This is a genomic window from Phycisphaeraceae bacterium (genome assembly GCA_019636795.1).
In the GTDB taxonomy this organism is placed as follows: Bacteria; Planctomycetota; Phycisphaerae; order Phycisphaerales; family UBA1924; genus JAHBWW01.
This window is the reverse complement of sequence record JAHBWW010000004.1, coordinates 1-57671: the sequence shown is the minus strand read 5'-3', so window position 1 is coordinate 57671 and position 57671 is coordinate 1. Positions and strand designations below refer to the sequence as shown.

At 65.6% G+C, this 57671-nt stretch carries 57 protein-coding genes (1 of these 57 running past the window's edge); 38 read left to right on the top strand and 19 right to left on the bottom strand.

What is annotated here, in order from left to right; all coding sequences use genetic code 11:
- The 17 genes from KF757_09355 to KF757_09275 all read left to right on the top strand — a co-directional run.
- Window positions 1–896, top strand: the 3' portion of a protein-coding gene (locus KF757_09355; protein ID MBX3323182.1) for a restriction endonuclease subunit S. 412 nt of this gene lie to the left of the window's left edge; only the last 896 of its 1308 coding nucleotides appear in the window; the start codon falls outside the window, past its left edge; its stop codon occupies window positions 894–896.
- Entirely contained in the window at window positions 896–2137 is a 1242-nt protein-coding gene (locus tag KF757_09350; GenBank protein ID MBX3323181.1) for a hypothetical protein, read from the top strand. The genes KF757_09355 and KF757_09350 overlap by 1 nt, the downstream gene beginning before the upstream one ends.
- Complete coding sequence (locus tag KF757_09345) at window positions 2134–3756, top strand: type I restriction-modification system subunit M (protein MBX3323180.1); 1623 nt, start codon at window positions 2134–2136, stop codon at window positions 3754–3756. Before KF757_09350 ends, KF757_09345 begins: the two co-directional genes overlap by 4 nt.
- 33 nt (window positions 3757–3789) lie before the next feature.
- Window positions 3790–4653, top strand: coding sequence for a GIY-YIG nuclease family protein (locus KF757_09340; GenBank protein MBX3323179.1), 864 nt, complete (start codon window positions 3790–3792; stop codon window positions 4651–4653).
- Between the two features lie 320 nt (window positions 4654–4973).
- The gene (locus KF757_09335; protein ID MBX3323178.1) at window positions 4974–5771 is read left to right on the top strand and encodes a hypothetical protein; all 798 of its coding nucleotides are present in this window, start codon (window positions 4974–4976) and stop codon (window positions 5769–5771) included.
- Window positions 5761–7536: a hypothetical protein gene (locus KF757_09330; protein ID MBX3323177.1), complete on the top strand. Its 1776-nt coding sequence runs from the start codon at window positions 5761–5763 to the stop codon at window positions 7534–7536. The genes KF757_09335 and KF757_09330 overlap by 11 nt, the downstream gene beginning before the upstream one ends.
- A gap of 370 nt (window positions 7537–7906) precedes the next feature.
- The gene (locus KF757_09325; protein ID MBX3323176.1) at window positions 7907–8506 is read left to right on the top strand and encodes a hypothetical protein; all 600 of its coding nucleotides are present in this window, start codon (window positions 7907–7909) and stop codon (window positions 8504–8506) included.
- Between the two features lie 168 nt (window positions 8507–8674).
- Entirely contained in the window at window positions 8675–8995 is a 321-nt protein-coding gene (locus KF757_09320) for a hypothetical protein (GenBank protein ID MBX3323175.1), read from the top strand.
- A gap of 50 nt (window positions 8996–9045) precedes the next feature.
- Window positions 9046–9840, top strand: coding sequence for a PD-(D/E)XK nuclease-like domain-containing protein (locus KF757_09315; GenBank protein ID MBX3323174.1), 795 nt, complete (start codon window positions 9046–9048; stop codon window positions 9838–9840).
- Between the two features lie 62 nt (window positions 9841–9902).
- The gene (locus KF757_09310) at window positions 9903–10715 is read left to right on the top strand and encodes an ATP-binding protein (protein MBX3323173.1); all 813 of its coding nucleotides are present in this window, start codon (window positions 9903–9905) and stop codon (window positions 10713–10715) included.
- A gap of 3 nt (window positions 10716–10718) precedes the next feature.
- Window positions 10719–11180 carry a DUF669 domain-containing protein gene (locus KF757_09305; protein ID MBX3323172.1) on the top strand — a complete coding sequence of 154 codons (462 nt, stop codon included), beginning with the start codon at window positions 10719–10721 and terminating at the stop codon, window positions 11178–11180.
- On the top strand, window positions 11168–11560 hold the full coding sequence (locus tag KF757_09300; GenBank protein ID MBX3323171.1) for a RusA family crossover junction endodeoxyribonuclease: 393 nt from the start codon (window positions 11168–11170) through the stop codon (window positions 11558–11560). The genes KF757_09305 and KF757_09300 overlap by 13 nt, the downstream gene beginning before the upstream one ends.
- Window positions 11560–13269, top strand: coding sequence for a DEAD/DEAH box helicase family protein (locus tag KF757_09295; GenBank protein ID MBX3323170.1), 1710 nt, complete (start codon window positions 11560–11562; stop codon window positions 13267–13269). Before KF757_09300 ends, KF757_09295 begins: the two co-directional genes overlap by 1 nt.
- Window positions 13269–15434: an AAA family ATPase gene (locus tag KF757_09290; protein MBX3323169.1), complete on the top strand. Its 2166-nt coding sequence runs from the start codon at window positions 13269–13271 to the stop codon at window positions 15432–15434. The genes KF757_09295 and KF757_09290 overlap by 1 nt, the downstream gene beginning before the upstream one ends.
- Before the next feature lie 329 nt (window positions 15435–15763).
- Window positions 15764–16384, top strand: coding sequence for an HNH endonuclease (locus tag KF757_09285; protein MBX3323168.1), 621 nt, complete (start codon window positions 15764–15766; stop codon window positions 16382–16384).
- Entirely contained in the window at window positions 16359–16727 is a 369-nt protein-coding gene (locus tag KF757_09280) for a hypothetical protein (protein ID MBX3323167.1), read from the top strand. The genes KF757_09285 and KF757_09280 overlap by 26 nt, the downstream gene beginning before the upstream one ends.
- A 220-nt stretch (window positions 16728–16947) precedes the next feature.
- A complete protein-coding gene (locus KF757_09275) occupies window positions 16948–18297 on the top strand; it encodes a ParB N-terminal domain-containing protein (GenBank protein MBX3323166.1) in 1350 nt (449 codons plus the stop codon).
- Window positions 18298–18302: 5 nt separating this feature from the next.
- Here KF757_09275 and KF757_09270 read toward each other — a convergent pair whose 3' ends face one another.
- The 5 genes from KF757_09270 to KF757_09250 all read right to left on the bottom strand — a co-directional run bounded on the left by KF757_09270 (window position 18303) and on the right by KF757_09250 (window position 21080).
- Window positions 18303–19454 (bottom strand): Fic family protein, encoded by a 1152-nt coding sequence (locus KF757_09270; GenBank protein MBX3323165.1) that lies wholly within the window; start codon window positions 19452–19454, stop codon window positions 18303–18305.
- Between the two features lie 159 nt (window positions 19455–19613).
- Window positions 19614–19988 carry a hypothetical protein gene (locus KF757_09265; GenBank protein ID MBX3323164.1) on the bottom strand — a complete coding sequence of 125 codons (375 nt, stop codon included), beginning with the start codon at window positions 19986–19988 and terminating at the stop codon, window positions 19614–19616.
- Window positions 19989–20504, bottom strand: coding sequence for a winged helix-turn-helix domain-containing protein (locus KF757_09260; GenBank protein ID MBX3323163.1), 516 nt, complete (start codon window positions 20502–20504; stop codon window positions 19989–19991). It lies immediately after the preceding gene.
- 51 nt (window positions 20505–20555) lie between these two features.
- Window positions 20556–20780: a hypothetical protein gene (locus KF757_09255; GenBank protein ID MBX3323162.1), complete on the bottom strand. Its 225-nt coding sequence runs from the start codon at window positions 20778–20780 to the stop codon at window positions 20556–20558.
- A 30-nt stretch (window positions 20781–20810) separates the two neighbouring features.
- A complete protein-coding gene (locus KF757_09250; GenBank protein MBX3323161.1) occupies window positions 20811–21080 on the bottom strand; it encodes a hypothetical protein in 270 nt (89 codons plus the stop codon).
- A gap of 107 nt (window positions 21081–21187) precedes the next feature.
- On the opposite strand from KF757_09250, the gene KF757_09245 reads away from it, so the two are divergent.
- Both KF757_09245 and KF757_09240 read left to right on the top strand, forming a co-directional pair.
- Entirely contained in the window at window positions 21188–21490 is a 303-nt protein-coding gene (locus KF757_09245) for a hypothetical protein (GenBank protein MBX3323160.1), read from the top strand.
- Entirely contained in the window at window positions 21474–23765 is a 2292-nt protein-coding gene (locus KF757_09240) for a phage terminase large subunit family protein (GenBank protein ID MBX3323159.1), read from the top strand. The genes KF757_09245 and KF757_09240 overlap by 17 nt, the downstream gene beginning before the upstream one ends.
- A gap of 165 nt (window positions 23766–23930) precedes the next feature.
- On the opposite strand, the gene KF757_09235 is transcribed toward KF757_09240, so the two are convergent.
- Window positions 23931–24305, bottom strand: coding sequence for a helix-turn-helix domain-containing protein (locus KF757_09235; GenBank protein MBX3323158.1), 375 nt, complete (start codon window positions 24303–24305; stop codon window positions 23931–23933).
- Window positions 24293–25750, bottom strand: coding sequence for a hypothetical protein (locus KF757_09230; GenBank protein ID MBX3323157.1), 1458 nt, complete (start codon window positions 25748–25750; stop codon window positions 24293–24295). Before KF757_09230 ends, KF757_09235 begins: the two co-directional genes overlap by 13 nt.
- A gap of 174 nt (window positions 25751–25924) precedes the next feature.
- Between KF757_09230 and KF757_09225 the strand changes: the two genes are divergently transcribed.
- The 12 genes from KF757_09225 to KF757_09170 all read left to right on the top strand — a co-directional run bounded on the left by KF757_09225 (window position 25925) and on the right by KF757_09170 (window position 33302).
- Window positions 25925–26149 (top strand): hypothetical protein, encoded by a 225-nt coding sequence (locus KF757_09225; protein MBX3323156.1) that lies wholly within the window; start codon window positions 25925–25927, stop codon window positions 26147–26149.
- Window positions 26143–27651 carry a phage portal protein gene (locus tag KF757_09220; GenBank protein MBX3323155.1) on the top strand — a complete coding sequence of 503 codons (1509 nt, stop codon included), beginning with the start codon at window positions 26143–26145 and terminating at the stop codon, window positions 27649–27651. The genes KF757_09225 and KF757_09220 overlap by 7 nt, the downstream gene beginning before the upstream one ends.
- A 2-nt stretch (window positions 27652–27653) precedes the next feature.
- Window positions 27654–29678, top strand: coding sequence for a Mu-like prophage major head subunit gpT family protein (locus KF757_09215; GenBank protein MBX3323154.1), 2025 nt, complete (start codon window positions 27654–27656; stop codon window positions 29676–29678).
- Window positions 29675–30082 carry a DUF2190 family protein gene (locus KF757_09210; GenBank protein MBX3323153.1) on the top strand — a complete coding sequence of 136 codons (408 nt, stop codon included), beginning with the start codon at window positions 29675–29677 and terminating at the stop codon, window positions 30080–30082. The genes KF757_09215 and KF757_09210 overlap by 4 nt, the downstream gene beginning before the upstream one ends.
- A gap of 27 nt (window positions 30083–30109) precedes the next feature.
- Window positions 30110–30496 carry a hypothetical protein gene (locus KF757_09205; protein MBX3323152.1) on the top strand — a complete coding sequence of 129 codons (387 nt, stop codon included), beginning with the start codon at window positions 30110–30112 and terminating at the stop codon, window positions 30494–30496.
- Window positions 30493–30765 carry a hypothetical protein gene (locus KF757_09200; GenBank protein ID MBX3323151.1) on the top strand — a complete coding sequence of 91 codons (273 nt, stop codon included), beginning with the start codon at window positions 30493–30495 and terminating at the stop codon, window positions 30763–30765. Before KF757_09205 ends, KF757_09200 begins: the two co-directional genes overlap by 4 nt.
- Window positions 30762–31193, top strand: coding sequence for a hypothetical protein (locus KF757_09195; protein ID MBX3323150.1), 432 nt, complete (start codon window positions 30762–30764; stop codon window positions 31191–31193). Before KF757_09200 ends, KF757_09195 begins: the two co-directional genes overlap by 4 nt.
- Window positions 31194–31196: 3 nt before the next feature.
- Window positions 31197–31625: a hypothetical protein gene (locus tag KF757_09190; GenBank protein ID MBX3323149.1), complete on the top strand. Its 429-nt coding sequence runs from the start codon at window positions 31197–31199 to the stop codon at window positions 31623–31625.
- 16 nt (window positions 31626–31641) lie between these two features.
- On the top strand, window positions 31642–32160 hold the full coding sequence (locus tag KF757_09185) for a hypothetical protein (protein ID MBX3323148.1): 519 nt from the start codon (window positions 31642–31644) through the stop codon (window positions 32158–32160).
- Between the two features lie 68 nt (window positions 32161–32228).
- On the top strand, window positions 32229–32411 hold the full coding sequence (locus KF757_09180; protein ID MBX3323147.1) for a hypothetical protein: 183 nt from the start codon (window positions 32229–32231) through the stop codon (window positions 32409–32411).
- Window positions 32401–32865 (top strand): hypothetical protein, encoded by a 465-nt coding sequence (locus KF757_09175; GenBank protein MBX3323146.1) that lies wholly within the window; start codon window positions 32401–32403, stop codon window positions 32863–32865. Before KF757_09180 ends, KF757_09175 begins: the two co-directional genes overlap by 11 nt.
- Window positions 32862–33302: a hypothetical protein gene (locus tag KF757_09170; GenBank protein ID MBX3323145.1), complete on the top strand. Its 441-nt coding sequence runs from the start codon at window positions 32862–32864 to the stop codon at window positions 33300–33302. The genes KF757_09175 and KF757_09170 overlap by 4 nt, the downstream gene beginning before the upstream one ends.
- A 5-nt stretch (window positions 33303–33307) precedes the next feature.
- Here the strand turns inward: KF757_09170 and KF757_09165 are convergent, their stop codons facing one another.
- Entirely contained in the window at window positions 33308–33775 is a 468-nt protein-coding gene (locus tag KF757_09165; GenBank protein ID MBX3323144.1) for a hypothetical protein, read from the bottom strand.
- Between the two features lie 29 nt (window positions 33776–33804).
- Between KF757_09165 and KF757_09160 the strand changes: the two genes are divergently transcribed.
- From KF757_09160 to KF757_09135, 6 genes are read left to right on the top strand one after another with little or no spacing between them, the layout of a single operon-like run.
- Complete coding sequence (locus tag KF757_09160; GenBank protein ID MBX3323143.1) at window positions 33805–35793, top strand: hypothetical protein; 1989 nt, start codon at window positions 33805–33807, stop codon at window positions 35791–35793.
- 29 nt (window positions 35794–35822) lie between these two features.
- Window positions 35823–36632 carry a hypothetical protein gene (locus KF757_09155; GenBank protein ID MBX3323142.1) on the top strand — a complete coding sequence of 270 codons (810 nt, stop codon included), beginning with the start codon at window positions 35823–35825 and terminating at the stop codon, window positions 36630–36632.
- Window positions 36633–36635: 3 nt separating this feature from the next.
- Window positions 36636–37664 carry a hypothetical protein gene (locus tag KF757_09150; GenBank protein MBX3323141.1) on the top strand — a complete coding sequence of 343 codons (1029 nt, stop codon included), beginning with the start codon at window positions 36636–36638 and terminating at the stop codon, window positions 37662–37664.
- Window positions 37661–38221, top strand: a complete 561-nt coding sequence (locus KF757_09145; GenBank protein MBX3323140.1) for a methyltransferase domain-containing protein — start codon at window positions 37661–37663, stop codon at window positions 38219–38221. Before KF757_09150 ends, KF757_09145 begins: the two co-directional genes overlap by 4 nt.
- The gene (locus KF757_09140) at window positions 38221–39132 is read left to right on the top strand and encodes a hypothetical protein (protein MBX3323139.1); all 912 of its coding nucleotides are present in this window, start codon (window positions 38221–38223) and stop codon (window positions 39130–39132) included. The genes KF757_09145 and KF757_09140 overlap by 1 nt, the downstream gene beginning before the upstream one ends.
- A complete protein-coding gene (locus KF757_09135; protein MBX3323138.1) occupies window positions 39129–40469 on the top strand; it encodes a hypothetical protein in 1341 nt (446 codons plus the stop codon). The genes KF757_09140 and KF757_09135 overlap by 4 nt, the downstream gene beginning before the upstream one ends.
- Window positions 40470–40563: 94 nt before the next feature.
- Here the strand turns inward: KF757_09135 and KF757_09130 are convergent, their stop codons facing one another.
- The 10 genes from KF757_09130 to KF757_09085 form a co-directional block, all read right to left on the bottom strand.
- On the bottom strand, window positions 40564–41499 hold the full coding sequence (locus KF757_09130) for a cation transporter (protein MBX3323137.1): 936 nt from the start codon (window positions 41497–41499) through the stop codon (window positions 40564–40566).
- Between the two features lie 9 nt (window positions 41500–41508).
- Complete coding sequence (locus KF757_09125; GenBank protein ID MBX3323136.1) at window positions 41509–42027, bottom strand: hypothetical protein; 519 nt, start codon at window positions 42025–42027, stop codon at window positions 41509–41511.
- Between the two features lie 2 nt (window positions 42028–42029).
- The gene (locus KF757_09120; protein ID MBX3323135.1) at window positions 42030–45266 is read right to left on the bottom strand and encodes an efflux RND transporter permease subunit; all 3237 of its coding nucleotides are present in this window, start codon (window positions 45264–45266) and stop codon (window positions 42030–42032) included.
- 3 nt (window positions 45267–45269) lie between these two features.
- Window positions 45270–46745, bottom strand: a complete 1476-nt coding sequence (locus tag KF757_09115; GenBank protein ID MBX3323134.1) for an efflux RND transporter periplasmic adaptor subunit — start codon at window positions 46743–46745, stop codon at window positions 45270–45272.
- A complete protein-coding gene (locus KF757_09110; protein ID MBX3323133.1) occupies window positions 46742–48226 on the bottom strand; it encodes a TolC family protein in 1485 nt (494 codons plus the stop codon). The genes KF757_09115 and KF757_09110 overlap by 4 nt, the downstream gene beginning before the upstream one ends.
- Window positions 48227–48311: 85 nt before the next feature.
- Entirely contained in the window at window positions 48312–48737 is a 426-nt protein-coding gene (locus KF757_09105) for a hypothetical protein (protein ID MBX3323132.1), read from the bottom strand.
- A gap of 288 nt (window positions 48738–49025) precedes the next feature.
- Window positions 49026–49628 (bottom strand): cation transporter, encoded by a 603-nt coding sequence (locus KF757_09100; protein ID MBX3323131.1) that lies wholly within the window; start codon window positions 49626–49628, stop codon window positions 49026–49028.
- Window positions 49625–52738, bottom strand: coding sequence for an efflux RND transporter permease subunit (locus tag KF757_09095; protein ID MBX3323130.1), 3114 nt, complete (start codon window positions 52736–52738; stop codon window positions 49625–49627). Before KF757_09095 ends, KF757_09100 begins: the two co-directional genes overlap by 4 nt.
- A 12-nt stretch (window positions 52739–52750) precedes the next feature.
- Window positions 52751–54286, bottom strand: coding sequence for an efflux RND transporter periplasmic adaptor subunit (locus KF757_09090; protein ID MBX3323129.1), 1536 nt, complete (start codon window positions 54284–54286; stop codon window positions 52751–52753).
- The gene (locus KF757_09085; protein MBX3323128.1) at window positions 54283–55518 is read right to left on the bottom strand and encodes a TolC family protein; all 1236 of its coding nucleotides are present in this window, start codon (window positions 55516–55518) and stop codon (window positions 54283–54285) included. Before KF757_09085 ends, KF757_09090 begins: the two co-directional genes overlap by 4 nt.
- A gap of 814 nt (window positions 55519–56332) precedes the next feature.
- Between KF757_09085 and KF757_09080 the strand changes: the two genes are divergently transcribed.
- Window positions 56333–56707: a winged helix-turn-helix transcriptional regulator gene (locus KF757_09080; protein MBX3323127.1), complete on the top strand. Its 375-nt coding sequence runs from the start codon at window positions 56333–56335 to the stop codon at window positions 56705–56707.
- A gap of 376 nt (window positions 56708–57083) precedes the next feature.
- On the opposite strand, the gene KF757_09075 is transcribed toward KF757_09080, so the two are convergent.
- On the bottom strand, window positions 57084–57671 hold a 588-nt coding region (locus KF757_09075; GenBank protein MBX3323126.1), incomplete at its 5' end, for a tetratricopeptide repeat protein.

Below are 57671 nucleotides of genomic sequence, written 5' to 3'. Positions count from 1 at the left end.
TGGGGTATGCGCTCCGATCTGGGGTAGTCAGGAAGCACCTCGCTCGCAGCGCTCAGGGTGCAACCCGGTACAACATCTCGAAGGGAGTGTTTCGCGACGTACCGCTGCTCCTGCCTGAGCCGGCCGAACAGCGCAAGATCGCGGAGTGCCTCGGCTCGCTGGACGACTGGATCGCGGCCGAGACGGAAGCCCTGGCGGCACTCCGCCGGCACAAGACCGGCCTCATGCAACAGCTCTTCCCCCGCCCGGGCGAATCCCGCCCGCGGCTTCGGTTTCCGGAGTTCCGCGATACGCGGCAGTGGCAACCAAAGTCGATTGACGAACTCGCAAGCTTCAAGTCTGGTGGGACGCCATCCAAGAGCAATCCCGCCTACTGGGGCGGCTCGATCCCGTGGGTATCCGCGAAGGACATGAAGAAACTGAGATTGCAGGATAGCGAGGACCACATCACCCAGCTTGCGGTGGACGAGGGTGCGAGGCTGGTGCCTGCTGGCACATTGCTCATGCTCACACGTGGCATGACATTGATGAAGGATGTACCGATTTGCCTGCTGCAACGACCCATGACATTCAATCAGGATATCAAAGCTCTCACCCCACGGAAGGGGACGCGCGGTGAGTTCCTTGCCTATCTCCTGATCGCCAATAAGCCGAATCTGCGGGCACTCGTAGACATAGCTGGACACGGCACCGGACGACTGGACACTGACGAAGTAAAGCAGTTAAGGCTATCGGCACCCGGTCCTGCTGAGCAGGAGCGCATAGCTGATTGTCTCGTGTCGCTGGATGCCCTTATCACGGCGCACGCTGATAAGCTAGTCGCTCTCCACGACCACAAACGCGGCCTCATGCAGCAGCTCTTCCCAACGCCGGACGCGGCCGATGGAGGTGGCTGATGGCGCAGGGTCAGTCCTTTCCAGATCTCACTGTTTTGGCTGAGCACCTCAGGAATGAGCTGCAGCAGCATCGGTACATCCTGCTGTATGCCTACAACGGCACAGGGAAGACCCGGCTCTCCCGCGAGTTCAACAGGCTCGGCAAGCAGTTCAACGAAGAGGATGATGTCGTCTCGGGCGACACGCTCTACTTCAACGCCTTCACTGAGGACCTGTTTTCGTGGGACAACGACCTGGACAATGATGAGCGCCGCACCCTCGAGCTGAACGCCAAGTCGCGCTTCTTCGCAGGACTGGGCGAGTTCGAGATCGCGAATCGGGTGCAGTCACTTCTGAACTACTTCGCCGATTTCACGATCGATGTGGACCTGAAGTACCGCGCCCCTGGCAAGGACGACGAGAAGCCGATGCTCGATGAGGGCCGAGTGTCGTTCAGCCGAGAGATCTTGGTGAAGGAGGACGATGGCTCGGATCGTTCAGAGACCATTGAGCACATCAAGGTCTCGCGGGGCGAAGAGAACATCTTCATCTGGTGCTTCTTCCTGGCCATCGTCGAGGTCGCCCTCGACCCCGACCTGGATGCGTACGACTGGGTCAAGTACATCTACATCGATGACCCGATCTCATCGCTAGACGAGCAGAACGCGGTCAAGGTGGCGACGCATCTCGCGATGCTCCTCAAGCAAGCGCACCAAAGCCACGCCAGCGGGGAAAGAACGAGTGCTCCGCCGGGCGTGGTGATTTCGACACACCACCCGCTCTTTCACAACGTGCTCTGGAATGAACTCAAGAAGCATTCTCGCAGGTATTTTCTCAGCCGCGACCTGTCGACGGACGACTATCTGATCCGCAATACCGAGGCGACGCCGTTTTTTCACCACATTGCCACCCTCGCGGAGCTCTACGAGCGAGGCGGGAGCGGCAACCTCGATACATACCACTTCAACTCGCTCCGGGCCGTTGCGGAGAAGACGGCCAGCTTCCTTGGGTACAACAGCTTCTCTGATTGCATCAAGCGCAATGCAGACGACTTTGACGGCGTGCTGCACACGCGTCTGCTGAATCTACTCAGTCACGGCGGCTACTCCGTCTACGAACCCACCGAGATGGTGGAAGACAACAAGCGTGTGTTCCGCGCGATGCTCCATGCGTTTATCCGCGACTACGCGTTCAGTCGGCAACACTTCCCTGGACTCCCCACGAGTGAACCGGAAGACAATCAAGAGGCTGTGACCAAATGACAAACGACGATCAAAAGCGACTGGGCAAAGTCCTCTGGTCCATTGCCGACGACCTGCGCGGCGCGATGAACGCGGACGACTTCCGCGACTACATGCTCGCGCTGTTGTTCCTGCGCTACCTGTCCGACAACTACGAGGAAGCGGCCAAGAAGGAACTGGGCCGCGACTACCCCGACCCGGATGCGGTCGGCAACGGCGGACGGACGCCGCTCTCGGTCTGGTACGCGGAGAACGAGGCCGATGTCCCGGCGTTCGAGGCGCAGATGCGCAAGAAGGCGCACTATGTCATCAAGCCGGAACACCTCTGGACGAACATCGCCCACCTCGCACGCAAGCAGGATGACTACCTGCTCGACACGCTGCAGGCCGCGTTTAAGTACATCGAGAACGATTCATTCCAAAGCACCTTCGGAGGACTGTTCTCGGAGATCAACCTGGTCTCTGAGAAGCTTGGCAAGACCCTGAAACAGCGGAACCAGAAGCTGTGCACGGTCGTGACCCGCATCGCCGACGGCCTGAAGGAGTTCTCGACCGACGCCGACACGCTTGGCGACGCCTACGAGTATCTGATTGGCCAATTCGCCGCCGGATCCGGCAAGAAGGCCGGCGAGTTCTACACGCCTCAGCCCATCAGTTCGATCCTCTCGGCGATCGTCACGCTTGACAGCCAAGCGCCGGAGAGCGGGCCGCGAAAGAAGCTCGAAGCCGTATACGACTTCGCGTGCGGCTCCGGCTCGCTCTTGCTCAATGTGCGGCGGCACATCGCGGACGCCGGCGGCACGGTCGGCATGACCTACGGGCAGGAGAAGAACGTCACGACCTACAACCTCGCCCGCATGAACATGCTGCTGCACGGCGTGAAGGACTCGGAGTTCCACATCCACCACGGCGATACGCTCGTCAACGATTGGGAGCTCTTGACAGACCCCAACCCGGCGAACCGACCGAAGTTCGACGCGGTCGTGGCCAATCCACCGTTCAGTTACCGCTGGACGCCCAAGGAGGAGACCAGCAAGGACGCACGGTTCAAGGATCACGGCGTCGCACCCAAGTCGGCGGCGGACTTCGCGTTCCTGCTGCACGGGCTGCACTACCTCAAGGATGATGGCGTCATGGCCATCATCCTGCCGCACGGGGTGCTGTTCCGCGGCGCTGCCGAATCGAGGATCCGGCGGAAGTTGCTGGAGGACGGGCACATTGACACCGTCATCGGTCTGCCCGCGAACCTGTTCTATTCGACCGGTATCCCGGTCTGCATCCTCGTGCTCAAGAAGTGCAAGCGATCCGATGACGTCTTGTTCATCAACGCCGAAAAGGGATTCGACAAGGGCAAGCGACAGAACTTCCTGAGCCCGGAACACATTCAGCGAATCATCGATACCTACCGCGATCGCCCAGATGAGATTGAGCGGTATGCCCGACGGGTCGAGATGGATGAGATTGAAACGAATGACTTCAACCTCAACATCTCGCGCTACGTGAGCACAGCGGAGCCCGAGGAGCAGATCGACCTTCAGGCGACGCACGGCGATTTGATGGGTATCGAGAAGAGGATCAATAAGGCGAAGACGGCACACAACGGGTTTCTGGAGGAGTTGGGCCTGACGCCGTTGCCGTGAGTTTCGGCGCTGGTCGTGCAAGAAAGGGAATCGATGCTCGCTGCCGGGAAGACCATTCAGATCTACTGCCCATCGGGTGACCCTCGTGGCGTCCGCATCGCAGAGATCACCACGCGCATTGTCCAGGCGGTCGTGGTCCCACGCGCTCGCTTGGATGAGGCGGTGAAGCGTGAGGAGTTGGCCGGCGTCGGCGTGTACTTCCTCTTCGGCGAATCAGAGGCTGCGGGCCTTCCGGTCGCCTACATCGGTGAGGCCGAAGACTGCGGCGTCCGCTTCAAGCAGCACAACAAGAACAAGGACTTTTGGAACATCGGTGTCGCGATCGTCTCGCGGACCGGCAGCTTCACGAAGGCACACGCCAAACTTCTCGAATGGATGGCGATCGAGAAGGCCAGAGTCGCCGGTCGCTACGACCTCGATAACGGCAACGCTGGGGGAAAACCGAATGTGCCGGAGTGGATGGCAGCCGATGTCGCGGAGATCTTTGAGACGCTCGAGGTTCTGCTTGGCACTCTTGGGCACCCGATCTTTGAAGCCTCATCGCGAGATGCCGCGAGTGCGGACCAGGTGTTCATGTGCCGCCGCGGCGGGTCTGACGCGAGAGGTGTCTACAACGAAGAGGGCTTTGTGGTCCTCAAGGGCTCGATCGCTCGCCAAGAGACCACCTCGTCGTCTCATGACACCGTCGGGCCGAAGCGTGAAGAGATGATCGGCAGCGGCCTACTTACTCGAACGCCTCAGGGCTACCGCTTTGAGCGGGATGTCGTCTTCAGCTCACCCAGTGCTGCTGCGAGTCTGGTCACCGGGAGCAGTGCGAACGGCTGGATCGAGTGGCGGAATGCTAGGGGCCAGACGCTGGACGATGTCTATCGGAGGATGTCTGAAGACGGTGCCTGACTTCTGTGCCTACGGGGCCATGTGTGATGCCCGTAGTTCCGATAAGGACACTTCGTGAAAGCGAACTCTTCTTCTTGGCATTGATTCTCCGTGGCGATCCTGATCCCGACTCGCTCTGACTCATGAGCCGCACTTCAAGTGCCGATGCAGTCCGGTATTCGGACGGCAACATGGGCAGCCGTTTCGGGCATCGGCATAGGGCCTCTCCATCGCGACGTGTCCGGGATAGCTTGGCGGCCCTCTAGCGGAGAACCCTCCCTATGGGCCACCATCAGGTCGAAAGCCTACCGGTTACGCGGTCGCACAGACGCGTTGTCGCCATGCTGGGCGATGGTGCTGGCATGGCGGGATTGCCCGGCGTGGGGCAAGGTGCGCTCGCACAAGTGGCTGACGCGATGCTGGCCGCTGCGATCGCAGGGTTCGAGCGTGCTGCGACTGATGAAGGCCTGATTCATACGTTCTACCTGCTCACGCAGGTCACGCAGGCAGCCCGGGATGAAGACCGCTTCAATGAACGCCTGGCCGAGCTTGGGGTCACGGGTGGTGCCTGGGAATCCGGTTTCTCCCAAGGGGATGGTGCCTCCATTGCCAACACCATCTATGACCTGGTCGGCAACTTCACGTACGCCATCGACGATCATCTGGCCAGCACACGATCTCGCTCGGACCTGAGCGAGATCGCTCAACGGGCCGCCGCTCAAAGCCTGACCGTCTTGGGCCAGGAGTACGCAAATACCCTCTTTGGGACGGGTCCGGACGCAGTGCAAGATGCACTGCGACGGCTGTCTACGCAGTCAGGATTCGCTCGCCTGACCCAAGACTTCTTCGGTCGTGTGGCAAGTGGCTTCCTCATCTACCACTTGAGCAAGGAGCTATCGAACCACGTCGGGCCGGGCCGCAGATTCGCCGACGTGTCCGAGCACAATGCATTCCTATCGGCGATGGAAGCGCATTGTCGAACCGCGTCGTCTGTGCTCAAAGAGTTCTCGGGAACTTGGTACTCCAAGCACAACTTTCAAGGCGGCATCACGCCTCGGAAGAGTGCTGGCTTTGTCCGTCATGCTTTGGAGAAGGTGGGCGATGCGCTGACGCATCTCGGGGGGTCTGATGCCTCCTGATCGGCCCAAGCCGCATCTGTTCTTGTGCAACGGCGCAGGCCTCTCTAGCCGGCGGAAACTGTGGCGTGAGCTAAAGGCTACAGAACTCATCACAGATGGCCCTGCAAGCAATGTCGTCATCAAGATCTCAGAGATCTCCAAGTCACTAACGGCCAATGTACCGAAGCGAGCAGCCGATCTCATCGAGATCGCGGCGGCGGTGTATGTCGCTGACCAATTGTCCAAGCGAACTGGTCGAAAGACCCAAGATTACGGCGATTTATGGTACCGCGACATCCGGATGGAGATCGCTGTCCGGGACCCGGACTTTTGGAATCAGGAAGACGTTGCTGGCCTGCTGTGCCGCATGTTGAACTTCATCTCCGGCGACAACTTCGAGTTCGCCTTCGCTGAACTACACGAACCCCCTGCGGTAGAGACCTACCTGGAATTCGGCTCCGGTGACCCGAATCCAGAAGGGATCGAGAAGGTGCTCCTCTTCTCGGGCGGAATCGATTCCCTGGGCGGAGCCGTGCAAGAGCTTTCTGCCGGGCGGCGCATTGCAATGGTGAGCCACAAGCCAGCGGGTCATGTGGCCGGGCTGCAGAAGAGTCTCGTGAAGGAGCTTGTTAAACGAGCTTCGGTGTCCGGCAATGCCCCGCTGCCAGTATCCGTCTGGTGCAACAAGAAGGGGTTGGTGGAGAAGGATCACACTCAGCGGACACGATCCTTCCTCTATGTCACGCTTGGGGCGGTTGTGGCGCGGATCTTCGGCTTGGATGCTGTCGACTTCTTCGAGAACGGAGTGGTGAGCATCAACCTCCCCCTGGCTGAGCATGAGCTCGGCGCACGGGCAACTCGGACGACACATCCCCAGACCTTGGCGTGGTACAGCCAACTCCTGTCGGCGGTGTTCGAGCAGAAGTTCCAGGTTCGGAACGAATTTCTGACGAAGACCAAGCAGGACGTGGTAGAGATCATCAAACACGCAGGTCAGGGAGAGTTGATCGCTTCCAGCGTGAGTTGCATGCACACTCGGGAGACGACCAAGGCGAGCCCGCACTGTGGCGTGTGCTCACAGTGCGTGTCGCGTCGCTTCGCAACGCTCGGTGTAGACGGCGGAACGCTAGAGCCATCGAGTCTTTATCGACACGATGTGCTGACGGAGCCCCGGAAGCAAACCGAGGACCGCATTATCGCCGAGCGATTTCTCGGCTTTGCGCGCGAAATCGCTGCATTAGAGGACTCTGCCGAGTTCGCTCAGCGGTACGCCGCTGAGCTGGCACGAGTTACCCGATTCATGTCGCTCGCGCCGACCGTGGTCATAGACAGCGTGTTTGATCTGCATCGGCGGCATGCCGAACAGGTCAACGCGGTGATCATCGAGGCTATGCAGGCGTCGGCCGAAGATCAGTATCACGGAAAGATCGCCGACGGATCCATGCTTGCGTTTGGCTTCGGGACGAACGGTGGTGATCCAAAGGCCGCGCCACCCAAGGCCGCGCAGCCATCAGGGGGTGATGACGGATTACGCCCATCACATCCATTGAATAAGAATCAAGTGCTAGTCCTTTCGGTGCTGTCTAAGGCAAGAGCGTTGATGACCCAAGCTGATTTGGTTGACGCCATGAAAGCCAACGGGCATCACCGAACGCGTAAGACCATTGGCATCGCGCTAAAGGAGCTAAGGGAAATGGACCTCGTGTGCTACCCGGATGGTCCGCGCTCCGGTGCCGCCATCACCCCAGGCGGCCGTTCGTATCTGGCGGAAGCGACGGCACACTAATTACCCACTATTTACGCCTTGATGACGCGCTGAAGACGCCGTAACTACCCACTTGAAAACCAGTTAAGCGGCACCATTCCTCCGACACCTAACGGCCAGGAGTCGGAAGCCGCATGACCCACACCAACCAACAGAGAGAGCCTGTCTTGCCCCGCTCTCGGGGGCCTCCGCGATGGTCGCGGCTACCGCAAGGTGCATGACCATCATCGTTGTCTAAGTCCATCATCAACTTCGCAACTGGCCGCGAAGCAGTGCCGTTCGGGTGTCGTCGTCAACGACGATTCCGCGAACCGCCGCTAAACGGTCGGGCGCGATCCGTGCGCACTGATGGCGACACCCCAGGCGCTGCCTCCGGTCTCGGAGGCCCGTCATGGGTAACCCCAACCAGATTGTTTCTGACCCCTTCACCGCCACCCTCATCCGCATCAAAGCCGCCCAGCTCTGCCGGCGCACGGACTTCTCCTGGTCGGACCGCGACGACCTGACGCAGCAGATGCTGCTGTATCTGCTGGAGAAGGCCCACCTGTTCGATCCCGCCCGGGGGAACATCGAGGCGTTCGTCACGAACGCCATCGATTCCTGGGTGGCGATGGAGCTGCGATTCCGTGGCCGCCACAAGCGGCGCGGCGATTACGAGGCGATCTCCCTTGAGGGGACGCTCGTCGAGTGCGACGGCGACGCCGTCCCGCTTCGCACCGTCCTCGGTCCTGCCGACCAGCAGCGCCGCCGCCAAGCCGCCCCCGCTTGCCAGTTCGATACCGCCGAGACCGCTGAGGCCGTCGCGGCGGTCATGGCCACCCTCGACCCGGAGGACCGGGACCTGCTTCGGCTGGTCGCTGAGCACGGCAAGGCGGCGGCCGCGCGCGAGTGGTCGCGCCGGTCCGGCGCTGCGGTGAGCCGCCGGCAGATCCAGAACGCCCTCGAACGGTTCCGCGCCCGCTTCGAGGCGGCCGGGTTTGGGCCGGCCTGACCGCGCACCGGCGGCGGTGGCGGCATAGGTGACCCAAGAAGCGCCCCCGGACCGCCGGTTCTCTCTCTTCCCTCCGGAGGCCCCGGCCCCTCGACCACGGTGTACGCCGCGGCTCGAGGGGCTGGGTCTCACGGGCGGCGGTCGGTGCGCCCGTGAAAGGAGCTCCTGATGTTGACCGATGTGTTTCGATTCCGATTCGCCTCCCCTGCCGCTCTGGCGGAGGCAGAGGCCACGCTGCACCTGTCGATCCTGGCCGCGGAGGGCCTCTTCGGTGAGGCCCGGACCCGCACCGATGTGTCCTACCACGCCGATCCGCCCCGCGCTGCGCTGCTGGTCGATGGCGGCTCGCCCTGCGGGGCGGCCGTGGTCCGGATCTTCACGGCATTCCTGATTAAGGAGTTCGGAGCCGACGGGTTCGCGGTCCGGCGGATGCCCTGCGGCGGGCCCAGGAGCGGTCAGGTCCGCGCACCGCAGGGGGTGGCCGCCTGATGAGCGCGATACCCCAGAACACAGACGACCTCCACTCTTGCCTCGCCCGCGTGCTCATCCGCGAGCCCGCCGAGACCTACCACGCCCGTCGCAGCGATTGCTTGACCTCGCACCGGCTGGCGGAGTTCCGCTCGTGCCCGCTGCTGTTCCGGCGCAAGGAGATGGGGCTGATCCCGGATCGGGACAGCCACGCGTTCCTCGTCGGGCGGGCGGCGCACACGCTCATCCTTGAGGGTCGCGGGCGCTACGAGGCCGAGTACGCGGTCGGCGGGCCGATCAACGAGAAGACAGGCAAGCCGTACGGATCGAGCACGAAGGCGTTCGCCGAGTGGGCCGAGAAGCGCGGCAAGCCCGTACTGGCCGACACCGACGCCGCGACGGTCGAGCAGATGGCGGCGAGCGTGCGCGAGCATCTGTTCGCCCGCGAGCTGCTGGCCGAGGGTGTCGCGGAGGGCGTCGTCCGCGGCCGGATGAACGGGGTGCTGTGCCAGGCCCGGTTCGATTGGATCAACCCCAAGGACGGCCGCGGGCTCGTTGATCTGAAGACCTGCGACTCGATCGACTCGTTCGAGTGGCACATCGACGCGTTCAAGTACCTGCACCAGCTCGCGTTCTACCGGGCGCTGCTCGCCGTCGTGAGCGGTGTCACGTTGCCCGTCCACATCGTCGCGGTCGAGAAGCGCGAGCCGTTCCGCTGCGGCGTGTGGCAGATCGCGCCGCGGTGCCTTGATGCCGCCCAGGCCGAGAACGACCGCGCGATCGAAGAGCTCATCCGCTGCCGGGAGACCGGCCAGTGGCCCACGGGGTTCGAGTCCCTGCGGCTGTACGACCGCCTGCCCAACTGACCGTCGCACCAGGGCACCCAGTCCCGAACCCGCACCACCAACCGCAAGGAGACCCATCGATCATGACCGCACTCGCACACATCCAGAAGGGCCGCACGCTGATGCCGCGTCGCGTGATGCTCTACGGCGTCCACGGCGTCGGCAAGTCCACCTTCGGCGCGATGGCCGAGACGCCCGTCTTCATCACGACCGAAGAGGGTACGAACGACATCGACTGCGACCGCTTCCCGCTGGCGACCAAGTACGCCAACGTGCTCGGGGCGCTGTCGGCGCTCTACAGCGAAGATCACGGCTACCAGACGGTGGTCATCGACAGCCTCGACTGGCTCGAGCGGCTGATCTGGGCCGAGGTCTGCGCGAAGCGCGGCGTCGAGACCATCGAGGACATCGGCTACGCCAAGGGGTACGTCTTCGCGCTCACGCAATGGCGCGAGGTGCTGGCGGGCCTCGACGCGCTGCGGACCGAGCGCGGGATGCAGGTTGTCCTGATCGCGCACGCGGCGATCGAGAAATTCGCCAACCCCGAGACCGACACCTACGACCGCTACGTGCCCCGCCTGCAGAAGCAGGCCTCGGCGCTGATCCAGGAGTGGTGCGACGAGGTGCTCTTCGCCACCTACCGCGTCCACACGAAGACCCAGAGCGAGGGCTTCGACCGCAAGCGCACGCAGGGCATCGGCACGGGCGAGCGGATCCTCCGCACGACCGAGCGGCCCGCCCACGTCGCAAAGAACCGCCTGAACCTGCCCGACGAGCTGCCGCTGGATTACCGCGTGTTCGCGGCGCTGGCGCGCGGCGAGGGCGATCCCGGCGCAGCCATCGAGAACGCCAACCAGAACGAGATCAACCAGACCACCCAAGAGCAAGGAGCCTGACCCATGGCAGATCTGAACGGATTCGACGCGACCAATGTGGAGCCCAATGCCGGCTTCGATCCCATCCCCGCCGGCAAGTACGTGGCCGCCATCACGGCCAGCGCCATGAAGCCGACCAAGAACGGCAAGGGCGAGTACTTGGAACTCGAGATGGAGGTTCTGGAGGGGCCGTTCAAGGGCCGCAAGCTCTGGGACCGCCTGACCCTCAAGCACCCCAACACGCAGACGGTCGAGATCGCCAAGGGCACGCTGTCGGCGATCTGCCGGGCGGTGAACGTGCTGCGGCCCCGCGACTCGGTCGAGCTGCACAACCTGCCGCTGGTGGTCAGCGTCGCGATCAAGACTCGCGAGGACAACGGCGAGCCAACCAACACCATCAAGGGCTACGCGAAGCGGGACACCGGCGTCGCGCCGCAGCGCCCGATGGCGGCTGCCTCGGGAGGGACGCCGCCGTGGAAGCGCTGACCGCCGCGGCGGCGGACGATGGCGCGTTCGTCGTCGAGCTGCCGTACCCGCCCAGCGTGAACCACTACTGGCGTCGCGTCGGCGATCGGACGCTGATCAGCCGCGAGGGACGGAAGTTCCGCAAACGGGTCTGCGCCCGGCTCGCCAGGCGAACGGCAGAGCCCATGTCGGGACGCGTGGCGGTGCATGTCACCGCCCACCCGCCCGACCGGCGTCGGCGGGACCTGGACAACGCGATGAAGGCCCTGCTCGACGCCCTTGGGCACGGCGGGGTGTACGAGGACGACGGCCAGATCGATCGGCTCGAGATCGAGCGCGGATCGGTCGTGCCCGGGGGCAAGGTGGTCGTCCGGATCACCAGCATGGAGGCGACCAACTGATGGGACTCAGGCCATACCAACGCGACGCGGTCGATGCCGTGTGGAACCACATCGCCGCCAGCGATACGAACCCCGCGGTGGTTCTTCCGACCGGCTCGGGCAAGACGCACGTCATCGCCGAGCTATGCCGCGACGCGGTGCAGAAGTGGAACGGGCGGGTGATCGTGGTCGCCCATGTGAAGGAGCTGATCGAGCAGGCGGCGGGCAAGCTGCAGGCCGTCGCGCCGGACCTACCAGTGGGCGTGTTCAGCGCCGGGCTTGGTCGGCGGGATCTCGGGTACGCCGTGACGATCGCGGGCATCCAGTCGGTCTACCAGCGGGCGCACGACCTCGGGCCGCTCGATCTGGTCATCGCCGACGAGGCGCACCTGATCCCGCCGGACGGCGAGGGGATGTACCGCCGCTTCCTGGCCGACGCGAGGGACCTGTGCGACCACCAGCGGGTCATCGGGCTGACGGCGACGCCGTACCGCATGAAGACCGGCACGATCTGCGGCCCCGAGTCTGTGCTGCACGGGGTGTGCTTCGAGGCGGGCGTGCGCGAGCTGATCGTGCAGGGCTACCTGTGCCCGCTCAAGAGCCGGGCCGGGAAGGCGGTCGTCGACACAAGCGACATCCATGTGCGGGGCGGGGAGTTCGTCGCAGGCGAGCTCGAGGACCGCATGGAAGAGGACGGGTTGGTCGAGGCGGCGTGCGCGGAGGTCGTCGCCGCTACGGCCGACCGGCGCAGCGTGCTTCTGTTCTGCTCGGGCGCTCGGCATGGCGAGCACGTGGTCCGGGTGCTGCGCGAGAAGCACGGCGTTGAGTGCGGGTTCGTCGAGGGCGGGACTCCGGCCAAGGAGCGCGACGCGCTGATCGCCCGGTTCAAGTCGGGCGACCTGAAGTACCTGGCGAACATGAACGTGCTGACGACGGGCTTCGACGCCCCGAATGTCGACTGCGTGGCGATGCTGCGCCCGACGATGAGCCCCGGGCTCTACTACCAGATGGTCGGGCGGGGATTCCGCCTGGCCGATGGGAAGACCGACTGCCTCGTGCTGGACTTCGGCGGCAACGTCCTCCGGCACGGCCCGGTGGACGCGATCCGCCTGGCGGACACCAAGGACGCCTCGGGTGCCCCCCCCGACGCCCCCGCCAAGCAGTGCCCCGAGTGCGATGCGCTGATCCACGCGGCGTATGCCGTCTGCCCCGAGTGCGGGCACAAGTTCCCGCCGCGGCAGGTCAAGCACGCGGCGGTCGCCTCCGACGAAGAGGTCGTCAGCGGCTCGGAAGGCCCGGCCCGGCGCGACGAGCGCGTCATCGAGGTCGCGTACTACGTCCACCACAAGCGCAACGACCCGCTGGCCAAGCCGACGATGCGCGTCGAGTACCGCATCGGCTTCAACCGCTGGGCCCGCGAGTGGATCTGCCTGGAGCACCCCGAGGGCGGATACGCCCGCCGGAAAGCCGAGCAGTGGTGGCGAGAGCGTTCCAATGACCCGCCCCCGTCTTCGGTCGAGGAAGCCGTCGAGTGGGCCAACGCGGGCGCGGTGGCCCGGACCGAGCGCATCACGCTGGAGAAGAAGCCCGGCGACGAATGGGAACGGATCGTCGGCTACGCGCTCGGCGACAAGCCACCCCGGTTGGAGGATCCCGACAGCCTTCCTGATGTTGGGCCTGAGCACGCCCTCGCGGCGCTCGGCTACAGCGACGACGAGGTGCCGTTCTGATGCAGGACGCGCCGCACCCATCCGATTCGACTCGTCGCAACGGCACGCTCGCTTCGCACGCGTCGGCTTGCGTGGCCGCGGGGCTCTGCGCCCTGCCCGCGATCCGCCGCGGCGAGGAGAAGCGCGTCGCCCTGTCCTCGTGGAAGCCGTACCAGACGCGGCTGCCGTCTGGCGACGAACTGGGATCGTGGTTCAATCCCGAATCGTCGCCAACCGCGATGTGCCTCGTGTGCGGGGCGGTGTCGGGCCACCTGGAGATGATCGACTTCGACAACTGGGACGGCGGCGGCGGCGAGGCCTTCGAGGCGTGGCGCGAAGCGGTCGAGGCGGCAGCGCCGGGACTGCTGGAGCGGCTGGTCATCGAGACGACGCCGTCGGGTGGCAGGCACGTCGTCTACCGCTGCGAGACGCCCGTGTCGGGCAACACCAAGCTCGCTCAGCGCCGAATCGACGTCGATACCGACGAACCGGTCGTCGTGGGCAGCAAGGAGTACGCGCCGAGGCGCGACGCGTCGGGCGCGTTGGTCGTCACGGTGACCATCATCGAGACGCGGGGCGAGGGCGGGCTGTTCCTCTGCGACCCCTCGCCGGGCTACGAGGTCGTCCAGGGCGACCTGTGCGAGCCGCCGCTGATCACCGCCGACGAGCGGGACGTGCTGCTCGGCTGCGCGTGGGCACTAGACGAAACGCCCCAGCCGGTGGTCGGCGGTGATCTCGCATCCTCCAACTCTTCGGCATTTCCGAACGGTTGCCTCTCCCGCCCCGGCGACGACTTCAACGACCGGGGCGACCCGCGCGAGGTCCTGCTCCGGCACGGCTGGGCTCTCGTTCGCTCCGGCGAGTTGGGGGGGAACGAGCACTGGCGTCGGCCCGGCAAGTCGGCGGGCACGAGCGCGACGCTCAAGGACCGGGTCTTCTACGTCTTCAGCACCAACGCCGCGCCGTTCGAGGCGCACAAGGGCTATTCGCCGTTCGCGGTCTACGCGCTGCTTGAGCACCACGGCGACTTCGCGGCCGCGGCGTCGGCGCTCGCGACCGAGGGCTACGGCTCGCGCGAGCACACGACCGGCGTTGACCTCTCGGCGTTCATGACCGACACGCCGCCAGCGACCGGGCCGCTCGAGCCCTGTCCCGTGCCGGTGGGCGAGCTCGTCGCGGCGTACCCGCAGCTGCGCGAGCCCGTGATCCACGGCCTGCTCCGCGCTGGCGAGACCATGAACGTGATCGCCAGTCCCAAGACCGGCAAGAGCTGGCTCACGCTCGACCTGGCGATCGCCGTCGCCACCGGTCGGCCGTGGCTTGGGCGCTACCAGACCGAGGCCGGGCCGGTGCTCATCATCGACAACGAGCTTCACCGCGAGACCAGCGCCCACCGCCTGCCGAAGGTCGCCCAGGCCCGGGGCGTGGCGATGCGCGAGATCGCCGAGCGGATCTTCGTGGACAACCTGCGCGGGCGGCTCCAGGACATCTTCACGCTCGCGCCGTACTTCGAGGCCCTCGAGCCCGGGCGGTTCAAGGTCATCGTGCTCGACGCCTTCTACCGCTTCATGCCCGCCGGCGGCGACGAGAACGACAACGGCACGATGGCCAACATCTACAACCGGATCGACGCCTTCGCCGACCGGCTCGGCTGCTGCTTCGTGCTCATCCACCACTCGACCAAGGGCAGCCAGAGCGGCAAGAGCGTGACCGATGTCGGGGCCGGGGCGGGCGCGCAGAGCCGGGCCACCGACACGCACCTGGTCCTGCGGCCGCACGAGGAGGACGGCGTGGTCGTGCTCGACGCGGCCGTACGGTCCTGGCCGCCCATCGACCCGACCTGCCTGCGCTGGGACTTCCCGGTGTGGTCGGTCGACGACACGCTCGACCCGGCGTCGCTCAAGAACGAGCGGCCCGGCAAGAAGAAGGATGCCGCGCCCAAGGCCGACAAGCCCGCGGAGCCGTCGTGGGGCGTGGAGCGGTTCGTGGCGGAGTTCATCTCCGCCGAGCCCGTCGGGAAGGCCGAGATCCGCGAGGACGCCAAGGGCGAGCCCGGGCTGTCCTGGCGTCGCGTGGCGGACCTGCTGGACATCGCCGAGGGCGAGGGGCGGATCGAGCGCGTCCGCCTGCCGGGCCGGGGCGGGCGCTGGGGCTACGCGCTGCCGGGCGGGGAGGTGTCGTCATGACCCGCCGATACTTGTTCGATCTGGGCTCGAACTCGGAGCGCCGCGAACTCGGAGCGCACGGAGTTCACCCCGAAATGTGTGCGCGCTTCAAGTTGAACTCGAAGCGCGCGCACCCCCCCATACCCCCCCGCGGGCGTGCGCTCACGCTTCGCCCGCGGGAACTCGAAGCGCGTGCGCGCTCCAAGTTCGCGCTCCGAGTTCGCCAGGGGCAGGGCAAAGGCAGGCGGCGTAGGTACTTCCCAGGGGGGATGGCCAGCCGACGCCCGCGGGAACAGCCGCAATCCCCGTTTGAGTTTGTTTCATCTGTCCGAGTCTCGAAAGGAGAGGCGATGCATGGACGCAGTATGGAGAGAATCCGCGACGACGATGGTCAGGGTGTACGGCGCGGACGCGAGGAATGCGCGGATCTTCGCCTTACCGTGGCCCAGGGCGGCGACAAGCATGGCGACGGGGTGGCGGATCCGTCTCAGCCAAAGACCGCCGCGACACGCACTGGCTCCGCCCGCAGCGACATGGACCGCGTTCGCAACGAAGTCGGTCGCGAACAGCGGCACGGTGGCGCGGAGGTATCGGATCGGTCCATGGGACCGGTGGGCGGCGGCGCGGGTTCGAACGCCCCTTCGGTATGTCAAAGAGGCGGATCGAACATGGTGACGGGGCCGGTCTCGACGGCGAATGTGCTTGCGCTGCTCGAACACCAAGGTTATCGATGCGCCATGACGGGGAGGCTGCTGACACCAGAAACCGCTGCGCTCGATCACATCGTGCCGCTTCGCTTCGGCGGCGAGCACCTGATCGAGAACACACAGGTGCTGCACAAGGATGTGAACCGGGCCAAGAACTCGATGACCAACGAGGCGTTTGTCGCGATGTGCGGCGAGGTCGTTCGGTGGTCGGTGTGCGCTGAGCGTGAAGGATCAATCGATGATGAAGACCGGACTGACATTTGACGAGTACGTTGAGTTGTGTCTCAAGCCGCCAGCGGAGACCAGCCGGGACTTCCATGCCGCGGCCGAGGCGGAGCGTGATCGGATGTTTCCAATGACAAAGGCGGCCGCTTCGAATCACCTGCGGTCGCGCGGCTACGACTGCCGTCCCCCGATGCTCGACATGCTCATTGAGCATGGAGTGGTCAGCCTCTCGCAGCCCGACATCTGGACGCGGTCGGATGTGAACGCGGCGGCCGAGCACTTCGATGCTTGCCAGATCTTCTTGCCGTTCGCAGCCATGTGCGAGGCGATGGGATGCCGCTACGCGAACATTCTGCGTGCGATGCGCGGCGAGTCCGTGTGATGAACTCCCGTATGCAACCAATCCGGTCCGAACTTACGCACCAAGCACCCCTCGCCCGCCCGGCCACGGGTCGCCCCACGTTGGCCCGTGTCGCGCCCGGCGGCGGTTTCCCCATCCAACCCCCGATCCCGCCAACTGGCCCCGCACGGGCGAACGTCGCCCGCCAGTGCGCCGGCCTGTTCACCCCGATCCCCAACCCCGAAGCACGGAGGCTCCTGCCATGAAGATCGAACTGCGTCCCCTCGCGGACATCACCCCGTACGAGAACAACCCCCGCCTCAACGACGGCGCGGTCGATGCCGTCGCTACATCGCTGCGGGAGTTCGGCTTCCGCCAGCCGATCGTGGTCGACACCGAGGGCGTCATCGTCTGCGGCCACACGCGGTACAAGGCGGCGATGAAGCTCGGGCTGGAGAAGGTCCCGGTGCATGTCGCCAAGGACCTGAGCACGGCGCAGATCAAGGCGTACCGCATCGCCGACAACAAGAGCGGCGAGCTGGCCGAGTGGAACTTCGACCTGCTGCCCATCGAGCTCGGCGAGCTGCAGGCGATGGACTTCGACCTCGCGTCGCTGGGCTTCGACGAGAAGGAACTCACGAAGCTCCTCAACGCCGGCGGGAACGCCGGGCTGACCGATCCCGACGAGGTGCCCTCACCGCCCGACGAGGCGACCACGCGCCCGGGCGACCTGTGGATCCTCGGCAAGCACCGGCTGCTCTGCGGCGACAGCAGCAACGAGGTGGATCTCGATCGACTGCTCGACGGGCAGGTCATCGACCTCGTGAACACCGACCCGCCGTACAACGTGAAGGTCGAGCCGCGGAGCAACAACGCCATCGCGGCGGGTAACAGCTCGTTCAGCAAGCAGACCGGCAGGGCCCAGACCCACCACCAGAAGCTCGACCTCGCCCGGCACCCGGAGAAGGCCAAGCCGACGGGCACCAAGATGCGCGCCAAGGACCGGCCGCTGGCCAACGACTTCGTGACCGACGACGCCTTCGACGCGCTGCTGCTGGCGTGGTTCGGCAACGCGGCGCGGGCGCTCAAGCCGGGCGGCTCGTTCTACATCTGGGGCGGCTACGCGAACCTGGGCAACTACCCCGGCCCCCTCGAGGCCTGCGGGCTGTACTTCAGCCAGGGCATCGTGTGGGACAAGCAGCACCCGGTGCTGACCCGCAAGGACTTCATGGGCGCATTCGAGATCTGCTTCTATGGCTGGAAGGAGGGCGCGGGGCACCACTTCTACGGCCCCAACAACGCCACCGACCTCTGGCACGTCAAGAAGGTCAACCCGCAGAGCATGGTCCACCTGACCGAGAAGCCCGTCGAGCTCGCGGCCCGCGCGATCGAGTACTCGTCGAAGCCCGGCGAGAACGTGCTGGACCTCTTCGGCGGCTCGGGTTCGACGCTGATTGCCTGCGAGCAGCACGGACGGCGCGGGTTCCTGATGGAGCTCGACCCGCTGTATTGCGATGTGATCGTGCAGCGGTGGGAGGCGTTCACGGGGAAGAAGGCCGAGCGGGTTCCAGCGGATGCGACGGAGCCAGTCCATATCGGGAGCGGAGTGTGATGGCGCTACGGCTCGGTCAGCAGTTCGAGGTAGGCGTGGTAGGCGTAGACCCGGTCGCGCTGCTTGCCGGTGGTCTCGCGGAGCACGCCGAGCTCTTCGAGCAGATCGATGGCCTTGCGCGCCGGTGGCGCGGTGATGCCCAGCAGTTCACTGGCCCGCGGAACAGTCAGGACCGGGTTCGAGGGCAGCAGATCGAGGAGCTGCACCACCGTGATGGTCGCTCGTTCGTGGCGAACGACACGGGCACGGTCGTGACCCATCAGCGTGTGGATGGCTTGCGCGATGCGCACGCCGTCATCGGCCGCATCCTTGACGCACTCGAGGAAGAACGCGGTCCAACCCTCCCAGTCGCCCTCGGTGCGCACGGCGGCGAGCCGCGCGTAGTACTCCGGCTGGCGGCGCTTGAACGCGACGCTCAGGTACAAGAGCGGCTGATCGAGCAGGCCCCAGTGCTCAACGAGCAGCGTGATCAGCATGCGGCCGATGCGGCCATTGCCATCGAGAAACGGGTGGATAGTCTCGAACTGCACATGCGCGAGCCCGGCCTTGACCAGCGGCGGCAGCGGATCGTCCGAATGGATCCACTTCTCGAGCGCGGCCAGCGCGGGCGCGACCTCCTCGTGGGGCGGCGGGACGAAGCGGGCGTTGCCGGGACGCGAACCGCCGATCCAGTTCTGGCTGCGGCGGATCTCGCCGGGGAGTTTGTCCTCGCCGCGGACACCCCGCATGAGCAGGCGATGCACATCGCAGAGGAGGCGCGTGCTGAGCGGCAGACCGGCGCGGTCGGCGATCGTGGCGCGGGCATGGTTGAGCGCGTCAACGTAATTGCAGACCTCCTCGACATCGTCGGGGCGGTCGGTGGTGCTGGTGGCCTCGAAGGTGGCGACATCGCGGAGCGTCGCCTGGGTGCCCTCGATCTGCGAGGACAGCACGGCCTCCTTGCGGACGAAGCCGTAGAGGAACCAGCCGGGGTCTGGCACCATCGCCCCCGCCACGCGGAGAAGACCGATGGCGGCGACGGCCTTGGCGTGCAGAGCTGCCAGGTCGCCCTCGATCACCAGCGGTGGATCCGATGGCGGCAGCGGGTGCGGCACGAACGCCTTCACGGTCTCGCCGTGGGTGGTGCGCGTTCGATATGTGCCGGTCTGGCGGGTCATGGCTATGAAACGCTCCGTTCCGAGGGCTCCATACTACGAATCGATCGTTTCTCAGTCAAGATCGGTAGAAAACGATCGTTTCTTTGTTCTGAGAGCCCCGCTTCGACGAGAAACCCCGGCCAAGGGCCGGGGAAGCGGGATCTGGCGGTCCGGAGCGGGTCAATCGGCGTCGGCTGGCTCCGGGCCCTTCTCCCTCAAGGCGTGGTACTCGGTCATCCCGTCGAGGTGGACATCGATGGTCGCGGGGAAGTTCTTCCGGCGCTCGGTGGTGACGATGCCGCGCTCGAGCAGGAACGCCAGGGCCGTCGCGGCCTGGGTGACCGGGATCTGCGCCGCGGCGGCGAGCGTCTCGACGGTGTCGCCCTCGCCGTGCTCATCGAAGCGCCAGCAGACGCGTTTGAATGCCCACATCGTGCATCGGTGCTCGTAGGGCGAGCCGACCCTGGGGACGACGCTGCGCACCAGGCTGCCGTCGGCATCGACGCGGAACGACTCGGTGCGCTCGGGCCGGGGCTCTTGGTCGGGCCGTTCCATTCAGCGCCCTCCCTTCGCATCCGCCGCGACGAAGAGGCCTCGGTCGGTCTTCTTGAAGCGGGCCGCGTCGCCCTTCTTGGAGATCTCCCGGATGATCGCGGCGTAGAGCGTGGCGTGCGGCGTCTTGCCGCTAGTCTTCCAGCCCGCCGCGATCGCACGCTCGGCGATGGCCTTGGCGGCCAGTGGCTCGCCCGCCTCGGCGAGGACCTTGGCGGCGAGGTCGAGGCCGCTCGGCTTGCGATCCGTCGCGGGCTTCTTCGGGCGCGGCTGCTTGGGGGCTTTGCCCTTCGCGTACGCCTCCAGGTTCGCGTCGTTGGCGATCTCCTTCGGGCTGGGCACCTCGTGGTCCTGCGGAGCGGCTTTGGCCTGTTGGGCCCGCTTGGTCTTGGCCGCGCCCTCGGCACGGGCGGCGCTGGCGGACATGCGGGGCGTCTTCTTGGCCGGGGTCTTCTTCGCAGCCGTCTTGCTGCTGGCTTTCTTGGGGGTCGTCTTCTTTGTGGTGGTCTTCTTCGTCATGTCGGTACTCCTTCGTGTTGCAAAAACAGCGAAGCCCGCGACGAGCGGGCTTCAGAGGGGTCGGATCTCAATGTCCCGGTTGCAGGCCGGGCATGTGGTTCGTGTTGGCGGGGCCGATTTGCGGCCCGCTTCGTACGCCCGTTCGAGCGCTTCCTTGACCGACCAGACCGAGAGGTCGTGGAAGTCGAGGCTGTCCATGTTGCGGGCATCGAGGGTTTCGAGGCCGAGGGCCTCGCGGGCGATGCGGTTGATGGCGGTGTCGCGTGCTTTGCTCATGGTCGTCTGCTCCTTCGGGGTGCGGTGCGTTCAGTTGGCGTCGGCGTCGTCCGCTTCGGCCAGGAAGTCCTCGATGCGCTCGCGCTCCATCCCGCTCATGCTCATCACCAGCTCGATCAGCCCCTCGCGGATGCGGCCGAGGTCGCCCGGGTAGCCCCAGTGCGTATCGGCGAGCGCGGCCCGCTTGGCGTGGGCGTCCAGTTCCATCTGCAGGACATCGATCAGGCGGGCGATGTCGCTGCGGCGCTTCGCGTAGGCCTGGCTGGCGGTCTCGTTCGTGGTCGTCTTGGCGTCGGTCATTGCGTGGTCTCCTTCGGGTGGTCTATGCCGCGGGCACTCGCTCCGCGTGTGACACATGAAGCCATGACATCCGGCCGAAGGGAAGGCGTTTTGGCCTGCATTTGCAGATGTTTTCGAGATTCTGGGGTGATGTGGGTGGCGATGTGGCGGCAAGGTCCGGGAGGTGCGCGATGACTCCCGAACACGCGCCTAGCGACGGCGGGCCGCAGCGCCTCAATCCGGCGGCGATGTCCCCGGCCGACGCGGCCCGGGTACTCACGCGCGTGGGCGGAAGCCCCGTCACCGAAGACATGCTCCGGGCGGACATCGATGCCGGCGCGCCGACCAACGCGGACGGAAGCATCAACCTCGTGCAGTACGCCGCGTGGCTTGTGCAGCAGATGAGCGCCGGGGGTGGCCGTGGCGAGTGACTCACCCAAGATCGACCCGCGCTCGCTCAAGCCGTCGGAGACGTGCCGGCTTCTGAACTCGACCCCGCTGGGCGAGGTGATCAACGAGCGGCAGCTGCACCGCCACCGCACGCGGGCGGGGTTTCGGATTGGAGACGGGAAGACCGTCGACCTGTTTCGATACACCGCCTGGCTGGTGGCGACGCGCCACGAGCCGAAGCCAGAGCCAGCGGAGGATGAACTATCGGGCTACGACGCGGTGCGCGAGCGGGCCCGCGAGAGGAACAAAGCCCTCTCGCTCTCGGGCCGGAACATCGGCGAGCTTCCGCCGGTCGGCAACCCCGAGCGCAAGCGACGCTGCACCCAGTCGTTCAAAGCCTTCTGCGACACCTACTTCCCCCAGACCTTCCACCTGCCGTGGTCGGACGATCACCTCAAGGTCATCGCCAAGCTGGAGACGGCGGTGCTCGAGGGCGGCCTGTTCGCGATGGCCATGCCGCGCGGCAGCGGGAAGACCACGCTCTGCGAGACCGCCTGCCTCTGGGCCATCCTGATCGGGGCCCGGCCGTTCGTGTGCCTGATCGGCTCGGACGAGGAGCACGCGGCCTCGATGCTGGAGAGCATCAAGAGCGAGCTGGAGAACAATGACCTGCTGGCCGACGACTTCCCGGAAGCGTGCTACCCGATCCGCAGCCTGGAAAGCATCCACCAGCGGGCTTCGGGTCAGCTCTACAAGGGCGAGCCGACGCACATCGGTTGGACCGCCAAGGAGATCGTCCTTCCCACCATCGAAGGATCCGCCGCGTCGGGTGCCATCATCGCCGTTGCGGGGATCACCGGGCGCATCCGCGGTATGAAGCGCAAGCGTCCGGACGGCCAGAGCGTCCGCCCGTCGCTCGTGCTCATCGACGATCCGCAGACCGACGAGTCGGCCCGGAGCCCCAGCCAGTGCGCAGCCCGGGAGCGCGTGCTCGCGGGGGCCATCCTCGGCCTCGCCGGGCCAGGCCAGAAGATCGCGGGGCTGATGACGGTCACGGTCGTGCGGCCCGACGACCTGGCCGACCGGCTGCTCGACCGCGACAAGCACCCCCAGTGGCAGGGCGAGCGGACGAAGATGGTCTACGCCTTCCCGGCCGACGAGGCGCTGTGGGCGAGGTACGCCGAGATCCGCGCCGAGGGCCTGCGGGCCGACCGGGGTCTCTCGCAGGCGACGGCGTTCTACAAGCGGAACCGCAGGAAGATGGACGCCGGCGCATCGATCGCCTGGCCAGCCCGGTTCAACCACGACGAGCTCAGCGCCGTCCAGCACGCGATGAACCTCAAGCTCCAGGACGAGGCCGCGTTCTGGGCCGAGTACCAGAACGAGCCGCTGCCCGAAGTCGCGGCCGACGACGACCTGCTCACGCCCGAGCAGATCGCGGCGAAGACCAACGGCATGCCCCGGGGTGTTGTGCCCATCGGCTGCACGCGTGCGACGGCGTTCATCGACGTGCAGGGCAAGCTGCTGTTCTGGCTCGTCGCGGGCTGGGAGGACGACTTCACCGGCTACGTGCTTGATTACGGGGCGTGGCCGGACCCGAAGCAGCAGTACTTCTCGCTGCGCGATGCTCGGCGGACGCTGCTGACCGAGTTCCCACGGGCGGGCCAGGAGGGCGCGATCTACGCGGGGCTCGAGGCCCTGACCGGCGACCTGCTCGGTAAAGCGTGGCGGCGCGACGATGGGACGGACCTGCGCATCGAGCGTTGCCTCATCGACGCGAACTGGGGCCAGTCGTCGGACGTGGTGTACCAGTTCTGCCGCCAGTCGCCCCACGCCGGGATCGTCATGCCCAGCCACGGACGGTACGTGGGCGCGAGCAGCATCCCGTTCAGCGACTACAAGCGTAAACGCGGCGAGCGGGTCGGGCTCAACTGGCGCGTGCCGCTGGTGAACGGCAAGCGGGCCGTGCGGCACGTGGTCTACGACACCAACTACTGGAAGAGCTTTGCTCACGCGCGGCTGGGCGTGCCCATGGGCGACCCGGGCTGCCTGCCGCTCTTCGGCCGCGAGGCCTCACGGCACCGCCTGCTGGCCGACCACCTGACCAGCGAGTACCGGGTGAAGACCGAGGGCCGCGGCCGGACGGTCGACGAGTGGAAGCTGCGGGTCGCGGGCCTCGACAACCACTGGCTGGACTGCCTGGTCGGCTCGGCGGTGGCGGCCTCATTGCAGGGGGCGGTGCTGTTCGGGACGGACCACAAAGTCGCGGTGAGGCCTCGTGTGCGGCTGTCGGCTCTGAGGAAGTCTCGCTCGTGATCAGCCCGCGGCAATCTCGGTGAAGCGATCGATCTCTATCGTGACTTGATTCTGACTGCAGAAACTCCGTCCAACGGGCATGGTTTCTGCAATCAGGATCAAGTCCGGGGGAGCGGATCCACTCACTCACTCCGCCGATCACGCCTCAGGCTTCGGATCGTCACCTCAAGTCCACCCTCCGGACTCCGTGTCAGGTGCTTGCTGAGAACGCCCGCTCGCCCGCTTGCGACGCTTCTGCTTCGACCGCAGGACCTCAAGCGGGCTGGGAACCGGCGTGGGCACCAGTTCGTTGAGATTGGCGAGCAAGCCGAGGACACGCAGCACACGAACCAGATTGGTGGTGTGGATCGATTCCCCGCCCTCCAACCGCTCGATCGTCCGTTTCGACATCCCCGCCTCGTCGGCAAGTTCGGCCTGGGTGGGGTTCTGCTCCAATCGGCCGGTCGATCGCACGCCGAGCGAGTTCAGAGCTGCGTTGTTCGTGATGTGGCATGCACCGAATCGCCGCTTCGATCCTCCAGACCTAGCTATGGTGCCCATTCTGAGCCATGCCGATCAAAGACGAGCGACAGCCCTGCAGGCTCGGTCTCGGCAATCGTCATTGTGCCGACGTCGATCCACGAGCCGCGATAGCGGACGAAACTTCTGTCAGGGGAAAGACCGATGCAGCTTCTCGGATCTTTGATTGGCGAGTTCGCCAGTAGTGCAAAGAGGAGTAGTGCCCGATCCCGATCGCTGCCCCTGCTGAAAAGCAGCGTTTCGTCGGGCATAGCAATACGTTCGCGACTTGCAAAGATCGACTCATTCCCCTCAATACTGCTGACGATCGCCAGTACGGAAGACAAGTCATTCACATCACGCCCAAGCTCCCGCGCCCGCGCCTCCCGCAGGGCGGCTCGCACATACGCCTGTGGGTGCGCGACTTTAAGGCTCCGGAACGCATACAAAGCGTACTCATAGATTGAGCCCGGTTTCTCCTGCGAGAGGTTTGCGACCTCGGCTTGATAACTCTCCGCCGTTTCGTGCTCCGCGGGGTCGGGAATCGGATCGTTGGGGTCTACGAAGCGGATGTGCTCAGGTGTCGGGTGCTTGAGGCGATTGGAAACAAAACCACCGATTTGTTGGTATATTTCCGTGACTCGTTCGCGGGGAATCTGCGATGTCTTCGAGGTGCAATGGCACATCCCCATCTCCGGATTGTAGAAGAACGTGGTATCGGTGCCTGAAGCGACGGTCTTGGCAAACTCTGAGAGATCGGACTGGTTGTTGATCCGTGTGCTGCTGAACCACTTGGTGTTGTTGAGTAGGTGCCCGTCGTCGATATCGAGGTACACAAACATGTGCGCGCGATTGCCGGTAATGATAATGCGATCGAGCGGAATCCTCCCCCAGACCGCCGCGGCCGCAGCCCACAACATCCCCAGACCAATGCATTTTCCAGAAGGCTTGCCCTGCGGATTGACTGTCGCCATCGCATTCATCACCTCCAGGGTCTCGTTCTTGAGCCGGGGGAAGAGGCCGTGGCGGTAATACGGCTGGTTCACGATCTGTCCGAATTGCGACTCGGGGTTCTCGGCGAGGAGCTTCCGGAACGTGGCGTCGTACTCGGCTCGAATGCTCGCCACGAAGCCTGGGGAGAAACGTCGCTCCTCCTCCTCAAAGTCCATCAACCCCCAAACATCGCCGCCAGGCTGCTCTGGCATGATAGTGAATGTGTAGTGGTGAAAAAATCGCTGAAGCGCGTCCAGCCGGCTTTTGGTGCTTCGGAGCTTGTGGTCCGGGGCATGCGCCCGCTTTTCTTCCCGCCATGCCCAGAGAGCCGGAGACATCAGGTTCGCAAGCAGAAAAGCTGGGACAAGCCTTTGCGCATCGGCATCAATCTCGAGCACCGTGAGACTCACCGCGGCAGAAAGCCGGTCCACCACGTCTTCGGAAGATGTAGCGTGTGACCGGTGCTTCATACTGTCGGCGTCGGGTGCATTCATGGAGGCGTCATTCTAGCTAGCGACTTCGATCTGTGGTGGCCTGCGGGTAGCCCGTTGGCATAGAGGCCGTACCAGCAAGATCAGCCTTTAGAATTGGCACGCGGTCATTGAGCGTGGCAACGGCATAGGTGACCCGAGAGGCCCCCGCGAGGTGCGGGGGCACGCGAGGTTGCCGTGCCGGATCCCAACCCCAATCTCGAACAGGCGATCGCCGACAACGCCGCCAGACCCGCCAAGGCCTCGGTGGACGGGCAGTCGGTCGAGCAGCACGCGATCCGCGACCAGATCGAGGCGGACCGCTACCTCGAGTCCAAGCGGGCCACGCGCCGGCGCGGGCTGGGGTTCCGGCTGTTCAAGATCGTGGCAGGCGGCACCGGCGGACGGGAGGGTGGATGCTGAAGCGTCTGCTCGCCCCGCTCTCGCGCCAGACCGACCCGGTCCGGGCCGCCACGGCGATCGTGCCTCAGCGGACACGGATGGTCCGGGCGCGGTTCGACTCGGCACAGACCACCGCCGACAACCGCCGCCACTGGGCCGCGGCCGACGGGCTCTCGCCCAACGCGGCCGTCAGCCCCGAGGTGCGCCGCATCCTGCGCAACCGCGCCCGCTACGAGGTAGCGAACAACTCCTACGCCAAGGGCATCGTCCTCACGCTGGCCAACGACACCATCGGCACCGGGCCGCGGCTGCAGATGCTCACGCCCGACGCCTCGGTCAATGCCCGCGTCGAGGAAGCGTTCGAGGCCTGGTCGGCGGCGATCGACCTGCCCGGCAAGCTCCGCAGCATGCGGATGGCCCGGGCCGAGAGCGGCGAGGCGTTCGGCCTTCTGATCTCCAGCCCCGGGCTCGACACACCCGTCAAGCTCGACCTGCGCCTGCTCGAACCTGATCAGGTCTGCACGCCGTGGTTCGGGCGCACGCCCACCGGTCAGGCAGTGACCGATGCCGACGGCATCGTCTTTGACGCCAGCGGGCTGCCGGTGGCGTACCACGTGCTGCGGCACCACCCCGGCGACGGGGCTTGGTATGCCGTTCGCGACCACGACACCTACCCGGCCGCCTCCGTGCTGCACTACTTCCGGCCCGACCGGCCGGGGCAATGGCGCGGCATCCCGGACATCACACCCGCACTTCCCCTCTTTGCACAACTCCGTCGCTACACGCTGGCGGTGATCGCCGCCGCCGAGACGGCCGCGGACTTCGCGGCGGTGCTCTACACCGATGCGCCCGCCAACGGTGAGGCCGACCCGCTCGAGCCGATGGACGAGGTCGAGCTCGAGAAGCGGATGGCCACCGTCCTGCCCGGCGGCTGGAAGCTCGGGCAGGTCCACGCCGAGCACCCCTCGACGACCTACGGCGAGTTCAAACGCGAGATCCTCAACGAGATCGCCCGCTGCCTGAACATGCCCTTCAACGTCGCGGCCGGGAACAGCTCGGGCTACAACTACGCCTCGGGCCGCCTGGACCACCAGACCTACTTCAAGAGCATCCGCGTCGAGCAGCACCGCCTCCAGCAGACGGTGCTGGACCGCTTGCTCCGCGCCTGGCTCGATGAGGCCGCGCTGGTCGAGGGGCTACTGCCGCAGGCGATGCGTGTGCGCGGCGCAGCCACACCGCACGTCTGGTTCTGGGATGGCGTTGAGCATGTCGACCCGGCCAAGGAAGCCAGCGCGCAGGCGACGCGCCTGGCCAACCACACCACAACGCTCGCGCACGAGTTCGCACGCCAGGGACGCGACTGGGAGGACGAGCTCCGCCAGCGGGCCAAGGAACTGGCCCTCATGCGCGAGCTCGGGCTGCCGGTCACCATCAAGACCGGCGGCACCGCGGGCGAAAGCGACGACACCAACCCCGACACCGACGAGACCGTCACCGACGAAGCCACCAAGGAGGCCGCGTAGCGATGTCACACCACCGCATGATCCAGGCGTCTGCTGCCCCCGCGCAGCCCACTGCCCTTGCCCAGCCGAACCCCGGTTCGCACCCCAAGACGCTCGCGCTCACGGCGCAGGCGGAGTTCGAGATCGAGGGCGCTGACACGGTCAGCGGCGACGGTGGCGCTGCCGCTCCCCTGCCGCGGTTCCGGATGATGGCCTACAGCGGCGGGCCCATGCGCGTCGCCGGCTGGCGGCACCCGGTCGTGATCGACCTGGCCGGACTGGCGATCCCCTCGCCGTCGCGGCCGATCCGGTTCGGGCACGACGCGACGGCGGGCGTCGGGCACACCGACCAGGTGATGGTCGAAGACGGTCGGCTGGTGGCCACCGGGATGATCTCCCGCGACACGCCCGCGGCCCGCGAGGTCGTGGTTTCAGCGCGCAACGGCTTCCCCTGGCAGGCATCCGTGGGCGCGAGCGTCGAGGCGTTCGAGTTCCTCCGCGAGAACCAGACCGCGACCGTCAACGGACGCGAGGTCGCCGGCCCCTTGAACATCGTGCGCAAGTCCACGCTCGGCGAGATCAGCTTCGTCGACCTCGGGGCCGACGGCTCGACCTCGGCGACCATCGCTGCGGGCGCTGCCGCCGGGGGCGATGCATCCGATCCCGTCCAGGGCGCGGGCAATCCTGCGCCCGAAGCGAACCAGCCCGCGATCACCGATCCGGTGCAGGCCATGCGGCAGCAGATCGCCGCCGAGAGCGAGCGGATCGCCGCCGTGCGACGGCTGTGCGCGGGCCAGCACCCCGAGATCGAGGCCCGCTCGATCCGCGAGGGCTGGGACGCGACCAAGACCGAACTGGAGGTCCTGCGGGCCAGCCGACCCAAGGCCCCTGCCATCCACGCCCCGGCCGCGCCGGCGGTCAACCAGCGGGTTCTCGAAGCCGCGTGCGTGCTCTCGGGCCGGTTGACCACTCCCGAGCGACACTGTGCGGAGCAGGATCTGGAAGCCGCGGCGCGGGCCTTCGGGCAGTCGATCGGGCTCCAGGAACTGTTGCTGCACGCCGCCTGGGCCAACGGCTACACCGGCCGGACGTTCCGCGACTGGCACGGCGTGATGGACGCCGCCTTCGGACGCCCCCCCGGCGGCATCGAGGCATCCAACAGCACGATCAGCATCGGCGGGATCCTCTCGAACGTCGCCAACAAGTTCCTGCTCGAAGGATTCTTCAGCGTCGAGCGCACCTGGCGGAACATCACCGCCGTGCGCAGCGTGACGGACTTCAAGGCCGTCACCAGCTACCGCCTGACGGGCAACGACCAGTACGAGCGCATCGCGCCCGGCGGCGAGATCAAGCACGGCACGCTGGGTGAGGAGACCTACACCAACCGGGCCGAGACCTATGGCCTGATGCTCTCGATCGACCGCACCGACATCATCAACGACGATCTGGGCGCGATCACCAGCGTGCCCCGCAAGCTCGGCGCTGGTTCGGGCAAGACGATCAACGACATCTTCTGGAAGACCTTCCTGGCGAACTCGGGCTTCTACACGGCGGGCAACAAGAACTACCTCGCTGGCGCGGACACCGCCCTGTCGATCGACGGGCTGACCAAGGCCGAGGTCGCCTTCATGGACCAGGTGGACTCTGACGGCAAGCCGCTGGGGGTGATGCCGCAGGTGCTGCTGGTGCCCACAGCGCTGTCGGCGCTGGGCAGCCAGCTCTTCAAGAGCATGGAACTGCGTGACAACACCTCGAGCGCCAAGTACCCGGTGACCAACCCGCACCAGGGCAAGTTCCGCGTCGAGGTCAGCCGCTACCTGGGCAACGCGGCCTACCCGGGCCACTCGAGCAAGGCCTGGTACATGCTCGCCTCCCCAGCGGATCTGCCGGTCATCGAGGTGGCGTTCCTCAACGGTCAAGAGGCCCCGACCATCGAGACCGCCGAGCAGAGCTTCAACCGGCTGGGGATCCAGATGCGCGGCTACCACGACTTCGGTGTGGCGCTGCAGGACCCGCGAGGCGGCGTGAAGAGCAAGGGTGAGGCATGAGCCAGATCGGCGGCGGCGGGTTCGACCCTGTCGACCCCGGTGACACAGGCAACGGCAACGGAGGCACAGCGATGGCAACCACATTCGTACAGCAGGGCGCGGCGATCGACTACACGCCGGGGGCGGACACGCCCGCGGGCACGGTCGTCGTGCAGGGCGATCTGGTCGGGGTCACCCGGGTGGATCTCAAGGCGGGCCAGCTCGGGGCGCTGGCGGCCGAGGGGGTCTTCGACTTCCCCAAGGCCACCGGCACCGGCAACGGCTTCACCGCCGGGCAGCTCGCCTACTGGGACAACACCAACGACGTGGCGACCAAGACCGCGACGGGGAACAAGCTCATCGGCAAGGCGGTGCGGGCCGCGGCGGAAGCCGACGCGACCGTCCGCATCCGGCTGTCCCAGTAACTGGCCGCATCGATCGGAGGATGAACCGTGGCGGACCTGCTCGAACAAGGCGCATCGTTTCTCGATACCCAGCGGCACGCGCACATGACGCGCCCGGTGGTGTACCAGCGGGGCGCTACGCAGGTCGGGATTCACGCCACCATCGGCCGCACAGAGTTCGAGCAGGCCGACGAGGCCGGGCTCATCCACCGGATCGAGTCACGGGACTTCCTGGTCCGCACGGCTGATTTGGATCTGGGCGATGGCCCTGCGCTCCCCAAGGCCGGCGACCGCGTCCGCGAAACCGTCGGGACACGTCTCTTCATCTATGAGGTCAACGCCCCTGGCGGTCAGCCGCCGTGGCGGTACAGCGACCCGTACCGCAGGGCGCTCCGCATCCACACCAAGCACATCGCCACCGAGGACCAGCCGTGACCAGTGTTCCCACGAACGGACATCCCGCCAGGCCTACGCCCCCGCCGAGCGCCGGGCACCGCTGGGCCGCGATCGCGCTGACCATCGGCATGGCGGCGCTCGCCGTCACCGTCCAGTGGGGTGTTGTGACCACCAAGCTCGACCACGTCGAGAGGCGGCTCGATGAGCTCATCGTCGAGGCCCGGTCGCTGCGGGCCGAGTACCAGGCGATCGAGCGCCGGGTGTCCTACCTCGAAGGCCGCTTCATCGGAGGCGCGAAGGGACCATGAGCACGATCAGCAACCTCGCCGACGCGGTGGCCGAACACATCAACGCGGGCACCTACGCCCAGCCGGTGTCGGCCGTCCGCACCTACCAGCCCGCGTTCACGCTCGAAGAGCTCGGCGAGCTGCGGGTGTCGGTCGTGCCGAGGACGACCACCGTGGCCGCCGCGAGCCGCGAGAGCAGCACGTTCGAGCATGTGCTCGATGTGGGCGTGCAGAAGAAGCTGCCGGCGGAAGACGATCGGGCCGCGATCGACGAGCTGCTTGAACTCACCGAGGCCATCGGCGACCGCCTGCGGCACACGCGGCTGGCGGACTTCCCGGAAGCGGCGTGGGCTGGCCTTGCGCACGAGCCGGTCGTCTCCAGCGAGAGCCTCGAGCAGCACCGCGTATTCACCAGTGTTCTGAGCGTCACCTACCGGGTGAGGAGGTAACCGATGGCAATCAAGCTCGGCATGGAGGCCAAGCTGCTCTACCTGGTCGGCGGCCAGGGTGGGGCCGGCTCGTGGACGGCGATGGACAACGTCCGGGACGTGACCCTCAGCCTCGAAGCGGGCGAGGCCGACGTGACCACCCGTGCCAACGCGGGCTGGCGCGCGACGGTCGCCACGCTCAAGGAGGCGAGCGTCGAGTGGGAGATGGTGTGGGACACCGCCGACGCGGGGTTCACCGCCATCAAGAACGCGTTCTTCAACAACGACCTGATCGGGCTGCAGATCCTCGACGAGGCCGACGGCCAGGGGCTGCAGGCCGACTTCTCGATCACGAACTTCAGCCGCAACGAGGCGCTCGAGGAGGCCATCACCGTCTCGGTAACGGCCAAGGTGACCTACTCGGACACGGCACCGAGCTGGATCGGCGGATAACGGATCGGAGGCAGCGATGCACACGTTCAAGGACAACCAGGGCCGCGAGTGGACCGTTGAGATCACTGTCGCGGCGATCAAACGCGTGCGCGGGCTCGCGGGCGTCGACCTCATGGAGGTGCTCGAAGGCTCAAACGGGCTCATCGAGAAGCTCGTGCGCGACCCCGTCCTGCTGTGCGACGTGATCTACGCCGCGTGCAAGCCGCAGGCGGACGAGCGCCAGATCACTGACGAGACGTTCGGCGCATCGATGGCCGGGGACGCGATCGAGCACGCGACGGCAGCGCTGCTGGAGGAACTGGTGGATTTCTGCCCGAGCCCGAGGGACCGGGCCAACCTCGGGCGGGTGCTCAAGGCCACACGCGACGTGATGGACAAGGCCCGGGACGTGGTGGAACGCCGGATCGACGAACTGATCGACGGCGGTGCGCTGGAGCGGGCGGTGCTCGAAGCGGTGCCTCCGACGGTCGAGGCGGCGGCTGGCGGCTCGTCTGGCAGTGCGCCGGCATCCTCGGCATCGATCCAGCCCCCCTGACGCTGCGCGAGCTGGTCGCGATGGCCGAGGCCCGGCAGCGCGACGAGTGGAGCCGAACGAGTTCCGTCATGGCGCTGGTGGCCAACACCCAGCGCAATCCCAAGAAGACCCGCCCGTTCCGGCCCGGCGACTTCGACCCGTTCGCCCGGGCCGCTGACAAGCGAACGCAGGTCATCCCGGCCCCCGTGTCGGTGCTCAAAGACGTGTTCATCAGGAACCAGAAGCAGCAAGGAGGCACACGTGAAGATTGATCCCAAGCATCTGGCCTTCGGCTTCGGCGTGGTGATGCTCTCGCTCGGGCTCGGCGCGTGCGCGGGCTTTGACCTGGGCGACGTCGTCAAGGTCAAGACGCCGAGTGGCATCCAGCAGACACGCGGCCTGCCGCGCACCACCACGCTCAACGAGGCCGAGGCCGAGTACCGGGCCTGGTTCGAGGACACCCAGCGGGTCGGGGCCCAGTGGAAGGCGTCGATCGAACGCGGCGGCGAGATCCGCGGACTCCTGGGGCAGATCACCCTCTCGGCCCTCGACGACTTCGGCCCCACGCTCGCGGGCGTGCCCATCGCGGGTCCGGCCCTGCCGGCGCTAACCGGCTTGGCGGGGCTGTTCATCGGTGCCGGGCGACTGCGCAAGGAGAAGGAGGCGTCGTTCAACAAGGGGCTGAAGGAGGGCCGCGTAGTGCCAAGCGGAGGATCGCCCGCGTGATCACCATGCGGATCAAGGACGTGTTCTTCGACCGGCCCGCGGTGAAACGGTCGGTGGACGCCGCCACGCGCCGCGTGCTGAGCAAGGGCGGCGCGTTCATCCGCACCGCCGCCCGGACCAGCATCCGCAAGCGCAAGGGCACGGCCCCGCCCGGCAAGCCACCGCACTCGCACGAAGGCTCGCTGCGGCGGCTGATCCTGTTCGGCTACGACCGCAGGTCCGACAGCGTGGTGGTCGGACCGGTGGGCTTCAAGAAGAGCGTTGCGCCGCGAGCGCTCGAGCATGGCGGCGCAACCGTCGTTGTCTCACGCCAGCGCGGTCGGCTGCAGAGCCGGAAGGTCAAGATCGCCGCCCGACCCTACATGGCCCCGGCGCTTGAGCGCGAGCGGCCGAAGCTGCCGGTGCTGTGGCGCAACAGCGTGCGGAGGGGGTCATGAGCGGTTCAATGATTCTCGAACGCGTTGTACGGCGTCTTCAAGGCCAAGGCTGCGTACATCTCAAGAAGCGCCTGCCGGACGGGATCGGCAACCTCGATACACCGCACATCCATCTGCGAAATGCGTTCCTTCGCTGCGACGAAGGCAGCAGAAAATACCGGGTCCTGCATCAGTTGCTTCCGAGATCCTTCCGGTTTGTAGGAGGCCTTCACTCGTCCGGTCGCCTCACGAGCCAGGCGGAACGCGAAGGCGGACTTGGTGTGCGCCGACGAGGCGTTCCCGTGATCTCGCATCCGCGATCGAAGTCGGTTCGATCGACCGACGTAGAGATGCGTTGGTCCCTCCGAGAGCAGGTACACCCCGCACGCGGGCATGCTCGCAGTGACTTGCGCAACTCGTGCGGGCGTCGCCGACAGCAACTGCTCCATGAGATCGGGCAGCGCATCGATGTGCTGCTTGAAGGTCGCATCCATGCGGCCAGTGTACGGGGGAGTCGGATCTGATGGCCGACACCCGAGGCATCCGAGCTGGACGTGCCTTCGTCGAGCTGGGCGTCAGCGACAAGCTGTCGGCCGGGCTGCGGCGCGCCCAGAAACAGCTCAAAGCGTTTGGGGACGGGCTCCGCAGCGTCGGCACCAGGCTGACGGCGATCGGGGCTGGCGCGGTCGCCTCGCTGCTGAGCACGGTCAAGGTGTTCACGGCCATGGGCGACACGCTCGACAAGATGAGCAAGCGCACCGGCGTGAGCGTCGAATCGCTCAGCGAGCTCGGCTTCGCGGCCGAGCAGTCGGGTGCAGACCTGGCGACCTTCGAGAAGGGCGTGCGGTCCATGCAGCGGTCGATCAACGACCTTGGACGCGGGCTTTCCACACAGACTGACGCGTTCGCGGCGCTTGGGCTGACGATGGCCGACCTCGACGGGCTCTCCCCTGAGGCCCAGTTCAAGCTCATCGCCGAGCGGCTCAGCCAGATTGAAGATCCCAGCCGACGCGCCGCGATCGCGATGCAGATCTTCGGCCGTGCGGGCTCGCAACTCCTGCCGCTCATGGAGGGCGGGGTCGCGGGTATCGAGGAACTTCAGGAGCAGGCCCGTCGGCTGGGACTGACCGTCTCGACACAGACCGCCAAGGACGCCGCGGAGCTCAACGACACGCTCAACATCCTCTGGCGGGTCATCAAGCAGGGCGTGTTCGTCATCGGCTCGGCGCTCGCGCCGGTGCTCAAGGACCTGGCCGAGCGCATCACCCGGGTCATCGTCGGCGCATCGGACTGGATCCGCCAGAACCGGGCCGTGGTCGTCTCGGCGCTCAAGATCGCCGCCGCGGTGGCGTTGGCGGGCCTGGTCCTGATCGGGCTGGGCGTGCTGGTGGCGGGTGTCGCGGCGATCTTCGGCCTGCTTGCGAGCATCATCACCGGCGTCGGCACAGCGCTGGGCATCGTCGGCGCGGCCCTGGGCGCGCTGCTCTCGCCCATCGGGCTGGTGGTGGCGGCGGTCGTCGGGCTCGGCGGCACGCTGCTGGTCACCTCAGGCAAGGGCGGCGAGGCGCTCGCTTGGCTCATGGAGCAGTTCACGCGCCTGCGCGACTGGGTGTCCAAGGTCACCCGCGGCATCTCCGACGCTCTCGCCGCCGGCGACATCGCGCTCGCGGCCGAGATCCTCTGGCTGTCGCTGAAGGTCATCTGGCAGAAGGGTGTGGCGGCGTTGAACTCCGCGTGGCTCGAGGCGCGTCGGTTCTTCGTCTCGACCGCCCAATCGATGTGGTACGGCGCGCTCGCAGCCGCTCAGATCGTGCTGCACGCGCTCGAGGTCGGCTGGATCGAGACGACGGCGTTTCTCTCCAAGACATGGTCACGCTTCACGGGCGGGTTCCAGAAGGCATGGGAGTCGGCCTCGTCGTTCGTCGCCAAGCGGATGCTGGAGATCCAGGGGCTGTTCGACGATGGGCTGGACGTCGAAGCGGCCAAGAAGGCTGTGGACGAGCAGCTCGAGCAGCGGCTGGGCGAGATCGACGACCGCACCCGCGCGGCCCTGGCCGATCGCGAGGCCCGGCGATCGTCCGAGCGCGACCGATCCAGCGAGCTCAACGACACCACGCTGTCGGAGATCGGCAAGCAGTACGAGGAGGCCCAGAAGGCGCTCGATGCCCAGACCGATGAGCGGGTCACCGATGCGCAGCGCGAGCTCGAAGCCGCCCGCAAGCGCCTCGACGACGCCATCGAAGAGGCCCGCAAGCGTCGCGAGGAAGCCGAGGCCGAGCCCGACAGCCGCCCGCGCAACCTGCTGGCCGAGTTCGAAGACCGCCTGCGCGGCATCGGCGACCTCGTGGCCGAGGGTATCTCGGTGCGCGGCACCTTCAACGCCAGCGCCGTGCAGGGGCTGGCCTCCGACGACGCCGTCGCCGAGCGGACGGCCAAGGCTACCGAGCAGACCGCCAAGCACACCCGCCAACTCGCCGACGCCGCCATGAGTGGCGGCCTGACTTTCGCATGAACAGGACCTTCGCGTAGGAGCAACACCCCGTGCCGATCACTGTGACGGAGAAGTTCGAGAGCCGCCGGTCCACGAAGGGAGACAACCCTTCGGCGGGGCTCGTCTACACCGTGCGCGGCACCAACGACGACCTCGCGGCCCGGTCCGCCGCCGAGGCCGAGAGCCCGTCCACCTACGACGGCCTGCCCCGGCAGACGGTGTCGGTCGAGCCGGTGGGCTTCGAGCTGTGGGAAGCGACGGCCCGGTACGCGCAGGCCCAGGGCGGCGGGTTCCCGCAGACCGGCGAGAGCGTCTTCAGCTTCGACACCGGCGGCGGCACCCAGCACATCACCCAGAGCAAGCAGACGATCAGCAGCCACGCGGCATCGGGGACGACCGCGCCCGACTTCAAGGGCGCGATCGGCGTGACGGGTGACGGCGTCGAGGGCGTGGACATCACCGTCCCGGTCTACCAGTTCTCCGAGACGCACTACCTGCCGGCCAGTCAGGTCACGCAGGCGTACAAAGGCACGCTGTTCAACCTCACCGGCAAGGTCAACAACGGCTCGTGGAAGGGCTTTGCGCCCGGCGAGGTGCTGTTCCTGGGCGCGTCCGGCTCGCGTCGCGGCACAGGCGTGGACTCCGACTGGGAGATCACCTTCCGCTTCGCGGCGAGTCCCAACGCCTCGGGGATCGCGGTCGGGTCGATCAGCGGGATCAGCAAGAAGGGCTGGGAGTACCTCTGGGTCCGCTACGCCGACGCGGAGGATGCGGGCTCGCAGGCGATCGTGAAGCGCCCGGTCGCGGCGTACGTCGAGCGGGTGTACGACCAGGGCAACTTCTCGGCGCTGGGGATCTGATGCATGGCTGACGCCTTCCGCAAAGTCCGATCCGGTCAACCGCTGGTGATCCCCGCTCGGGCGTACAACGCCTTCGTCGATGCGGCCGTGGCCGAGCGCCGGCGCGAACAGACCCGGGGCGGCGGGCCTCTGGCCGACACCATGCCGCGCGGACTGGTACTCGTGCGCAACGACTCGGACCAGACGATCGAGCCGTACGACGTGCTCGCGATCTCGGGCGTGCTGGTCGAGCCGGGTGAGAACGATCAGGAGCGGACGTTCCATAGCCGCACGCCGCTGACCGGCGTGGTCGCGACCGAGGGCTCGAGCCCGATGGCGTTCGTGCTGGCAACCCAGCCGATCAAGGCGGGCGAACTTGGGCGGTGCGTGCTCACCGGCGTGACACCCGCGCGGGTGTTCGTCAACAACGAGCTCGACACCACCTGCGACCTCGCGCCCGACGAGACCGTGCTCACCAGCACGCCCATGGGCGGCGTCCCGATCCTGTGGAAGGAAGTGGGCGTCGGCGAGAAGTGGGCAGTGATCGAGATGGGCCGGCCGTCGTCGGGACGCGTGACCGCGATCCTCGGCACGGCCCAGCCGATCCCCAGCGAGCACAACCGCTGGCGCTACCCTTGGCAGGAGGCCCGCCTCGACGGCGACCCCGGCAGCGAGACCTACCTCCGCTACGTGGCGCTGCCCGACGGCCTGTCGTCGCAGTTGCCCAGTGGCGGTGAAGACCCCACGCTACTGGCGATCAACCGCTTCGAAGCGCACCACATGAACACGACCCAGCCGGGCTCGGGCTTCGAAGGACTGCTGGGACTTGGCCCCGTGTGCGACCTGCCCGGCGTGCTGCCCAAGTGTCCTCCCGCGCGGTCGCTTCGGCCCAAGCTCGTCCCCATCCCCGAGGGCGTGTGCGTGCAGCTCACCTGCGAGCGCAACAGCAAGGGGCGGCCCGTCTGGGTCTTCGAAGCGATGACGCTGATGGAACTGGCCGATCCCGCCGACGGCGACCGCAAGTTCAACCTCTTCGTGGAGGGCGGGGCATGAGCACGACCGCGAACAACCTCGACACGCGCCGTGACCACGAGCGGGCCAAGTACCTCGATCTGGCCGCGCGGCCGGGCTCGGCGTACGGCTCGACGAATCACGGCCGCCAGGCGGTCCCGATCGTGCGTGCGTGGAAGCCTCGCTTCGTCGTCGACTTCGGCTGCGGCCGCAACGACTTCATCCGGCACCTGCGCCGGCTGGGCATCGACGGGCTGGGCGTGGACTTCGCGTTCGACGACGCTGATGTCGTCAAGCCCATGCACGCGACTGGGCTCGTGGAAGGCGTGGCCGACGTGGTCACCTGCTTCGACGCGCTCGAGCACCTGTTGCCCGAGGACGTGAACCCAGTGCTGGCCGAGATGCGCCGCGTCGCCCGGCCGCGCGGGTGGTTCTGCGTCTCGGTGTGCACGCGTCCCAGCCGCATCACCGCCCTGGGCGAGAACCTGCACCCGACCGTGCGGCCCATGAACTGGTGGCTCGACCGCATCGGGCGCGTGGGCGCGGTGACCGATCGCCGGGCGGGCAGTCGCTACATCATCGGGAGGTTCACCCGCTGATGCGCGAGAACCAGTCGGACATCGCGGCGCTCCAACACGGGCTCAAATCACGCCGGCCCGCCCGGGACGGGCTGCGCTTGTATACCGCCGACTTCGACTCGGTGTCGCTCGCGCGGTTCTACCGCGGCCGCTCGGCGTTCCTGATCCTCTCTGGCCCGTCGCTCAACCAGGTCGATCTCTCGCTGCTCAATCGGCGCGGCATCGTCACCATGGGCGTGAACAACTCGTGGACAATCCACCGGCCGACGCTGTGGACCTGCGTGGACGACCCGGGCCGGTTCATCGACACCGGCTGGAAGGATCCGGGCATCCTCAAGATCGTTCCGACGTGCATGTGGTCCAAGCGGCTGCGCATCCAGAACCCGGACGGGACCATGCGCGACAGCGCCTTCAAGGTCCATCAGATGCCCTCGCTGCTGTTCTTTCGCCGGGCCGACCACTTCGACCACGAGCGGTTCCTGACCGGTGACTCGATCCCCTGGGGCAACGACGGCAAGACTGCTGATTCGCTCGGGATCGTCGGCAAACGGAGCGTGATGCTGGTGGCCCTGCGCCTGCTGCACTACCTGGGGTTCGGGACGGTGTACCTGCTCGGCTGCGACTTCAAGATGGCCCCGGACCGGCGCTACGCCTTCGACGAGCACCGTTCCAAGGACGCCATCCGACACAACAACGTGCTCTACGACTCGCTGGCCCGGCGCTTCGAGGCCCTGCGGCCACACTTCGACCAGCACAAGTTCCGCGTGGTCAACTGCTCGCCGGGCAGCGAGTTGCGGGCGTTCGAGACGATGACCTACGAGGACGCGGTGGCGGCTGCGAGCGCCGAATGCGCGAAGCGCGTCAGTTCGCAGGGCTGGTACGAGCCGAATCCCTCGCCCGAGAAGACACCCGCGAAGGAGGCCGCCCGATGAGCGACGGCCCGACGCGCTACTACCTCTACATCCCCGTCTGGGCGACGGGCACGCCGCCCCAGGGCGGCGGGTCGAGCCAGTACTCGTCGGGCTCTGGCTCCGCGCCCAGCGAGACGCCGTCGTCATCGCCGTCGATGCCGTCGAGCGAGCCGTCGAGTTACTCGACGACCGGCGACGTGATCTACACCACCGGGCCAGGCGGTACGCCCACGCTGACGACCTACACGACGGATGCGTTCACTAGCAACAGCGGCACCACGCCGTCGGGCAGCGGCACGCCGACCGAGACCGCTTCCAGCCAACCGACCGAGTCGAGCGGCAGCGCGAGTTCGTCGGGCGGCAGTTCCGGCTTGAGCAGCGGGCAGTCGTCGGGCGGTTCGTCCGGGGGCTCCTCGGGTGGCTCATCTGGTGGTGGGTCGAGCGGCGGCGGCTCCAGCGGGGGCGGATCTTCGGGCGGCGGGGGTTCCTCCGGCGGTGGCGGCTCGTCCGGAGGCGGCGGGTCGTCGGGCGGAGGCGGATCCTCTGGCGGCGGTGGCTCCAGTGGCGGAGGCGGTTCGTCCGGGGGCGGTGGGTCGTCGGGTGGTGGTGGCTCCTCCGGGGGCGGGTCGAGCGGCAACTGCCTGCTCTTCGGCACCCTCGTCCGTCTGGCCGACGGCCGCGTGACGCCCATCGAGAACCTCAAGCCCGGCGATCTGGTCGCCTCCGTCCGCGTCCCCAGCCTCGAGGTCGATGTGCCCTACCGCGCCCAGTACAACTGGCTCTCGCACCACGGCCTGCACGGTGCCGAACGCACGGAGGCCCGCGTCGCCAGCGTGACCCTGGGCGAGCACCAGGGCTTCGTGGTCATCAACCGCCGCATCAAGGCCACGCCCGAGCACCCGATCCTCATCCGCCGAGGCGATGAGTGGGGCTTCGCATCCGCCGAGTTCGTCCAGCCGGGCGACCGCCTTGTCGACGAACAGTTCAATGAGGAGCCGGTCGAACGGGTCGATCGGGTGGAAGCGCCCACGAGGACCGTGGCCATCCACATCCCGGGCACCAACACCCTGCTTGCTGAGGGTGTCTGGGTCCACAACGACCTGCCCGCCACCGCCGCCTCCTCTGGCTCGGGCAGCGGCATCTCGGCGTCCGCATCCGGCTCCGGATCGGGCTCCAGCAGTGGCTCGGCCTCATCTGGGAAGTCGAGCGGGTCCTCGTCCTTCTCGTCGTCGGGCTCGTCCAGTGGCTCGGCCAGCGCCTCCGCCTCCAGCAGCGGCCCGGGCTTCTCCGCAACCGCGAGCAGTCAGAGCGGCGCTCTGACCGAGGCAAGTCAGATCACCAACTCAGCGAAGAAGTAGAAGCACGGGCAATGGGATCGAGTGCGCGGCCGATACTCACGCAGTCATCAGACTGCATGGGATGAATCGGGCTTCGATGATCGACTTATGTGGATCATTGATTTCGATCAGTACTCGGTGGACTGTGATCCTGGATCAGCCCACGATCGGCCACCTGTACGAGCAGCCTAGCTTCGAACGTGACGTGGTGGATGCCGTAACGCTTGGTCAACAGATCGATGGCATCGCGGCGAATCCGCTCGATATCTTGAATGGTTGCATTTTCTGCGACACCAACCGATACCTCCAAAGAAGTGGTCCGCTCGTCGATCGGCCAGACATGCAGATGGGTAACGGCATCTACCCCCTCGATTAGGCTGAGCGACTCCGCGATCAAATTGATCGACAGATGCTCTGGTGTGCTTTGCATCAGAATCCGGATGCAACGCTTCATCGGCGACCACGACACCCACACGATGTAGACCGAGATTCCAATGGTCGCGACGATGTCGGTCCAGTACCAGTCAAACAGGATGATCAAGGTGCCGGTGATGATGACCGCCACCGAGGCCAGCGCGTCGGCGATGTTGTGCAGGAACGCGGCCTTGATGTTCACACTGCCCTTGGACATCGAGTATGTGAGCAACGCGGTAGCCGCATCAACGACCAAGGCGAAACCGGCCACGATCACCACCATCCATCCATCGACCTCTGGCCGGTCGAATGTGCGGGTGACGGCCTCGATGAGCAGATAACCCGCGATGACCATGATGGATGTGAGGTTGATCAGTCCGCCGACCACTTCGGCTCGCCCGTAGCCGAAGGTACGCTGCTCGTCCGCGGGCCGCTTGGAGATCCGCCGAGCGACCAACGCGAGCAACAATCCGGCGGCATCACTGAAGTTGTGCAACGCGTCGGCGACCAGAGATAGGCTGCCAGACAGCACGCCACCGATCACCTGGGCCGCCGTCAACAGGAGGTTGATGGCGACGGCCCAGGCGAGCCGGCGGGTTCCGAGATCGGAGCCGTGATGATGGTCATGGCCGCTCATAGAGGATGCCTATTCGAGGGATACGGCCGCGGCCTGCCGCTCGCCTCTGGCGGTCTCGATCTCGATCCACAGGCTCGCACCGGCCATGGTAGCGAGCGCTTCGGTCTGGCCGTGAAAGTGATCGTCGTGAGCGTCAGCCTTCGATTTCAGCGCGCCCGTCCCGGCCTCATCGCCGATCCAGAAACGCACGGCAGCGGGGATCGGCCCGGACTCGACTTCGAGATCGAGATGCACTTCGGAAGAAGGCTTGATGTCGCTGGATACCGAGACCGCCAGCGTCGTTCCGGCGATCGTCACGCTGCCAAGCGACCGCATCTCGCCGTGGTCATGATCGTCGTGCTCGCCGTGCTCACCCTCGGCATGGTCGTGCCCCTCATGGTCGTCGCCATCACCAGCGTGATCATGACCGTCGTCCGCGGAGTGCGTTCCCGCGGACTTTGATTCTGAGGACTCCCCGCAGCCGGGCAGCGAGACCGACAGTGCGATAGCCGTACCGGCAACGGCGAGCATCTTGATGAGATCGTTCATGTTCAGGACTCCTTTGAGGTGATGGCTTTGGGTCGGCGGAACACACCGACGAGCCGGGAAAGCACGGATGGATGGCCAGCAGGACGACGCTCGGGCTTGTGGCCGAAGACAAGCGAGTATCCCGCCGGGACGACAATGAGATTCAGGAACGTGGAGGTCAGCAGTCCTCCGAGGGTGACGATGGCGAGGGGCGCGAGCAGTTCGCTGCCCGGTTCACCCGCGGCCAGCGCCAGCGGCACGAGCCCGAGCACCGCCGAGATCGCGGTCATCAGGATCGGCACGAGCCGCTCCATGGACCCTTGGACGATGGCCTCGCCGAGGGGGACACCCTCGGCTTCCATGAGGTGGTTGTAGTGATTGATGAGCAGGATGCCGTTACGAACCGCGATCCCGAAGAGGGTGATGAAGCCGACAAGGCTGGCGATGGACACCACGGGCGGGATGTACGGGCCACCGATGCCGATCAACGCCAAGGTGTTGTGGACCAGCCCACCCCCCTCGGTGATATAGATCGCCGCAATGCCGCCGATGAGCGCGAGGGGCATGTTGAGCATCACAAGCACAGCGGCCCGCATTGATCCCGTCGAGATCTGGAGCAGCATGAGCATGATGAGCACCACCGCAACGCCCGCCACGAGAATGGTCCGGGAGGCCGACTGCTGCGCTTCGAACTGCCCGCCGTAGGACACGGTCATGCCGGCCCGCTGGACAATCGGATCGACACGCTCCTGCACCTGGGCCACCAAGTCGCCCAAGTTGGACCCTTCGGCCACATTGAGCGACACCACCGCCTTGCGCTGTGCGTTCTCGCGGGTGATGAGGTTGCTCGATCGCTCGGGGCCGATGTCGGCGACATCGCTCAATCGAACGGTGGCCCCTCCCCGGCCCCTGAGCAGCAGGTCGCGGACCTGCCGGATGGACTCGCGTTCCTCGGGTGCGAGCCGCACGACGAGGTCGTACTGCCGCACTCCTTGGTTCACCGTATCCACGACCTCGCCGTAGAGAGCTTCGCGGACCTGCTCCGCGGCGTCGGCGGGGCTGAGACCGACCGCCGCGAGCTCGGCGTGTCGGTATCGGATGGGAAGCGTGGTGATCAGGACCTCGCGGTTTGCGTTGACATCGCGAGCGCCCGGCAGGCCCTGGAGTTCGGCCTCGATCGCCTTGGCGACATCGCGAAGCTCGGTCAGGTCCTCACCGAAGACATTGATGGCGATCGCCGCGGGCGTACCGGAAAGCACATGGCTGAGGCGGTGCTCGATGGGCTGGCCGACCATCGTCGTGATGCCAGGGACCGCCCCGAGGATGCGATCGATCTGCTCGCGCACCTCGAATCGGTCGCTCCCCGCATCAACGGTGACCTCGATCTCGGAGTTGCTGACCGGCTCGGCGTGCTCATCACGCTCGGCCCGGCCGGTGCGCCGGGAGACAGACCGGACCCCCTCGATCTGGACGAGTTGCTTCTCGACCTCCGTCGCGAGCCGATCGCTCTCGACGATCGAGGTGCCGGGAGGAGCGAGCAGGAAGACCGTGAACGTGCCCTCGTTGAACGACGGGAGGAACGAGCTTCCGAACGTGCTCGCCAGCAAGAGTGCGGCGGCGGTTACGGCACCGGCGGTGCCGAGCACCCACGCCCGGTACCGAATGGCCGCCCGGAGTGACGGCTCGTACGCCCGCTTCAGAAGGCGGACCAGGAATCCGTCCCGGTCCTCGTGCTTGCCGCCGAGTTTGCCCTTGAGCAGGAACCGGCACATCGCGGGCACGACCGTCAGCGCGACGACCAGTGAAGCGAGGATCGAGATCATGTAGGTGAGTGCCAAGGGCTGGAAGAAGCGGCCTTCGAGCCCTTGCAGGAAGAGAAGCGGCACGAACACCATGACGATGATGACCGTGGCGAAGACCATCGCCGGTCGGATCTCGTTGCTGGCGTCGAAAATGACCTCCGTAAAGGGACGCTTGTCGGCCTCGGGCATGGCCCGGTTCTGTTTTAGGCGTCGGAAGACATTCTCCACATCGATGATCGCGTCATCGACAAGCACGCCGATCGCGACCGTGAGGCCGCCGAGCGTCATGACGTTGAGACCGAGGTTCATCGCGTCCATCATCAGGAGCCCAACGGCCAGTGAGATCGGGATCGCGGTGAGCGTGATGAGCGTTGTCCGCAGATTCATCAGGAACAGGACAAGGACGACGAGCACGATGATGACCGCCTCGCCAAGCACCTTGGTGACGTTGTGGACCGCTCGGTCAATGAAGTGCGACTGGCGGACAACATCTCGGTTGAGCAGGACACCTCCGGGAAGCGTCGGCTCGATCTGATCGAACAGCGCATCAAGACTGTCGGTCAGGGCAAGCGTGTTGGTGCCCGGTGACTTCTGGATGGACAGCACGACGGCGGGCTCCCCCCCCTCAGAAGCAGTACCCCGCTTGATCGCCGGCCCGAGGATGACCTCGGCAACCTGACCGATCGTCACGGGGACGCCTTCGTGGTACTTGATGACCGTGTTCGCGATGTCTTCCGGTCGCGTCACCCGGCTCTGCTGGCGGATCGGGATCTCGAAGTTATCCACATTCACCAGATAGCCACCGCTCGCGGTGCTGTGCGCGCCGCCCGCGGCCTCGACCACGTCCGTGATGGTCAGGTCGTAGAGCCTCAGCCGCTCCTGATCGACATTGACCTGGTACTCGGGCAGCTCGCCGCCGATCGCGACGACCTGGGCGACGCCGGGCACCGCGAGAATCTTGGTCCGCAGGTCGAACTCGCCGTATGAGCGGAGCTGCATCGGGCTGACGGAACCGTCGGGTGACGACAGGGAGATCAGCATGATCTCGCCCGCGATGGAGGTGATCGGGGTGATGAAGGGTTCAACCTCATCGGGAAGGTTCTCGCGAGCGGTCACGAGCCGTTCGGCCACGAGCTGCCGGGCATCGAACAGATCCGAGCCCCATTCAAGGTCCACCCAGACGATGCCTAGGCCGATCGCGCTGGCACTGCGGACCCGCCGCACGCCGGACATGCCGTTGACGGCGGTCTCGATGGGAAAGGTGACGTACTGCTCGACCTCGTCGGCGGCGAGCCCGCCTGCCTCGGCCATGATGGTCACGGTCGGGGCGTTGAGTTCGGGGAACACATCGACGCTCATCCTCGGCAGGCGATAACCGGCGTAGCCGACGATCATGACCGCCGCGATGAGCACGAGCGTGGAATAGCGGAGCGAGAAGCGGATAACGGCTTTCAACATGGCTCAATCCTCCCCTTCGTGGAACGTGCCATCGGAGTGGAAGTGGCCACCCTTCTGGATCGAACCGCTGGTGGCGAGCATCAGCTGAAAAGCACCGTCGAGGACGACCTCGTCGCCGTCACGAAGACCGCTGAGCAGGGCGACCCAACGCCCATCGTCGAGACCGAGGTCGGCCTCCATGCGGATCGCCTCGTTCGGGTTGCTCGGGTTGCGACGGAAGATGACGGGCGAGAGCCCATCACGCTGCACCGCGGCGAGCGGGATGGCGAGTTCGGGCGAAGCCGTCGAGTCGGTCACGATCTCGAGCTGAGCCGAGACGCCCGGTCGGGCCCAGGGCTTGAGTTCATCGGGTACGACGAACAGTTCGAGCGTGCGGTCGTTTGGATCGCCGGCAAGTCCGAGTGTGATCGTGCCGTCCATCGTCTCGGTCAGAGGCACAGCGCGTCCCGCGGCGGTCGGCGTCGGCGGGACGATCCGGGCCGTGAGCCCGTCCCGCAGCACGCCCAGATCGCTTTGGAGCCCGGACGCCCGGAAGCGGAGCCGGTCGGGCTGCACGACGGTGACGACGGGTGTCTTCTCATCCGCCCACGAGCCGTTGGTCAGGCCCAGCATCTCCACGACGCCGGCTTCGGACGCAGTGACCTCGATCGCGGCGATCGTGGCCCAAACGGGCTCGGTCCCATGAGGCGTCTCCACGGTCCGGGCGAGTTCGTCCCTCGAACGAGAAACGACCGATGAGGCGGCATCGAGCAGATAGTCCAGGCGTGACCGGGCCGCACGGAGATCAGCAACGGTCTGCTGCCGGTCCGCTCCGAGTTCCGCCTTCTTTTCCATCACGTTGGCGAGGTCGGCTCGGGTGCTCGCGAGCGACGCACGGGCCTGGGCGAACTCATCGACGCGGCCCCCGCCCGCCTCGCGGACCGACTGCAACTGCTCGACCCGCTCGTTCCAGACGGCGACACTCTCGTGGAGGCTGTCCTCGTGCTGCTGGTGCGCCGCGAGAAGCGGCTCGAAGGTCTCTAGCCGTGCATCCAGACGCTCGATCTGGGCCTCGGCGTCGGCCAGTTGCTGCTGCATCTCCCGCCATGACGGCGAATCGAGCCGATAGAGCGGTTGGCCCGCTTCGACCCGGTCGAACTGCTCGACGAGGAGCTCAACACGACCGGGGACGGCGGTCCGGTACTCGCGTCGCGCCGTGGGCAGATACTCGAACCGACCCGGCACGCGGAGGGTCTGCTCAACCCGCCGGCGCTCGACCTTGACGAAGCTGATGCCGAGGTTCGACCGCACCGCGGCCGGGATCGCGACACGGTCGGACCCGGTTGCCTCGGCCTCGGCCTCTGACGAGTGGTCGTGCCCATCCGCCTCGCCGTGCTCGGCCTCGCCGGATGTCTTCGGAGATCCGCCATCGCAGGCGGCCAGTGTCAGCGGCAGAACTGCCGCGAGGGCGATCGCGATCGCCCGTTCCATGATGTTCATCGGGATGCCTCCTCGGCGGGCGTGTCGCCTCGCGCCGCGGTGTGTGGTGTGGTTAAGGATGTGGTGTCATCGTCGGTCGCGGGCTCGACAGCAGCCGGCATTTCCGGCTCGTCCGGGCCGAGCAGGCGAGTGATCTCAATCGCCGCGTCGGTCTCGGCCAGACGAAGATCGAGCAGACGGCTCTTGGCCTCGAACCGTCGCGTGACGGTTTCGAGCAAGAGCAGCGTGTTGACCTCGCCAAGGTCGATCAGTTGCTCAACTTCGGATGCCTGCTCGTCGAGCATCGGCACAAGGTCACGCTCGAACGCATCTCGCTGCGTTCGCGAGGCGTCGTACGCGGCACGGGCCATCGAGAGCTCGCGAGTCAGGCGCTCGAAGGTGGTCTCCGCCGCGGCCCGAGCCACCTCGCGGCGAGCCTTTGCTTCCGCGATGCCCGCCCGGTTGGCGTTGAGAATCGGTATCGGAATCGACACGCCAAGCAAGAGTCGGTCGTCGTTGTCCTCGCTCCCATAGCCCGTGCCGATGGTGATGTCCGGATACTGCTTGCGGACTTCCAGGCGGAGTGTCTCCTCGGCGACCTGATACTCGGCCCGCCGCACCGCGAGGGTGGTGTTCGCCTCGATGAGTCGCTCGATCGCATCGGCGATCTCGGCGATCGACGCGGGCGGAAGCGCCGGCAGCAACTCCACCGGGGCGTCCGGCGGAAGCCCCATCAAACCGAGAAGTTCGACACGGGCCCGGGCTTCTGCGAACACCGCCTCGGCGACATCCGCACGGGTCTCGACCAACTCGGCCCGCAGGAGCCGAGCCTCGACCCGCGTGAGTTCTCCCGCCGTCTCCAGCCGGTCGGTTATGGCGGATATCCGCTCGACCTGACCGATCACCTCTCGCAGCAGGCGGAGCCGCTCGGATTCCGCGGACCAGGACGCCCAGGCCGAGCGAACCGCGGCCCGCGTGCTCCACTCGGCGTCCACGATCCGGCGGAGCTCGGCCTCGTACGCCGCTCCGGCCCGATCCTTCTCGACGCCGAGCCGACCCGAAATCGGGATCGTCAGGCTCAGCGTGAGCCCGTATTCGAACGGCCCCGACGGCGAGAGGATTTCCGCCCCGTCGAAACCGAACTGCGGGTCCTCCCACAGCCCCGCCGTCTCGAAGGTCGCGAGTGCGACACCGGCATCGAGGCGAGCGAGCCGGAGGTCGGGGTTATAGAACAGGGCGAGCACTTCGCCCTCGGCGGGTGAGAGCCCGTCGTTCGGGTCGAACCGCTCTGGCACCTGGTTGCCGGCCTCGGAGAGCCGCTCAACGAAATCCGAGATGGGTTCAGTGGCAGCGAGCCGTGCGTCGAGCGCGGCCCGATGGTCGGCCAACTCCAGCGGTACCCGCTCGTAGGACTGGCAGCCCGCCAGCGCGATCAGGGCGAATGTCGAGCCGAGGCCCGGCAGCATGACCCGCGTTCGACGCGGGCGTTTCAGATTGTCCATTGTTTGTGATTCCTGTCTGGGTCCAAAGCGATGACAGCCGCAACGGACAACGCCGCCGCGGCACGCGCGAAGGAACAGACAGAAATCAGATGGTCAGACGAACGCTCGCCACGATCGCGAGCCTGTGGACCCCGCCGGGGTCAAACCAAGGCGGCGGCATCGGCGGGCCGCGGCGACCAAGGCCGGTCTCCGCAAGGATGACGCCCCACGAGGGAGACATGACGATCGCGGGCGGCACATCGCTCCCAGTGTCACTCCGGGGCAGTGTCAGGAGTTCCGCGGTCGTGATCTCGACATCGGTACAACCGCAGTCGTGCTCATGCTCTCCCGCGGGCACGGGGAGTGGCCATGACGCATCGTGGCTGCACGAGGATTCGCAGTGATCGAACTCTGCGGGTGCGTGTTGATGGCCGCCTCCGAAGCACAGTACAGCCACGCCGCCAACACCGCCAGCGAGGGCGTTAAAGGCGATGATCGCGGTGAGCAGGATGGCGAGCGGGCGATACTTCACGCGTTTAGTATACCTCGGCTCTTGCCGAGCGTTGCTTGAGATCCGGAGACCTGACCGAGACGGATCGATTGCCGGGACATCCCTGACACTGCCAAGATTATTGGGGGTTACCGAGGTTCAGTGCGGTTGGACCGTTCAAGGGATTGCCGGGGCCTCGGGGAGCCCGTTCGCAGGACCCGCCATCCGGTGCCCGAGTCTCACCACCAAGGCCAGCCATGCCCGTCGGGCACCCGGGGGTGAGGGGGGACACCTACCTGAAACCGTGAGAGGATGTACCTACAGCAGAAATCAGTTCCGGACCCCTGCGTCTCTGCTTGAGTCCGCCCAGATTTGAACGCCCCCACGAATCACAACCGCGGCGACAATCGAACCGACCAAGAGATCAGGAACGCGGCTACCCAATGCCATCACGAGAAGCCCCGCTACGATCACGCCAGTGTTCGCGATGACATCGTTCTTCGAGAAGATCCAAGACGCTCGCATATGCGCACCGCCCTCGCGATGCTTTGCGATAAGCCGGAGACAGATCAGATTCGCAACAAGCGCGACAGTCCCAGCTCCAATCATCAGATGACTCGTCGGCTCGCTGCCGAACACCGCCCGGCGGATTACCTCGACCAAAACTCCAAGACCCAGCGCGATTTGAAGGACGCCGCTCACTCGCGCTGCAGTCCGCTGTGCGCCGCCGGACCGGCTCGCCGCGTACAACGCGATGCCGTACACCGTGGCATCTGCCAGCATGTCAAGCGAGTCGGCCAGCAGCGCGGTGGACTCCGCGATCCATCCAACCATCACCTCGGCAACGAACATCACGCCGTTGATCGTGAGTAGCGCTATGAGCGTTCGCTGCTCCAGACCAACGGCATCCTTTCCACAGTCGCAGCCGCTCACTGATCACGCTCCGAGTCAGCAACCTGCGCACTTTCTTTCATGAAGACGGATGCGATGACCGGAAGCACAAACAAGGTGAGTAGCGTCGACGTGACCATGCCGCCGATTACCACCGTCGCCAGCGGTCGCTGGATCTCGCTCCCCACCCCCGTTGCAATCGCCATCGGGACGAACCCAGCGATATCAGTGATCGCCGTCGCGAGCACCGGCTGGAGGCGGGTCTTCGAGGCCGCAATGATCGCGTCCTTGCTCTGCTGGCCGGTGTTGAGTGTGTCGCGGATCGCGGTGATGAGGATCTGCCCGTTGAGCACGGCGATGCCCGTGAGAGCGATAAACCCGACGGCGGCGCTGACGCTGAAAGGGATGTCGCGCCACCACAACGCGAAGATGGCACCGACGGCCGCAAACGGGATGCAGGTGTAGATGATGACGACATCCCGTAGGTTTTTCAGGCTGAAGTACAGCAGAAAAAACACCATAAGCAAGACCGCGGGCACGACGATGATCAGGCGAGTCCTGGCGCGTTCCAAGTTCTCAAACTGCCCACCCCACTCAAGCACATAGCCCTCGGGCAATGTGACCCGTTCATCAATGGCTGCCCTTGCTTCACTGACAAACGATGCGGGGTCTCTTCCGCTGACGTTCGACTGCACACGGATGAGTCTTCTGCTCCACTCGCGGTTGATCGTGGCCGATCCTTCCGAGAGATCGACCGAGGCCAGGGACGAGAGCGGAACCGCGACACCCCCCTCGGTCGGGATACGAACCGAAGACACGGCTGCGACATCCTCTCTAAATGTCTGCGGAAGTCTGACGACAAGCGGAAAGACACGCTGGCCCTCAAACACCTCGCCGACGCGGATCCCACCGATCGCCTCAACGAAATCCAGCACCTCGCTGGCCGCGACGCCGTAGCGGGCAACGCGGGACTGGTCGACGGAGACAGTCAGCGACGGTTGCCCCGTGATCTGATCGACCGAGATGTCTGACGCACCTGGAATGTCCAGCAGCACGCGCTGCACGTCGTCAGCGATCCGAAGCAGCTCGTCGAAGTCGTCGCCAAAGATCTTGATCCCGATGTCTGATCGGATGCCCGAGACCATCTCGTTCATGCGCATCTCGATCGGCTGCGTGAACACCATATTGACGCCGGGGAACTGCGAGATGATCTTCTCCATTTCGATCACGAGCCCAGCCTGCGTGTCCGCTCTCGCCCACTCTGCACGCGGCTTGAGCGTCAAAAAGATATCCGTCAGCTCGATCCCCATCGGATCGGTCGCCACCTCGGCGGTCCCGATCCGGCTCCAGATGTGCTCTATTTCATCTGGGAACTCATCGAGTAGGACCTCCTCGATCCGTGTGTTATACCGCACGGACTCATCGATCGAGACGCCAGCGAGGCGGATGGTGTTCAGGACCATCGAGCCCTCGCTCAGGCGCGGGATGAACTCGCCGCCCATCTGCGTGCTCCGGTAGCCCGCGACGCCTAGCAGAGCCACGGCCAGCAGCATCACGACCCACCGGAGTCGAATCGCTCCGCCGACGGCCCAGCCGTATGCCCCGGCCAATCCACGTAGCAGAATGGCGTCCTTGGGTTTCGCGCGACGCGGAAGGAAGTAGTACGACAAGACCGGGGACAGGAACACCGCGACCAGCAGGGCTCCCAGGAGCGCGAATATGAACGTCCACGCCATTGGCCGGAACATCTTCCCCTCGATGCCTTCAAGCGTCAGCACGGGGGCAAAGACGAGCGTGATGATGCCCATCCCGAACACGATCGGTCGTACCACGCGCGCACTGGATTTCGCGATCGATTCGAGCCGCTCGGAAGGCGAGAGTTTCCGGCCAAGCTCTCTCTGGCGTTCCTTCAGCGAGCGGAGATTGGCTTCCGTCATGACCACCGAGCCATCGACAAGGATGCCGAAGTCGATCGCGCCGAGGCTGAGCAAGCTTGCTGCGATCGCGAACTCGTACATGCCCTGCACGGCGAACAGCATTGAAATCGGGATGGCGACCGCGACGAGCAAACCGGCTCGGATGTTACCCAAGATGATGAGCAACACGACGATCACCAGCACGGCACCGATCACGAGGTTGTGCTCGACCGTCTTGATGACCTGCTCGACCAGCAGGGTCCGGTCGTACACCACATCCAAGACGACATCGGGCGGCAGCGACGGCGCGAGGGATTCAAGGCGTTCGCGGAGTTCCTCGGTCACCACACGACTGTTCTCACCCATCAGCATGAAGGCCAGGCCGAGGACGACCTCGCCCTTGCCGTACGCCGAAACCGCGCCGCGGCGGATCTCGCTACCGATTTCAACCTCCGCGACATCTTGAATCCGCACCGGCGTGCCGTCGCTGGAAGCAACCACGATGTTCTCGATCTCACCGATCGTCGCAACACGCGCCAGTCCCCGCACCACCCTCGCTTCACCGGAGGTCACGATCTGCCCGCCGCCGACGTTGGCGTTGTTGCGGCGCAGCGCATCCAGCACATCCTCAAGCGTGAAGCCAAACTTGATCAGTGCTTCAGGTTTGACGACGACGTGATACTGCCGCTCCAAGCCACCCCATGAATTGACCTCGGCCACACCCGGCACCTTGCGAAGCTCGGGCTTGATCACCCAATCATGGATGGTCCGGAGTTCTTCGATAGAGTGTTCGCCGGTCTCCGACCGGATGACGTAGTGAAAGACCTCACCGAGACCGGTCGCGATCGGGCCGAGCTCCGGCCTTCCGACACCATCTGGCAGTTCGACTGCCGAGAGCCGTTCGGTAATGTACTGCCGCGCGTCGATAATGCGGATGTCATCATCGAAGGTCGCCACGACCTGTGAGAAGCCGAACTTTGAGACGGACCGCACGTTCTGGAGCCCGGGCAGCCCGCCGATCGAGAGTTCGACAGGAAGGGTGATCTGTTGCTCGATTTCTTCCGGGCTGAGCGCGGGGGCCACCGTGTTGATCTGCACCTGGATCGGCGTGGTATCTGGAAACGCGTCGATCGGAAGCTGGATCATCCGGTACACACCGGCGGCGCACGCGATCGCGAACAGCAGAATGACAAGCACTCTGTTCCTGAGCGACATCTCGATAAGACGGGTCAGCATGGTGGCTCCGGATCAGTCGTCGACACATCCCGCACCGAGGCGAGACTTGAGGAACTCGGTCTTCATGGTGAAGCTGCCGCCGGTCACGACGGACTCAGTCTCTGTGAGGCCCGCCAGAATGGCGATCGTGCCGGAAACCGTGCGCGGCCCGACATCAACACGCCGAACCGCGAACAGATCCGGTTCCTGCCGCACAAAAACGAAAGGCGAGCCATCGATCTCATGCACCGCTTCGCCAGGGACAAGCAGCGAGTTCGAGGTGCCACCGATCATCGCGGAGACTTCGGTGAACATGCCGTGGCGAAGGATGCCACGATCATTTTGAACCGTCGCGCGGGCCCGTACCATCCGGGTACGTTCATCGATACGCGGGCTGATCCATGTGATCTGCCCAGGGATCTCTAACTCGGGTAGAGCCCGGACGCTCGCGATGATCTCTCCGCCGCGCTCGATCTGAAACGCCTGCTCTTCCGGGACCGCGAGCTCGATCCACATCGTCGACAAATCAGCGATCTCGAAGAGTGAGCCCTCTGAATCCGCTGCCTCGCCAAGAACCGCGGTCCGCTCGACGACGCTGCCAGCGAAGGGTGCCCTGACGTAAAGGTCCGAGGATGACGACTGCTCCGCCGCGATATCCGCGACTTCCGATTCAGTGAAGCCGAGATTGATGAGCTGCTGATGCGTGCGACGCACTTCCAGCTCAGCGAGCTTGAGCGCTGCCTGGGCATCCTGGAAGTCCCGGCGTGCAGCAATGTTCTCGTTGACGAGCTTCTGCTCACGCTCGAACACGGTGGTTCTCGCTTCGACCTCTGCGATCTTGGACAGGTACGCGGACTTCGCTTGTGCCACCGCCACGGAGTTGATGACCGCGAGAATTTGCCCTTCTTCAACCTGGTCGCCAACATCGACACGGATATCAGTGATTACACCGGGGGCCAACGGTGTGAGCTTGGCCAATCTGTTCCCGTTGTAGCGGACCTCGCCCAACAAGCTGATCGTTGCTGAAGCAGCGCCTCGAGTCGGTCGCTCAAGCGTCAGCCCGGCAAGCTCTGCCGATCTCGCGGAGGGCATGCGGACGAGCAGCGACTCGCCAGCCTCAAGCGTCCCAGCGAGCTGAGGCTGGCAGATTCCGCATTCGATCTCATCGACCCCGTGCTCATGACAGAAGAGAGAGGGGGCACCATCGCGGGAGGGCGTCGCCGAGGCGTCCCCCAGCAGAGCGGGATTGCACAGGTGGCATTCGTCTTCGTAAAGGAAGTGCTCCTCGCAATACGCCCGGTCCGCGTCTTCCAACTGTGGTTGGCAGATCCAGCACCGGTCTTCATAGCGAGCATGCTCGCTGCACCACAAGCGGCCGGCGTCGCGCTTCGTGGCGTCGCACACGAAGCAAGTCTCGCCGTTCTCGTGCGAGTGAGCGACCTGTGTCACATCAGATGCGCGTGATCCGTTGGATGACGATGATGCTTCCTGTTCGCCATCGCACCCGCCAAGCAGGAGCGTCGTTGTGAACATGCAAACGAGTGAAATGACGCCGCGTGATGGTCTCACGGTGTGTCTCCTTGATTGGGGTGATCAGAATGTTCGTGGAGCGAATGGGTGTCCAGCGGCTCTGAGATGAGCCCCTCAACCTGCACCTTCGCGGCGTGGTATTCGGCGAGAGCTTCGAGCCTTTGGGTTTCAGTATCGAAAAGGGTGCGCTGCGCATCGAGGACATCGAGGTACGGGAGCTTGCCTTCGTCGTAGGCCCGACGCGTCGCGTCGTATGCGTCCTTCGCCGCGGGGAGTAGGGCGGCATCAATCGCCTGGGCCTCGTGATACGCGGCGGTCAATCGGGCGTGTGCCCGAACAAGTCGGGTGGCCAAATCGCGTCGGGAAGCCCGCCCCTCGTCGATCGCTTGTGCTGCTCGGAGCCGGGCGGCCAGTACTCCTCCCTGATTGCGATCGAAGATCGCCAATGGCACGGACACGGCCACGACGAGACCGACATCTTCGCTCTCTTCGGCATACCGAATGCCAGCACTAGCCGTCACGTCGGAGACGGCTAGAGCCCGTTCGAGAGCGACCACCGATGATCGTCGCTCGGTCTCTGCGATCCAACGCTGAACTTCCGGATGGTGCTCAACGAGATCCGTCAGAGCATCGAGCAACGGCACAGGCATGAGGTCATCCAGCGATCCGATGGCCGTGTCAAAGCCGGGGTCGGTTGCATCCCACATCGCACTGAGTTCACGCCTCGCGGCCTCAAGTTCCCGGCTGAGTCGATCTGCGGCGATGCGGGTGGATTCGCTTTCGAGCCGGGCCTTGATCTCGTCGATGGGTGAAACATCTCCGGCCTGCACCCTCCGATCGATGACGCGCCGGTACTCCTCTGCGAGTACTTGCGCGCGAACGGCGAACTCAACACGCTGCTGGAGCTCCAGTACCCGCACGAAGCGGGACGCGGTGTCGGTGAGCACGGCCAGCCGCTGTGCTTCGTAGTCGAGAGCAGAAACAGTCCACTGCCCCTCGGCGACCCGCACGCGGCGGTCTCGCTTCCCGCCAAGCTCAAGAAGCTGGCTAAAGGCTATGGTGGTCTCGACAGAATCAAAGCCACTCAAGCTTCCAGAGCCCGCGAAGTCTTCGACCTCGATTCCGACGCTTGGATTGGGGGAGAGCCCGGCTTGCAGACGACGCGCTTCCGCAATCCTCGGCTCCCAGGCAAGCGATCGAAGTCGCGGGTTGCGTACGAGCGCAGCCGCGAGAGCCTGGCGAAGGGTCAACTGCTCACCGATGGTGACCACATCTGATCCTGGTCCGACTCGATCAGGATCCTCCGGTGCTTCGTAACGAGGCATATCGCGCAAGAGAGGCCTTGCGGCGGGGGGGTCGAAGTCGAATGGTGACGGCGCGCAACCGCCCAACAGAGTGACGACGCCCAGGCAGCAAAACAGCTTTGTTTCAGTAAATCTCATGTGTTCTACTCGGATAGAGACATTGCCCGGCGCACACCGAGCCTTTGGGAAATACGAACGCAGTACACGTACTGCGCAGAATCCCAGGTCGTCCTAAACGAGCAGAATTACGCTGCGAAGATGGCAAGCAGAGAATCCGACTCCCGATAGCACCGGAGGTCGGACGGCGGAGGACGTTTTTGCCGATCTGTCAGTGAGGAACTCGAACCAAGGGAAGGGCAGATCATCAGGCCCACCGAGAGACCAGTCTTCTACCGCGTCTTTCTCGAAGCGGTCAACGGCGACGATCAACTCGGATTCCACCTCGGTGGACTGGCATCCGCCGTCGGGGCAGGCAATGCGGTGACTCGATTCTTCGCTGTGCTCTGAGGGAACCGGGCACGGGTCCTCACCCGGCCCGTCGCAGCAGAATTGGTCGCCAAACTGGGTGGTTGCGGTCCCATCAGCACAAATGCAGAGAAACCGCGGGCCGAGGCCAGCTCCCACGGCCAACAAGAGGGTGAGCAGGATCGAGATGGCTTGGCGGTGTTTCATGGATGCGGGGATGCGGGTCAATCAGGCCAGCGACATCTTGACTATTACACCATGTCGTGTAATAGTCAAGCGCGGTTCATCGCTTTTCACAAATCCGAAAGGGTCTCACATGGAGTCTTGCCGCCCAAAACTGCCTCTGGCCGCGCGCCCGCTCATTGGGGCTCTCGAAGCCGAGCGGGTCGGCATCCTCTTTAAGAGCTTGGCCCATCCAACCCGACTCCGTCTGCTTCACGCCCTAATCCGGGTGGACGAACTCAGCGTGGGAGATCTCGCGGATGAAAGCGGGATGTCGGTTCAGGCGGTGTCGAACCAGTTGCAACGACTTGCTGAGATCGGCGTAGTTGGCAAGCGTCGCAATGGGCTTCAGGCAATCTACTGCGTGATCGATCCATGCGTTCCCGTGCTGCTGGAACGCGCTTGGTGCCATGTGGATGAGTACGTCGAAGCAGGTTTTACATCCGCCGATCAACGGGACATCCGATGAGCACTTCCGTCTTAAGAGCTTCTCCGACCCCAGGCTTCCGGATGACAAGGGGGCTGGACTTGACAAAAGAGATCCCCAAGTAAAATGCGAACAGCGTGGGGGTATGGGCTCTCGAATGGCTCATGAAACTGCCGATTACTCCCGGGTAGTTGTGCAACCAAGTCAAGAGAAAATCGCGTCGCGACCAAAGTCCAGCCAGCACTATTCCCTAGCCGGTTGCGAAAGCAGCCGGCTTTGTGGTTTTTGGACCGGGCCGACGAGAGATACCTCCCGCGGTAAAGTTTCTGTTGACCGCCCATCGGGCCAGCGATGTCGGCTTGGGGGCGAGGACTCGGAGACAGGGGACCGTCTTGGCGGGTTACTGCGGGGAAACTTGTCATTCGGATTCGGCTGGTTGGATCTGTTCGAGCATGGCGCTCCACTCGGCGGCTTTCTTGTCATGCCCGGCATCGGGCTGGGCTTCGTCCCACGCTGTGTAGAGATCGACGAGGGCCTGCACGCATTCGAGCGTGTCCTTGTGCGCCGGGCCGCGGTCCTTGGCATCAACATAGATCGCGTTCGCCTCGAGGAGATTCGCCTCGGCGAGGGCGAAGCGTTCCGCGTCGTAGCCAAACCCAACGCGGGCGCGGCCAAGGGTGGTCAGGAGCAGGCCAAGGCGCGGCGCGTTGCCACCGGTGAACTGCTTGCGGACCGCGGGCTCGGCGGGAACAAGCATGTCGATGGCATCTTGGTGCCTGCCTTGCTGGCGGAGCAGCAAACCCATGTTGCTTATGAAGGTGAGCGTGTTCGGGTGCTCCTCGCCCAGCATGCGGCGGGAATTCTCCATGGCCTCGCGGAATAACGGCTCGGCCTGATCGAGTTTGCCCTGGGCCCGGAGAAGAGCGCCCATATTGTGGATGAAGATGAGCGTGTTCGGATGCTCCTCACCCAGCACGCGGCGGGATTTCTCCACCGCCTCGCGGAA

Coding starts and splice junctions, on each gene's coding strand:
- KF757_09235 (MBX3323158.1), bottom strand. CDS start 24,305: ATGGGCACCATAGCTAGGTCTGGAGGATCGAAGCGGCGATTCGGTGCA.
- KF757_09275 (MBX3323166.1), top strand. CDS start 16,948: ATGAAGATCGAACTGCGTCCCCTCGCGGACATCACCCCGTACGAGAAC.
- KF757_09110 (MBX3323133.1), bottom strand. CDS start 48,226: ATGGACAATCTGAAACGCCCGCGTCGAACGCGGGTCATGCTGCCGGGC.
- KF757_09120 (MBX3323135.1), bottom strand. CDS start 45,266: ATGTTGAAAGCCGTTATCCGCTTCTCGCTCCGCTATTCCACGCTCGTG.
- KF757_09140 (MBX3323139.1), top strand. CDS start 38,221: ATGCGCGAGAACCAGTCGGACATCGCGGCGCTCCAACACGGGCTCAAA.
- KF757_09260 (MBX3323163.1), bottom strand. CDS start 20,504: ATGACGAAGAAGACCACCACAAAGAAGACGACCCCCAAGAAAGCCAGC.
- KF757_09335 (MBX3323178.1), top strand. CDS start 4,974: ATGCTGGGCGATGGTGCTGGCATGGCGGGATTGCCCGGCGTGGGGCAA.
- KF757_09290 (MBX3323169.1), top strand. CDS start 13,269: ATGCAGGACGCGCCGCACCCATCCGATTCGACTCGTCGCAACGGCACG.
- KF757_09230 (MBX3323157.1), bottom strand. CDS start 25,750: ATGAATGCACCCGACGCCGACAGTATGAAGCACCGGTCACACGCTACA.
- KF757_09310 (MBX3323173.1), top strand. CDS start 9,903: ATGACCGCACTCGCACACATCCAGAAGGGCCGCACGCTGATGCCGCGT.
- KF757_09150 (MBX3323141.1), top strand. CDS start 36,636: ATGGCTGACGCCTTCCGCAAAGTCCGATCCGGTCAACCGCTGGTGATC.
- KF757_09125 (MBX3323136.1), bottom strand. CDS start 42,027: ATGAACGATCTCATCAAGATGCTCGCCGTTGCCGGTACGGCTATCGCA.
- KF757_09295 (MBX3323170.1), top strand. CDS start 11,560: ATGGGACTCAGGCCATACCAACGCGACGCGGTCGATGCCGTGTGGAAC.
- KF757_09190 (MBX3323149.1), top strand. CDS start 31,197: ATGGCAATCAAGCTCGGCATGGAGGCCAAGCTGCTCTACCTGGTCGGC.
- KF757_09095 (MBX3323130.1), bottom strand. CDS start 52,738: ATGCTGACCCGTCTTATCGAGATGTCGCTCAGGAACAGAGTGCTTGTC.
- KF757_09245 (MBX3323160.1), top strand. CDS start 21,188: ATGTTTTCGAGATTCTGGGGTGATGTGGGTGGCGATGTGGCGGCAAGG.
- KF757_09330 (MBX3323177.1), top strand. CDS start 5,761: ATGCCTCCTGATCGGCCCAAGCCGCATCTGTTCTTGTGCAACGGCGCA.
- KF757_09215 (MBX3323154.1), top strand. CDS start 27,654: ATGTCACACCACCGCATGATCCAGGCGTCTGCTGCCCCCGCGCAGCCC.
- KF757_09305 (MBX3323172.1), top strand. CDS start 10,719: ATGGCAGATCTGAACGGATTCGACGCGACCAATGTGGAGCCCAATGCC.
- KF757_09145 (MBX3323140.1), top strand. CDS start 37,661: ATGAGCACGACCGCGAACAACCTCGACACGCGCCGTGACCACGAGCGG.
- KF757_09180 (MBX3323147.1), top strand. CDS start 32,229: ATGGCGCTGGTGGCCAACACCCAGCGCAATCCCAAGAAGACCCGCCCG.
- KF757_09285 (MBX3323168.1), top strand. CDS start 15,764: ATGCATGGACGCAGTATGGAGAGAATCCGCGACGACGATGGTCAGGGT.
- KF757_09160 (MBX3323143.1), top strand. CDS start 33,805: ATGGCCGACACCCGAGGCATCCGAGCTGGACGTGCCTTCGTCGAGCTG.
- KF757_09135 (MBX3323138.1), top strand. CDS start 39,129: ATGAGCGACGGCCCGACGCGCTACTACCTCTACATCCCCGTCTGGGCG.
- KF757_09195 (MBX3323150.1), top strand. CDS start 30,762: ATGAGCACGATCAGCAACCTCGCCGACGCGGTGGCCGAACACATCAAC.
- KF757_09270 (MBX3323165.1), bottom strand. CDS start 19,454: ATGACCCGCCAGACCGGCACATATCGAACGCGCACCACCCACGGCGAG.
- KF757_09220 (MBX3323155.1), top strand. CDS start 26,143: ATGCTGAAGCGTCTGCTCGCCCCGCTCTCGCGCCAGACCGACCCGGTC.
- KF757_09280 (MBX3323167.1), top strand. CDS start 16,359: ATGATGAAGACCGGACTGACATTTGACGAGTACGTTGAGTTGTGTCTC.
- KF757_09210 (MBX3323153.1), top strand. CDS start 29,675: ATGAGCCAGATCGGCGGCGGCGGGTTCGACCCTGTCGACCCCGGTGAC.
- KF757_09320 (MBX3323175.1), top strand. CDS start 8,675: ATGTTGACCGATGTGTTTCGATTCCGATTCGCCTCCCCTGCCGCTCTG.
- KF757_09350 (MBX3323181.1), top strand. CDS start 896: ATGGCGCAGGGTCAGTCCTTTCCAGATCTCACTGTTTTGGCTGAGCAC.
- KF757_09340 (MBX3323179.1), top strand. CDS start 3,790: ATGCTCGCTGCCGGGAAGACCATTCAGATCTACTGCCCATCGGGTGAC.
- KF757_09255 (MBX3323162.1), bottom strand. CDS start 20,780: ATGAGCAAAGCACGCGACACCGCCATCAACCGCATCGCCCGCGAGGCC.
- KF757_09325 (MBX3323176.1), top strand. CDS start 7,907: ATGGGTAACCCCAACCAGATTGTTTCTGACCCCTTCACCGCCACCCTC.
- KF757_09080 (MBX3323127.1), top strand. CDS start 56,333: ATGGAGTCTTGCCGCCCAAAACTGCCTCTGGCCGCGCGCCCGCTCATT.
- KF757_09165 (MBX3323144.1), bottom strand. CDS start 33,775: ATGGATGCGACCTTCAAGCAGCACATCGATGCGCTGCCCGATCTCATG.
- KF757_09265 (MBX3323164.1), bottom strand. CDS start 19,988: ATGGAACGGCCCGACCAAGAGCCCCGGCCCGAGCGCACCGAGTCGTTC.
- KF757_09250 (MBX3323161.1), bottom strand. CDS start 21,080: ATGACCGACGCCAAGACGACCACGAACGAGACCGCCAGCCAGGCCTAC.
- KF757_09345 (MBX3323180.1), top strand. CDS start 2,134: ATGACAAACGACGATCAAAAGCGACTGGGCAAAGTCCTCTGGTCCATT.
- KF757_09130 (MBX3323137.1), bottom strand. CDS start 41,499: ATGAGCGGCCATGACCATCATCACGGCTCCGATCTCGGAACCCGCCGG.
- KF757_09185 (MBX3323148.1), top strand. CDS start 31,642: ATGCACACGTTCAAGGACAACCAGGGCCGCGAGTGGACCGTTGAGATC.
- KF757_09115 (MBX3323134.1), bottom strand. CDS start 46,745: ATGAACATCATGGAACGGGCGATCGCGATCGCCCTCGCGGCAGTTCTG.